The organism is Polyangium sorediatum (assembly GCF_029946465.1).
Classification (GTDB): domain Bacteria; phylum Myxococcota_A; class Polyangia; order Polyangiales; family Polyangiaceae; genus Polyangium; species Polyangium fumosum.
Genome location: NZ_JARZHI010000044.1, coordinates 1 through 56,553 on the forward strand (window position 1 = coordinate 1; position 56,553 = coordinate 56,553).

The 56,553-nt window shown below is 68.4% G+C and carries 50 protein-coding genes and 1 pseudogene (1 of these 51 only partly in view); 28 read left to right on the forward strand and 23 right to left on the reverse strand.

What is annotated here, in order from left to right:
* The 4 genes from QHF89_RS33995 to QHF89_RS34010 form a co-directional block, all read left to right on the forward strand.
* Positions 1–999 (forward strand): Bcr/CflA family efflux MFS transporter (locus QHF89_RS33995; RefSeq protein WP_136971854.1); only part of this gene is annotated, 999 nt, incomplete at its 5' end.
* 130 nt (positions 1,000–1,129) lie between these two features.
* Positions 1,130–2,242 (forward strand): threonine aldolase family protein, encoded by a 1,113-nt coding sequence (locus tag QHF89_RS34000; protein WP_284721265.1) that lies wholly within the window; start codon positions 1,130–1,132, stop codon positions 2,240–2,242.
* Between the two features lie 195 nt (positions 2,243–2,437).
* Positions 2,438–2,944, forward strand: coding sequence for a hypothetical protein (locus QHF89_RS34005; protein WP_136971852.1), 507 nt, complete (start codon positions 2,438–2,440; stop codon positions 2,942–2,944).
* Positions 2,945–3,087: 143 nt separating this feature from the next.
* Positions 3,088–3,768, forward strand: coding sequence for a TetR/AcrR family transcriptional regulator (locus QHF89_RS34010; protein ID WP_136971851.1), 681 nt, complete (start codon positions 3,088–3,090; stop codon positions 3,766–3,768).
* On the opposite strand, the gene QHF89_RS34015 is transcribed toward QHF89_RS34010, so the two are convergent.
* A complete protein-coding gene (locus QHF89_RS34015) occupies positions 3,743–4,600 on the reverse strand; it encodes an alpha/beta fold hydrolase (protein ID WP_136971850.1) in 858 nt (285 codons plus the stop codon). The genes QHF89_RS34010 and QHF89_RS34015 overlap by 26 nt on opposite strands.
* A gap of 421 nt (positions 4,601–5,021) precedes the next feature.
* Here QHF89_RS34015 and QHF89_RS34020 point away from each other — a divergent pair, with 421 nt between their 5' ends.
* The 5 genes from QHF89_RS34020 to QHF89_RS34040 all read left to right on the forward strand — a co-directional run bounded on the left by QHF89_RS34020 (position 5,022) and on the right by QHF89_RS34040 (position 11,847).
* Positions 5,022–5,645, forward strand: a complete 624-nt coding sequence (locus QHF89_RS34020) for a hypothetical protein (protein ID WP_136971849.1) — start codon at positions 5,022–5,024, stop codon at positions 5,643–5,645.
* A gap of 147 nt (positions 5,646–5,792) precedes the next feature.
* Positions 5,793–5,918 carry a hypothetical protein gene (locus QHF89_RS34025; protein ID WP_284721266.1) on the forward strand — a complete coding sequence of 42 codons (126 nt, stop codon included), beginning with the start codon at positions 5,793–5,795 and terminating at the stop codon, positions 5,916–5,918.
* 94 nt (positions 5,919–6,012) lie between these two features.
* The gene (locus QHF89_RS34030; protein WP_136971848.1) at positions 6,013–8,085 is read left to right on the forward strand and encodes an FG-GAP repeat domain-containing protein; all 2,073 of its coding nucleotides are present in this window, start codon (positions 6,013–6,015) and stop codon (positions 8,083–8,085) included.
* Positions 8,086–8,216: 131 nt separating this feature from the next.
* On the forward strand, positions 8,217–10,985 hold the full coding sequence (locus tag QHF89_RS34035) for a hypothetical protein (protein ID WP_136971847.1): 2,769 nt from the start codon (positions 8,217–8,219) through the stop codon (positions 10,983–10,985).
* A 97-nt stretch (positions 10,986–11,082) separates the two neighbouring features.
* Positions 11,083–11,847 carry a hypothetical protein gene (locus tag QHF89_RS34040; RefSeq protein ID WP_136971846.1) on the forward strand — a complete coding sequence of 255 codons (765 nt, stop codon included), beginning with the start codon at positions 11,083–11,085 and terminating at the stop codon, positions 11,845–11,847.
* Positions 11,848–11,889: 42 nt separating this feature from the next.
* Here QHF89_RS34040 and QHF89_RS34045 read toward each other — a convergent pair whose 3' ends face one another.
* On the reverse strand, positions 11,890–13,122 hold the full coding sequence (locus tag QHF89_RS34045; RefSeq protein ID WP_284721267.1) for a hypothetical protein: 1,233 nt from the start codon (positions 13,120–13,122) through the stop codon (positions 11,890–11,892).
* A 229-nt stretch (positions 13,123–13,351) separates the two neighbouring features.
* Between QHF89_RS34045 and QHF89_RS34050 the strand changes: the two genes are divergently transcribed.
* Complete coding sequence (locus QHF89_RS34050) at positions 13,352–14,713, forward strand: hypothetical protein (RefSeq protein WP_232379930.1); 1,362 nt, start codon at positions 13,352–13,354, stop codon at positions 14,711–14,713.
* Between the two features lie 40 nt (positions 14,714–14,753).
* On the opposite strand, the gene QHF89_RS34055 is transcribed toward QHF89_RS34050, so the two are convergent.
* The 3 genes from QHF89_RS34055 to QHF89_RS34065 form a co-directional block, all read right to left on the reverse strand.
* A complete protein-coding gene (locus QHF89_RS34055; RefSeq protein WP_136971844.1) occupies positions 14,754–15,509 on the reverse strand; it encodes a ferritin-like domain-containing protein in 756 nt (251 codons plus the stop codon).
* Between the two features lie 7 nt (positions 15,510–15,516).
* The gene (locus QHF89_RS34060; protein WP_136971843.1) at positions 15,517–16,071 is read right to left on the reverse strand and encodes a hypothetical protein; all 555 of its coding nucleotides are present in this window, start codon (positions 16,069–16,071) and stop codon (positions 15,517–15,519) included.
* Positions 16,072–16,208: 137 nt separating this feature from the next.
* The gene (locus tag QHF89_RS34065) at positions 16,209–16,745 is read right to left on the reverse strand and encodes a PadR family transcriptional regulator (protein WP_136971842.1); all 537 of its coding nucleotides are present in this window, start codon (positions 16,743–16,745) and stop codon (positions 16,209–16,211) included.
* A 95-nt stretch (positions 16,746–16,840) separates the two neighbouring features.
* Between QHF89_RS34065 and QHF89_RS34070 the strand changes: the two genes are divergently transcribed.
* Together QHF89_RS34070 and QHF89_RS34075 are read left to right on the forward strand one after the other, a co-directional pair.
* Entirely contained in the window at positions 16,841–18,331 is a 1,491-nt protein-coding gene (locus QHF89_RS34070; protein WP_284721268.1) for a nitrilase-related carbon-nitrogen hydrolase, read from the forward strand.
* 127 nt (positions 18,332–18,458) lie between these two features.
* Positions 18,459–18,920 carry a hypothetical protein gene (locus QHF89_RS34075; RefSeq protein WP_284721269.1) on the forward strand — a complete coding sequence of 154 codons (462 nt, stop codon included), beginning with the start codon at positions 18,459–18,461 and terminating at the stop codon, positions 18,918–18,920.
* Here QHF89_RS34075 and smpB read toward each other — a convergent pair.
* From smpB to QHF89_RS34090, 3 genes are all read right to left on the reverse strand, one after another.
* Positions 18,917–19,402: an SsrA-binding protein SmpB gene (gene smpB, locus QHF89_RS34080; protein WP_136971839.1), complete on the reverse strand. Its 486-nt coding sequence runs from the start codon at positions 19,400–19,402 to the stop codon at positions 18,917–18,919. The genes QHF89_RS34075 and smpB overlap by 4 nt on opposite strands.
* A gap of 60 nt (positions 19,403–19,462) precedes the next feature.
* Entirely contained in the window at positions 19,463–20,725 is a 1,263-nt protein-coding gene (locus tag QHF89_RS34085; RefSeq protein WP_284721270.1) for a PAS domain-containing protein, read from the reverse strand.
* A 128-nt stretch (positions 20,726–20,853) separates the two neighbouring features.
* Positions 20,854–22,437 (reverse strand): hypothetical protein, encoded by a 1,584-nt coding sequence (locus tag QHF89_RS34090; protein ID WP_284721271.1) that lies wholly within the window; start codon positions 22,435–22,437, stop codon positions 20,854–20,856.
* Between the two features lie 107 nt (positions 22,438–22,544).
* Here QHF89_RS34090 and QHF89_RS34095 point away from each other — a divergent pair, with 107 nt between their 5' ends.
* Entirely contained in the window at positions 22,545–23,522 is a 978-nt protein-coding gene (locus QHF89_RS34095; RefSeq protein WP_136971837.1) for a hypothetical protein, read from the forward strand.
* A 75-nt stretch (positions 23,523–23,597) separates the two neighbouring features.
* Positions 23,598–24,110 carry a GNAT family N-acetyltransferase gene (locus QHF89_RS34100; RefSeq protein ID WP_136971836.1) on the forward strand — a complete coding sequence of 171 codons (513 nt, stop codon included), beginning with the start codon at positions 23,598–23,600 and terminating at the stop codon, positions 24,108–24,110.
* A gap of 30 nt (positions 24,111–24,140) precedes the next feature.
* Here the strand turns inward: QHF89_RS34100 and QHF89_RS34105 are convergent, their stop codons facing one another.
* Positions 24,141–25,373 (reverse strand): S41 family peptidase, encoded by a 1,233-nt coding sequence (locus QHF89_RS34105; protein ID WP_284721272.1) that lies wholly within the window; start codon positions 25,371–25,373, stop codon positions 24,141–24,143.
* A 789-nt stretch (positions 25,374–26,162) separates the two neighbouring features.
* Between QHF89_RS34105 and QHF89_RS34110 the strand changes: the two are divergent.
* Positions 26,163–29,471: pseudogene (locus QHF89_RS34110) on the forward strand (nSTAND1 domain-containing NTPase); the annotation flags it as partial.
* 75 nt (positions 29,472–29,546) lie between these two features.
* Positions 29,547–30,827, forward strand: a complete 1,281-nt coding sequence (locus tag QHF89_RS50250) for a WD40 repeat domain-containing protein (RefSeq protein ID WP_425440850.1) — start codon at positions 29,547–29,549, stop codon at positions 30,825–30,827.
* Positions 30,828–30,837: 10 nt separating this feature from the next.
* On the opposite strand, the gene QHF89_RS34115 is transcribed toward QHF89_RS50250, so the two are convergent.
* The 3 genes from QHF89_RS34115 to QHF89_RS34125 are packed head-to-tail and all read right to left on the reverse strand — an operon-like array spanning position 30,838 to position 33,706.
* The gene (locus tag QHF89_RS34115; RefSeq protein ID WP_136971833.1) at positions 30,838–32,079 is read right to left on the reverse strand and encodes a cytochrome P450; all 1,242 of its coding nucleotides are present in this window, start codon (positions 32,077–32,079) and stop codon (positions 30,838–30,840) included.
* 23 nt (positions 32,080–32,102) lie between these two features.
* Positions 32,103–32,429, reverse strand: a complete 327-nt coding sequence (locus QHF89_RS34120; protein ID WP_136971832.1) for a 2Fe-2S iron-sulfur cluster-binding protein — start codon at positions 32,427–32,429, stop codon at positions 32,103–32,105.
* 32 nt (positions 32,430–32,461) lie between these two features.
* Complete coding sequence (locus QHF89_RS34125; RefSeq protein ID WP_136971831.1) at positions 32,462–33,706, reverse strand: NAD(P)/FAD-dependent oxidoreductase; 1,245 nt, start codon at positions 33,704–33,706, stop codon at positions 32,462–32,464.
* 140 nt (positions 33,707–33,846) lie between these two features.
* Here QHF89_RS34125 and QHF89_RS34130 point away from each other — a divergent pair, with 140 nt between their 5' ends.
* Positions 33,847–34,482: a TetR/AcrR family transcriptional regulator gene (locus tag QHF89_RS34130; protein WP_136971830.1), complete on the forward strand. Its 636-nt coding sequence runs from the start codon at positions 33,847–33,849 to the stop codon at positions 34,480–34,482.
* 27 nt (positions 34,483–34,509) lie between these two features.
* On the opposite strand, the gene QHF89_RS34135 is transcribed toward QHF89_RS34130, so the two are convergent.
* Positions 34,510–35,364 (reverse strand): class I SAM-dependent methyltransferase, encoded by an 855-nt coding sequence (locus QHF89_RS34135; RefSeq protein WP_136971829.1) that lies wholly within the window; start codon positions 35,362–35,364, stop codon positions 34,510–34,512.
* Between the two features lie 74 nt (positions 35,365–35,438).
* Here QHF89_RS34135 and QHF89_RS34140 point away from each other — a divergent pair, with 74 nt between their 5' ends.
* The 4 genes from QHF89_RS34140 to QHF89_RS34155 all read left to right on the forward strand — a co-directional run bounded on the left by QHF89_RS34140 (position 35,439) and on the right by QHF89_RS34155 (position 37,652).
* Positions 35,439–35,876 (forward strand): helix-turn-helix domain-containing protein, encoded by a 438-nt coding sequence (locus QHF89_RS34140; RefSeq protein WP_136971828.1) that lies wholly within the window; start codon positions 35,439–35,441, stop codon positions 35,874–35,876.
* 129 nt (positions 35,877–36,005) lie between these two features.
* Entirely contained in the window at positions 36,006–36,602 is a 597-nt protein-coding gene (locus QHF89_RS34145; RefSeq protein WP_136971827.1) for a glycine-rich domain-containing protein, read from the forward strand.
* Positions 36,603–36,613: 11 nt separating this feature from the next.
* Positions 36,614–36,757, forward strand: coding sequence for a hypothetical protein (locus QHF89_RS34150; protein WP_284721273.1), 144 nt, complete (start codon positions 36,614–36,616; stop codon positions 36,755–36,757).
* A 73-nt stretch (positions 36,758–36,830) separates the two neighbouring features.
* Positions 36,831–37,652, forward strand: coding sequence for a class I SAM-dependent methyltransferase (locus QHF89_RS34155; RefSeq protein WP_136971826.1), 822 nt, complete (start codon positions 36,831–36,833; stop codon positions 37,650–37,652).
* Positions 37,653–37,667: 15 nt separating this feature from the next.
* On the opposite strand, the gene QHF89_RS34160 is transcribed toward QHF89_RS34155, so the two are convergent.
* Positions 37,668–38,105 carry a hypothetical protein gene (locus QHF89_RS34160; RefSeq protein ID WP_136971825.1) on the reverse strand — a complete coding sequence of 146 codons (438 nt, stop codon included), beginning with the start codon at positions 38,103–38,105 and terminating at the stop codon, positions 37,668–37,670.
* Between the two features lie 61 nt (positions 38,106–38,166).
* Between QHF89_RS34160 and QHF89_RS34165 the strand changes: the two genes are divergently transcribed.
* Positions 38,167–38,823 (forward strand): DUF1826 domain-containing protein, encoded by a 657-nt coding sequence (locus QHF89_RS34165; RefSeq protein ID WP_136971824.1) that lies wholly within the window; start codon positions 38,167–38,169, stop codon positions 38,821–38,823.
* A gap of 37 nt (positions 38,824–38,860) precedes the next feature.
* Here the strand turns inward: QHF89_RS34165 and QHF89_RS34170 are convergent, their stop codons facing one another.
* A complete protein-coding gene (locus tag QHF89_RS34170; RefSeq protein ID WP_136971823.1) occupies positions 38,861–39,751 on the reverse strand; it encodes an NAD-dependent epimerase/dehydratase family protein in 891 nt (296 codons plus the stop codon).
* 156 nt (positions 39,752–39,907) lie between these two features.
* Here QHF89_RS34170 and QHF89_RS34175 point away from each other — a divergent pair, with 156 nt between their 5' ends.
* The gene (locus QHF89_RS34175; RefSeq protein ID WP_136971822.1) at positions 39,908–40,873 is read left to right on the forward strand and encodes a LysR substrate-binding domain-containing protein; all 966 of its coding nucleotides are present in this window, start codon (positions 39,908–39,910) and stop codon (positions 40,871–40,873) included.
* Positions 40,873–41,904 (forward strand): aldo/keto reductase, encoded by a 1,032-nt coding sequence (locus QHF89_RS34180; RefSeq protein ID WP_136971821.1) that lies wholly within the window; start codon positions 40,873–40,875, stop codon positions 41,902–41,904. The genes QHF89_RS34175 and QHF89_RS34180 overlap by 1 nt, the downstream gene beginning before the upstream one ends.
* 66 nt (positions 41,905–41,970) lie before the next feature.
* On the opposite strand, the gene QHF89_RS34185 is transcribed toward QHF89_RS34180, so the two are convergent.
* From QHF89_RS34185 to QHF89_RS34205, 5 genes are all read right to left on the reverse strand, one after another.
* The gene (locus tag QHF89_RS34185) at positions 41,971–42,507 is read right to left on the reverse strand and encodes an antibiotic biosynthesis monooxygenase family protein (RefSeq protein WP_136933955.1); all 537 of its coding nucleotides are present in this window, start codon (positions 42,505–42,507) and stop codon (positions 41,971–41,973) included.
* A 38-nt stretch (positions 42,508–42,545) separates the two neighbouring features.
* Positions 42,546–42,914: a hypothetical protein gene (locus tag QHF89_RS34190; protein WP_136971820.1), complete on the reverse strand. Its 369-nt coding sequence runs from the start codon at positions 42,912–42,914 to the stop codon at positions 42,546–42,548.
* Positions 42,915–43,010: 96 nt separating this feature from the next.
* The gene (locus tag QHF89_RS34195; RefSeq protein ID WP_136971819.1) at positions 43,011–43,769 is read right to left on the reverse strand and encodes a LytR/AlgR family response regulator transcription factor; all 759 of its coding nucleotides are present in this window, start codon (positions 43,767–43,769) and stop codon (positions 43,011–43,013) included.
* Positions 43,766–44,863 carry a sensor histidine kinase gene (locus QHF89_RS34200; RefSeq protein WP_136971818.1) on the reverse strand — a complete coding sequence of 366 codons (1,098 nt, stop codon included), beginning with the start codon at positions 44,861–44,863 and terminating at the stop codon, positions 43,766–43,768. The genes QHF89_RS34195 and QHF89_RS34200 overlap by 4 nt, the downstream gene beginning before the upstream one ends.
* A 106-nt stretch (positions 44,864–44,969) precedes the next feature.
* Positions 44,970–45,398: a MarR family winged helix-turn-helix transcriptional regulator gene (locus QHF89_RS34205; protein ID WP_136971817.1), complete on the reverse strand. Its 429-nt coding sequence runs from the start codon at positions 45,396–45,398 to the stop codon at positions 44,970–44,972.
* A gap of 111 nt (positions 45,399–45,509) precedes the next feature.
* On the opposite strand from QHF89_RS34205, the gene QHF89_RS34210 reads away from it, so the two are divergent.
* Positions 45,510–46,589, forward strand: a complete 1,080-nt coding sequence (locus tag QHF89_RS34210) for an aldo/keto reductase (RefSeq protein WP_136971816.1) — start codon at positions 45,510–45,512, stop codon at positions 46,587–46,589.
* Positions 46,590–46,634: 45 nt separating this feature from the next.
* Here the strand turns inward: QHF89_RS34210 and QHF89_RS34215 are convergent, their stop codons facing one another.
* Positions 46,635–48,380 (reverse strand): WD40 repeat domain-containing protein, encoded by a 1,746-nt coding sequence (locus QHF89_RS34215; protein WP_136971815.1) that lies wholly within the window; start codon positions 48,378–48,380, stop codon positions 46,635–46,637.
* Between the two features lie 171 nt (positions 48,381–48,551).
* On the opposite strand from QHF89_RS34215, the gene QHF89_RS34220 reads away from it, so the two are divergent.
* Together QHF89_RS34220 and QHF89_RS34225 are read left to right on the forward strand one after the other, a co-directional pair.
* Entirely contained in the window at positions 48,552–49,220 is a 669-nt protein-coding gene (locus tag QHF89_RS34220; protein WP_136971814.1) for a hypothetical protein, read from the forward strand.
* A gap of 95 nt (positions 49,221–49,315) precedes the next feature.
* Positions 49,316–50,809, forward strand: a complete 1,494-nt coding sequence (locus QHF89_RS34225; protein WP_284721274.1) for a hypothetical protein — start codon at positions 49,316–49,318, stop codon at positions 50,807–50,809.
* Here QHF89_RS34225 and QHF89_RS34230 read toward each other — a convergent pair.
* Complete coding sequence (locus QHF89_RS34230; protein ID WP_136971813.1) at positions 50,801–51,937, reverse strand: hypothetical protein; 1,137 nt, start codon at positions 51,935–51,937, stop codon at positions 50,801–50,803. The two genes, QHF89_RS34225 and QHF89_RS34230, sit on opposite strands and share 9 nt — an antisense overlap.
* 91 nt (positions 51,938–52,028) lie before the next feature.
* Entirely contained in the window at positions 52,029–54,812 is a 2,784-nt protein-coding gene (locus tag QHF89_RS34235) for an ATP-binding protein (protein WP_284721275.1), read from the reverse strand.
* Positions 54,813–55,064: 252 nt separating this feature from the next.
* Here QHF89_RS34235 and QHF89_RS34240 point away from each other — a divergent pair, with 252 nt between their 5' ends.
* Positions 55,065–56,553: the start of an NAD(P)-binding protein gene (locus QHF89_RS34240; RefSeq protein ID WP_284721276.1), read on the forward strand. Its footprint extends 1,577 nt past the window's final position; 1,489 of the gene's 3,066 nt are visible here — the first part of the coding sequence; its start codon is at positions 55,065–55,067; its stop codon lies beyond the right edge, outside the window.

Here is a 56,553-nt window from a genome sequence, read left to right on the forward strand (position 1 = left end):
ATGGCGAAACAGGTGGTCACGATGGCGAAACAGGTGGTCACGATGGCGAAACAGGTGGTCACGATGCCGCGAAACAGGTGGTCACGATGCCGCGAAACGGGTGGTCACGATCGCGCGAAATTCGCACTTCAAGCGCTCGGCGCGGCCGCGGCGCTCGTCGCGACCTTCGCGACAGTGCGCGACGTCTATGCGGAGCGTCCCGAGGGGGCTGTGATCTACAGCCTGTTCGGCTCGATGCTGGCGTTCGTCCCCGCGCTCGGGCCCGTGCTCGGCGCGCTGCTCGCGGACCATTTCGGGTGGCGCGCGATTTTCCTCGCGCTCGGCGTCGCCGCCACGGCGGCTGCGCTGCATGCGGCGCCGAGGTGGCACGAGACCCGACCCGTGAACGCGTCGAAGCCACACGCGGCCTTCGGCCAGATCTTCGCGGACGCCTCGTTCTGGGCCTACACGCTCGGCTTCAGCGCGGCGATGGGCGCGTTCTTCGTCTTCTTCTCGACGGCGTCACGCATCCTGATCGATCGGGTCGGCTTTTCGCAGCTCGCCTTCAGTCTCCTCTTTGCCACGGTCGCGCTCGTCATGATCGCGACGGCTCGGTTCGCGAAGCGATTCGTGGCGCGGTGGGGAAGGGCCGGAAGTCTCGTCCGCGGAATGGGGATGCTGCTCCTCGGTGCTGCATTTCTGGCCGTCGGGCAGGTGACGTTCGCTCCGTCCTTCTGGACGTTCGTCCCGCCCATGTGGATCATCGCGATCGGCATCGTGTTCGCCACCTCGGTGACGGCCCAGGGCGCGCTCCAGCGCTTCGGCCACGTCGCCGGCACGGCGACCGCGCTCTACTACTGCATCGAGAGCCTCATCGTGGGGATCGTCGGAACGACGCTGGTCGTCCTGCTGCCTGGGGATACGGCATGGCCGCTCTCGGCTTATTGCGCCCTCATGGCCGTCGTCGTGCTCGGCTTTGTCTGGCGGTTGGAAAAGGCCCCGAGGCTCCCGCCGGCGTGAACGAGGAGGCTGGAGGGGCGGCAAACACGCCGCCTCTCCGGCTTCGGCGCCCCGCCTCTTTCGCGAACGACCGTGTGGCAGGTACACTCTTGCATCGACCTGCGACGACCGGAGGCTCCGCATGAACCCCATGGAACTGCGCCAGCGTTGCCACACGTTTTTCTCGGGAGAAAAGCCGACCACGGCCGCCGAGGACTTCGCCGCCATGGCGCGCTGGTGCGAAGCGAACGACATCGCCCATGACGCCTACGGCGAGGGCGCGCTCGTGCAGGACTTCGAGAGGAGAATCGCCGAGCTGCTCGGCTTCGAAAAGGCCGTCTTCTGCATCACCGGCACAATGGTGCAATCCGTCGCCTTGCGGCTCGCCTGTGAAGCCGCCGGCAGCAAGGTGGTCGCCCTCCATCCGACCGCGCACGTGCTGCTGCACGAGCGCGGCAACCATCAATTGCTCGACCATTTCAAGTCGCTGCACGTCGGGGATCCTTTCCGCACCTGGACCACCTCCGACCTCGAGGCCTGGCCCGACCGGATCGGCGCGGCGCTCTATGAATTACCGATGCGGGAGATCGGCGGACAGTTGCCGGGCTGGGCGGAGCTCGAAGCGCTCAAGGCGCATTGCCGGCAACGGAGCATTCACCTGCACATGGACGGCGCGAGATTGTGGGAAGCATCTGCCGGCTACAAGCGCTCGCTGAAGGAGATCGCGCAAGGCTTCGATTCGGTCTACGTCTCGTTTTACAAGGGCATCGGCGCGCATGCGGGCGCGATGCTGCTCGGCCGCGCGGATTTCATCGCGAAGGCCGACATGTGGATGAAACGCATGGGCGGAAACGTCTATCGCCGCTCGCCCTATGTCGTGTCGGCGGCGATGCGCTTCGACGAACGGCTGGCGAAGATGCCTGCCTACCTCGAACGCACCGAACGACTGTATGACGTGCTGCGCGATTTTCCGCACCTGCAAGTCAATCCGGCGCGGCCGCACGTCAACATGCTGCATGTGTATTTCCCGGTCGGCCGCGGGCGCCTGACCGAAATACGCAACGAGCTCGCGGCGGAGCACGGCATCTGGCTGTTCGGCGGCGCGAAACATGCCGCCTTGCCGGATCAGAGCGCGATCGAATGGTATGTCGGCGAAGCGTTGTCGACCCTGTCCGACGCGCGGGTCCGGGAGATTCTCGCGCTCGTGAGCACGCGCCTCTCGGTGCACCACCCCTCGCGACCGTCCTCCACTGGCTCGGTTTGAACGGAGGAGACGTCGGTGCACAACTGGGCACAACATGTGTCTACATGCGCCACATCTGTCTCCATCTCGGCTCACACTTCATCAAAATCGGCTCAAACGTCGTAACTTCTGATTGGCACAGCTCATGCCTGGGGCCGGCGCACGATGACACGTTACGCTTTTCCTCTCCGCTCCCTTGTCCTTGGCGCACTCTCCTTGCTCCTGCCCCTTGGCTTGGTCGCTTGCGACGGTGAAATCAACGAGGACGCCCCGCCGAACGGCGTCCCTGCGCACGTCGATCTTTTCGCCTGCGGCGTGCAGCTCACCTGCCCTGCCTACTGCATCCACCTCTCCATTGCCGACTGTAGTAGTGGCGGACCGGAAACGCTGGGGTGCGCGGGTGAACTCTGGCTCGAAGGCGGGAGCGGAGCGCTCGAAGTGCACGACCGGCCGGGCCCCGGCAATTGGATGGGCGACAAGCTCACTTTGTTCTTGGGCGACGGCAAGGCGCTCGTCCAAAACCGAACGCGCAGTTGCCTCGACGCCCCCTGCGAGACGATTCCCTGGGAGCTCGGCGCGCACGAGCTGTGCGATGTGGCGACGCCGCCCGCTACCTGCCAGCCCGACAACTGCTCCGAACTTCCCGTCCTGGAAAACTGCGCTCCGCTCGAAAGCGATTGGAGCTGCGGCGAGGTAGCGACGGCGATGTCCCCCATGCCGTGAGCTGGGCCGGCGGCAGGAAAACCTCCCAAAGCCTACCGCGTGGTCTCTTTGCCCTCGGGCCCCGCCCCTCCGAACGCGTACAAAAGCGCGCCGGCGCCGCTTCCGTTTGACGATCCCGCCGGTGACGTGCGAGCAATCTGCCGATGGCATCGGCAGGCAAGCCCCATGGCGAGCGGCGCACCTTCATCGAGGAGGCGCGACGTGCGCAGATCATCGAGTGTACGATCGCCGTGCTCGCCAGCCACGGGTACGCGCACGCGTCGCTCGCGACGATCGCCGAGCGGGCGGGGATCAGCAAGGGCGTCATCTCGTATTATTTCGAGGGAAAAGAAGACCTGATCGCCCAGGTGCATGCCGAGACGATGACGCTCGTGACGAAGCTCGTCCTGCCTGCGGTGATGAAGGAGGCAAGCGCGTCGGACAAGCTGCGCGTTTACATCGAGGGCAGCATCTCGTTCGTGGAGACGCACGCCGCGCATGCCACGGCGCTGCTCGAGATCTGGAACGGCCTCCGCACGCCGGAGGGCCGTCCTGCGTTCGACGCGCGTGCGCACGAGCCGGGCCTCGAATTCCTGGAGGGCATCATGCGCCAGGGCCAGAAAGAGGGCGAGTTCCGCGCGTTCGCGCCGCGCGTCATGGCCCTCGCGATCCGCGGCGCGATCGACTGCGTCTTGCTTCAGCGGGTCGCTTATGGGGACAAGGTCGACCTCCGCGAAGCCGCGCGCGAGCTCGTGGCGCTCTTCGACGCGGCGATGCGAGACGTCGGGGGGCGTCGACCGACGCGCGACGCTCCGCCGTCTAAGGCGCGTCGTGGGCGTCGATGAACGACGAGAGGCGATCCCGGAGCATCGGGTCGATGATCGTCGTCAGATGCGTCCGACCCGGCACGATGACGGCCTCGAGGTCCGGTAGCTCCCGCCGCAAACGCGACGTGGTGGAGTAGGGCTTGTCGAATTCTCCGATGATCGAGAACACCGGAAATTCGAACGCGCGCAGATCGACCGGCGGCGGCCACCACGTGCCGTGCCCCTTCGCGATGGCTTCCACGACGAGCGGATCCGGCGGCTCGCCGCCCATGGCCAATTCGAGGAGCTTTTCCTCATCGGGATCGGTCCCTTGCGGGTCCATCGCCTCGGCCTCCGCTCGGATGACCTCCTCTGTCTCTTCGAGGCCCATGGCGCCGAGGCTCGCCGTGAGGAATCGCTCCGGCGCGCGGTCCATCAATCCAAGCGTGATCGCACCCCCCATCGAATAGCCGCCGATGTGAGCCCGAGGGATGTCGAGGTGATCGAGCAGCTCGATCACGTCGGTCAGCATGCGTTCGCCGTACGCCGCCACGTCTTTCGGTTTGTCACTCTCGCCATGCCCCCGCTGATCGAGCAGCACGACCCGATGACGTGACGCGATTGCGCTGGAGATCCCGGGCGCGATCCAGTTCCCCTCCGCCGATCCCAGGAAGCCGTGCACGAGGACGACGGGGGAGCCGGTCCCTGCGTATTCGACGTAATGCAGCTTGATTCCGTCGCTCGCCGAGAACCAGTGGTCGACAGGCTCGCTCGGCAGAGCCGGGGCCTCTGGTTCGTCCGCGTCTTCGGCGGTACAACCGAGCAACGAAGACGCAGCGACCGTGAGCGCAAGCAGTAAGACTTTCGACATAAGGATCCTCCTGGACGGGGATGGCCCGGCGCTGGACGAGCCGCGCACACGTCGCCATCACCCGAAACGAAGTCGAGCCGTGGAAGCAAAGAATGCGAATGCTGCATCGACGACGACGCGCACGTGTTCCGCGCGCCGCCGGGACACGACGTCCTCCGAACCGTACGACGAGGCCAAGCATGAGGCAGCGCGCGCGTGTTGTCCAGATGATTAATAATTTGACCCATCGGTCAAATTTTAGGATGATAGGCCAACATCCGACCGCTCGTGTAGGGCAGAAGGCGCTGTTCCCGGCCGACGCTCCATCGCGCGCGCCGCCACCCAGGTTGGCGGTCCACGCTCGAATCCTCAACCCGGTTGCATCAACATCCGCGAGACGCAGAGCACCTGCAAAGGAACGTTTCGTGCATGAGCTTTTTGCATGCGCACATTGATTGCCTTGCTCTTCGTCGCCCCGCTGCTTTCTCCCCTCGGCTGTTCTGCCGACGTCCACGTCGATCGTTGTGATCCGGAGTTCTCGATGGAACTCATGGCGGTGCCCCCCTCGAACGCTACCATCGGGGGTCGATGCCTGTCATCGGCGCCGCCGCTGCTTTCTTCGGGAGAATCGGCGTGCGCCGTGATCATCGCCGAACACGTGTCCGATACCTGCGCCTGCGATGCGGCCGCGGCGCGCATCCCCGTGGCGCCCGAACACGATGCGGCTCTCGGGATGCTGCGCGAGACGGACCTCGCGCGCGAGCTCGATTGGAACTGCTTCTGCGAGATTCCTCAGCTCAGCGGCGCCGCGGCGGAGGGGTGTCGGACCGACACATCGGATCCCCCCATCGTCGACGACCACCCCGTCCATGGCTTCTGCTACATCGACCCAGCGCACGAGCCGCCGATCGGGAATCCGGAGCTGCTGGCGGTGTGCCCCGCGGAAATGCCGCGCGTGCTGCGTTTCGTGGGGACAGGCAAGGCGTCTCCCACCGCGCTCGCCTCGGGCTCCCACGTCGCGGTGATGTGTCCAGCCCGCGTGTGCGCCAGCGGATCGGGGGACTGACGATTTCAGTATCGCGGGCCCCCCGAGGACCAAGCGATTGCAGCACTTGCCAACGGGAGAGCGCAGCTCGTACCCTTGCGGGGATGTCGACGGAGGGATCATGCGCTGGCTCTGCCTAACAGTGTCGATGCTCGCGACATCCGCGGGATGCACCCCGACGGTGTCCACCGGCGGCGCAGGCGGGGGAGCCTCGAGCTCCAGCGGCGGCATGGGCGGGAGCGACGCCACAACGACCTCCAGCTCGAATTCCAGCTCCAGCAGTGCAAGCTCTAGCAGCGCAAGCTCCAGCAGCGCAAGCTCCAGCAGCGCAAGCTCCAGCAGCGCAAGCTCCGGCAGCGGGGGGAGCGGCGCCGGTGAACCATTCTGTGTGCCCGAGCTGCCCGCGCCGCCCATGATGACCGGCGTCGGCGACGCGCGGGTGGCGGATCTGAACGGCGATGGCAAGCCCGATATCGTCTCCCACGAGGGCACCAGCGTGCGCGTACACATCAACACCGGCGGCGGTACCTTCGCCGCACCGGTGAGCCACGACGTGGGGGCGGTGTTTTACGATTGGGCGCTCGGCGATCTGAACGGCGACACGAAGCTCGACCTCGTCTTCAATGTCGTTGGGGGAGTGAGGGTGATGCTCGACGCCGGCGACGGCACCTTCGGCGCCGCGGTCGATGTCCCGATCGCAGGGGTCGCGGCGTACGAGCACGTGGCGCTGGGCGACCTGAACGGCGACGGAATGCTCGACATCACCGTGTCTACCAAGACCGGCGGCGGCCCCTTTTCCGTCACGATCGCCGGCGTGACCACGCTGCTCAACGCCGGTGACGGGTCCTTCTTCGCCGGCGCGGCGTACGAGTTCGATATCTTTGCCAACGTCGGGTCGATCAGGCTCGGGGATCTGAACGGGGACGGCGCGCTCGACATCACCGTCAGCGAACACAGCGTCGGCGTGCTCTTCAACACGGGCGATGGGACGTTCGCGCCGTTGGTCGACCTCGGGTATCCCCATGTCGTCACCGATGTGGCGATATCGGATCTGAACGGCGATGGAGCGTTGGACCTCGTCGTCGCCGGCTATCCCAAAGAGTTCGTGAGCGTGCTGCTCGGTGCCGGAGACGGCACATTCGCCGCGCGCGTCGACCATCCGGTCACGACCGGCTCCAGCCTGGCCATCGCCGACGTGAACGGCGACGGAGCGCGCGATATCGTCTCGGTGGTGAACAACAACGGCGTGGATGTGCTCTTCGGCGCCGGTGATGGCTCCTTCGCGCCCGCGGTCCATTACGCTTCCGGGAGCTGGCGCATCGATGTCGCGGACATGAATGGCGACGGAGAGCCCGATCTCGTCCTCGACCACGGCGCCGTGGGCCTCGTCTGGAACACCGGCGGCGGCGCCTTCGCCGCGCCGACGCGCTACCCGATCTCGACTGCGCCGGTGCTGTGGCCCTCCGAGACGCCTGCCACGGCAGCCATGGGCGATCTGAACGGGGACGGCAAGCTCGACCTCGTGGTCTCCCATTCCGGTGAGAACAATGTGACCGTCCTGCACAACGCCGGCGACGGCACCTTCACCGCGCCGGTCGTCTCCCCCGCAGGGTCCACGCCCAGCTCGGTGGCCATGGGGGATCTGAACGGGGACGGCAAACTCGATCTCGCCGTCACGAACCAGTCCACCGCCACGGTGAGCGTCCTGCTCGCCACGGACGATGGAGCCTTCGCGGCCCCGGTCGGCTACGAGGTGGAGTCGAAGCCCAACTCGATCGTGATCGGCGATCTGAATGGGGACGACAAGCTCGATCTCGTCGCCGCCAACACGTCGAGCCCCAGCGTGAGCGTTCTCTTCAACAAGGGAAACGGCACGTTCGACGGCGCGATCCATCTCGTCACGCAGTCGCCCCCCAATGCCGTCGCGGCGGGCGATCTGAACGGCGACGGCAAGCTCGATCTCGCCGTCGCCTGCGCCACGGACCACAAAGTGAGCGTGTTCTTCAACGAAGGCGATGGGACGTTCGCCGCCCCCATCGCTCACGCCGTGGGCAAGGCGCCCGCCGCCTTGACGATCGCGGATCTGAACGGCGACGGCAAGCTCGATCTCGCCGTCACCAATCGCGGCGACGGCACCCTCAGCGTGCTGCTCAACCAGGGCGACGGGGCCTTCCACGCGACGAGCTACTTCCCGATCGAGCTAGCCAGGTCCATCGCGGCGGGAGACATGAACGAGGATGGGAAGCTCGACCTGATCATTTCCTCGGCCACCGGCACAGTCCAACTGCTCTTCAATACCGGCGAAGGCACGTTTGCCCCCGCGCTCGTCTATATCGCCGTGCTCACGCCTCAGGCGGGGGCACTCGGGGACCTGAATGGTGACGGCAAGCTCGACATCGCCCTCGCCATCGACGGGGGCAACGCCGTGACCGTCATGCTCAACAAGGGCTGTCCACCGTAACGGCAAGGAGGAACCGATACCATCCACCTCTACGGAGCCCCATGGCGCCCCAATGAAGGGCGCGGCGCCGCGGCCCGCTTCTGCCGAGGGACGAGATTGCGGCTGCCGACCGCCCATCGCACCCTCGGCGCATGTACCACCTGCCGAATCCCCCGGAGGTCTTCGAAGGCCGAACGGACGAGCGCGCGTGGCTCTGCGAGCGGCTCACGCAAAGCCCCCTCTCCATCCTTTGGGGCCCGGTCGGCCTCGGCAAGACGGGGCTCGCGCTGCGCGTCGCTGCGGACCTTCGATTCCCACGCGCCGCCTATCACTCGGCGCTCGACACGCCCGAGGACACGACCTTCCTCATCGGCCTCGGGCGGTGCCTCGCCGGGCTCGCCGGAGAGACGGTCGAATGGCTGGCGCAGGGGCGCTCACGCGCCGATCTCATCCTGCTGAACATCGAGCTCGCCGAGCGCGCCCGCGCCGTCGTCCTCGTCGACGACCTCCACGCCGTCGATCACGACCTCACGGAACGGTTGCTCTTCTCGATCAGCCGTCACGCGCGCGCGAGCCGTTTCGTCGTGATGACACGCACGCGCCCCCGCCACGAGGAGCTCGCGGACAAGGCGCTCCGCATCGAGCCGCTCCCCGAGGACGACCTCGTCCGGCTCGTGCGTCGCTGCGCGCCCTTGCGCTCCGCCCCCGAGGCGGCGGCGCTCGCGCGCGAGGCCATGGGCTCCCCCTTCCGCGCCCGCCGCCTGGTCCTCTCGCAGGGCGCCGATCCGGGCGGGTCGCTGCTCGTCGACCTCGGCGACGAGGCGAAACGCGCCGTGCAAGCCTTGCGGGTCCTCCGCTTCGCGGTCGCGTTGCCCGCGCACGTCGCGCGCGAGCTCGACGAACGCGGGCTGATCCGGCTCACGGCGGGCGGGGTTCGTCTCGACGATCGCCTGCGCTCGCTGGTGGACACCGAGCCCCTCGACGCCGAGGCGCGGCGTTTCGCGCTTTCGCTGGTCCTCCACACCGAAGGCCCTGCCGCGGCGTTCGAGGCCGTGCGGCTCACCATCGAGGAGGGCGACGCGGCGCTCGGCGCATCGCTGCTCGACGAGCGCCTGTTCACGCTCTGCGCGGCTGGGTATGCCGAGGGGCTCTTCGAGCTGCTCGGCCGCCTCGAAAGCCCGGCCCTGCTCGGGCATCGGCTCGGCTGCGCCGACTGGATCCACGGAGGCGCGTCGCTCGCATGGGCCACGGCCCTGCCCGAGCCCGCCGATCCCCACGTGCGCCTGCTCTGGTGCAGGTTGCTCGTGCATGGTGCCGCCGTCGCGCAGGCACGCGACACGGCCCGCGCGCTCGCGGAGTATGGGCCTCTCGACGTCCAGACGGACGCGGCGTTGCTCCTCGCCGACATCCTTCGCCACACGGCGGAGGTCGACGCGTCGGTCGCCTTGCTCGAACGAATCGAGGTCCACAACCCCTCCCAGCGGATCGATCGCGACCTGCGGCTCGCGACCGCGCTCATGTTGCGCGGCGACTTCGCCCGCGCGACGGACATGCTCGCGTCGATGCCGGACCAGCTCCAGGGCCTCCGGGTCGAGGAGCGCCGCCGGTTGCGCGCCACGCTCGCCTCGGCGCTCCTCGCGTCTTCGCGCTTCCGGGAGCTCGAGCGCGTGCTCGGCCCCGGCGAGCCGCCTGCTGATTGTCGCCCAACCGAACTCTTCGCGCACCTCGCGCTGGCGGTCGAGCGCGGACGCTTCGGCCTGGGGCAGCGTCTCCTCGATCGCGTCGAGCCCTTCATCGACGAATCCGTCTACCTGCGCTTCGTCCACCGGTACAACACGCTCCGGTTGCGCCTCTTCGCGGGCCCCGGGCAAGGCCTGGAGGAGCTCGCGCGCGAGCTCGCCTTCGACGCCCCGCTCTTCAAGCTGCCGGAGCTTGTCGTATGGGCCCTTTGCGCCAAGGCGGCCGTCGACGTCACGCATGCGCCGCCTGCCACGCTCGCGGATCTGCCGGCCGGCATGGCGGTCCCGGAAGGAACGGCGCGGGTGCTGCACGAGGCGTGGCAGGGGATCGTCGCGGCACGTCGCGGCGCAGCGACGGCCTCCTTCACGGCGCCGCCGGACCTGCCGACCGACGTCGGGCTCGTCGCGCGACGCGCGGAGGCGGAGGCTGCGCTCGCCCGGGAGGAGCTCGATCAGGCCGACGGCATCCTCGAAGGCGCGCTGGATATCGCCCAGCGCGAGGGCTTCGCGATCGAAGAGGCGAACCTGCTCGCCCTCCTGCTCGACGTACGCCTCCTCCGCGCGGCGCGGGGTACGAGCGCGCGCACGCTCGCCGAGCTCATTGCGCGCACGCTCGCGCAGGCCGCGGAGCGACTCGGCTCGACACGCCTCGCCGCGGAGGCGCGCCTCGCGACGTGGCTCGTCTCGGACCGGAGGGACCCGGCCGTCCTCCTGGAAATGGCCGAAGACCCGGCCTCGCCCGTCGTACGCCGGCGGGCGCGAGGGCTGCTCGGACGCGAGGTCACGCTCGACGCCTTGGACCGAAGAATCGTGGAGCGCTCGGCCCACGTGGTGACGAGGAGTGAGGATCTGGTGGTGGTGCTCGACCTCGAACAACGCACCCTGCGGCTGCCCTCTGGCAAGCAGGTGGACCTGTCGTCGGCGGACCTGCACGTGCGCATCCTGGAGGTCCTCGTGCGCGGCGGCGGGCGCGCGACGAAGCAGAACCTGGTCCTCGGCGCGTGGGGCCTCGCGAGCTACCATCCGCACCGCGATGACAAGCGGCTCCAGGTCGCTGTCCACCGGATGCGGCAGGTGCTGGAAGAAAACCCGAAAGAGCCGGCGCTGCTCCTCCGCGACGAAGACGGCTACCGCCTCGGCGCGCCCGTGCGCCTCGGCCGCCTCGGCGCGCGCGCGATGTAACCGCCCGTAACCGGAAGCGCACCCGACCGAGGTGCATAGTGCTCCCCGTCAACCCAACGCGCTTTCTTGCAGCGCGGGAATCGATAACGGAGGCACCATGTCTCGTTTTGCTGGTCTGTGTATGCTCCTTGCCCTGGCTCCCCTTGCTTGCGTGGCCTCGACGGGCGCGGAGGACGAGATGGAAGACGCGCTCGACGAGACGGTGTCGAGCAGCGCGTCGGCGATCACCACCGGGACCGAGGAGCTGTTCGAGAGCAACATCACGACCGGCGCGCTCACGGCGACGCAGATTCGCACCAAGTACAGCTCGAAGCCTGCCACGTTCGGCAACTTCGTGCTGGGCATGCGTCAGCGATCGTGCGGAACGAGCGGTTGTGGAGCCTGGCAGGGCGCCACGATCCCCGTGTACGAGCAGAGCAACGTGCTGGGCGACGCGTACGATTTCAGCGTCCCCATGGCAGTGAACGGCTTGGCACAGCTCAAATATGGAACCGGGACCAATGCCAAGAATCCGGTCGTGTACGGAACGGCGTATGTCACGCCTGCCTGGTACAACGGGCAATGCTGGGTGACCTTCAACGGCATGTTCAAGACGGCGTCCGGCAAGACGACGGCGACCATCTCCCACGACTATCAATGCATCGCGAACGGCAAGATTGCGGACAATCGGATCCTCCCGAAGCTCCCCCACGCGGCCGTGAATGCCACTCGCTTCATCGCCCGCAGCGACATCAGCGAGACCACGCCGCTCTCGGACGGGAGTTATGAAGAGCGCCAGTACGCGATTTATGCGCGGCTCGACCCGGCAGAGACGACGACGCTGGTCGTCGGCGACGACGGCTCGCTCAGGGCGAGCTGGTGAAGCGAGCGAAGGGCGCGGCTTCGCCACCTACCCGCGGCGCCGTCAACGCGCCTCGAGCCGGGCGCCCCCGCCGAGGAAGCGCTTCGCCGGCTCGTGCTTCACCACGCGCGTCGGCGCGCACAGCCTCAATTTCCCGCCCTCGACGCGATCGACCTTCGGCGCGCCCAGGTAGGGCGATGAGAGGAACGCGCTCCGCTCGATGCACACCTCCTTCGCCCCGGCCGCGGGCTTCGGGACGTTGATCTCGCGCCGCACCTTCGTGACGACGTGCCCCGTCTCGGCGGCGAGCGCGGTGCCCGCCGCGAGATACCAGCGCTCCACGCCGAGCACCCCACCGAATCCAAAACCCACGCCCCCGCTTGGCCCGGGACCGGGCGCTTCGTACGCTCTGACCTCGGCCTTCGCCGCGAGCACCGTCGCCGAGCCACACGGGCCCGACAACGGAAACCCGACCTGCGCGCCCTTCGGCTCGACCGTCGCGGCCAGCGGCGCCATCAGCCAGATCCGCAGCGGCACGCGCGTCTCGGCGAAGCCTACGTCCTTCGCGTGCAGCGCGAACTTCGGCTCGAACGTCTCCCGCGTCTCCTTCGGCGGCGTGACGTACGCGTGCCCGATCGCCGCCGCGGGCAACACGACCGGCAGCCACGCGAACGTGAACCCGACGAGCGAGCGCCCGTCCGCGAGCGGCACGATCGGCGCTCCGGGCAACACCTCGATCTTGCTTCCGTCGGGGTAGGACGCCGTGAATTTCGTCGTGACGACCGGCGCGAGATCCTCGCGCTTCACGAACAGCCGGAGCCGCTCGACATCGAACTGGCTCCGCAGGTGGAACCACGCGCAGTTGGTGACATCGTTTTGCGCACCGTCGAGGAACAGCGGCTCGACCTCGACGAATGCCCCCTTCGCCGCGACCACCCGCATCGGCACCGCCTCCGCGACGTGATCCTTGCGCGCATCGAGCTTCGCGAGCTGGAGCCGCGGCGCGTCCTCCATCGCCGCCAGGTAAAACGGCGCATCGACCCATACCAGCACGCTGCCCGCGAGCGGCGCGGAAAGCGGCGCACCTTGGGGCTCGGCGCGCTCCAGCACCGGCACCACGGGCTTCTCGGCCGGCGGCGGAGGCGGGACGGGCGCGGGGGGCACCGGCTCCGGCACAGGCGCAGGCGCAGGCCGCGCCGCCACGACGACCGGCGCCGGCTCCTCGGCGACCGGCGCTGAACTCCCGCCACAACCCACGAGCACGATCGCCACGGCGATCGTGCTGAACCGCAACACGTACATGCCGAGATACAATCAGTTCCCGCCCACGAACGCTACCTTGCTGCGCTGCGGCGGGTTGCGATCGATGTATCGGCCCGCCCGTCGGACACGTCCGGCCATCCTTAACGAATTCGCTGCGGAAGAATGGGATGCGCCCTCCTGGCCACCTCCTCATACCCCACGCGGCGCCCTTGCCATGCCGATGCTCATGAGCAATAAAAGGTCCCCTCACCCTGGAGATGACATGATGAACAAATCGCGCTTCCTTGCAATCGGTCTCCTGGCTGCCCTCGCCGTGCCCGCGTGTGCTGCGCAGGATTCTACGCTGCCGGAGGAGACGGGGTCGGCCGCCTCCGCCGCTGCGGCGACCCGGATCTATGCCTCGGAGGGAGACCTCGACTTCTCCTTCGAGACACTCGGCACTTTCGAAGAGCGCGACGGCGTCCGCGCCCTCATTTTTCGCGGCACCGCGAACCGCTACCTGAAGAACGTGTTCAGCTTCGTGCCCGATGACGCCTTCGGGCAAGCGAACATCATCAGCGAGCGCCGGCTCGAAGTCGTGATCCACGAGGGTCACGAGCTGAATAGCTTGCTCTCGGGCCTGCCCCTCTTCGTCTCCATCAACACCTTCACGGGCACGCCCAACCAGTACACCGCCCGCGTCGAGATCGGGGCGCGTTTTTACGATTTCCTCGGGGCGAGCGACCTCTGGATCGACGAGGTCGTGCAGCCTTTCTACGCCGTCAACGGCATCGATAACGTCGTCTATCGCGGCGGCGTCGACGTACTCGGAAACCCGCTCACCGTCACGGCGCCCGACGGCGCGCCGTCGGTCTTCCCCGTCGACGCGAACAGCTACCGCCTCGACTGGTCATACGCGAATCTGCACGACGCCATCGATCCGCACACGCAGCACCTCTCCTTCAGCGCGACGCGCCCCAACGGCACCGTCGCGAACAAGACGGCGCGCCTCGTCGCGCGCGTGACGGGCCTCGCCCTCACCTCCGGCGACCCCTACGAGGTATGGCAGACGCCCCCGTGTGAGCCGGCCGTTTATAGCTGCTACCACAGCCAACCCGCGGGCACGACCGACTTCGCAGCGTGTGGCACCTACCGCCAGGTGCAGCGCTGCGTCTATGCGAATGCGTGTGACGTGAACCAGGAGCCCCTCTCGCTCTCCCCGCTCGACGCTGCCTCGCTCGAACCGGCACGCGCGGCGTGGAACCAGGGATCGACCGGCTACAACTGGCGCAACCTCCAGCCTGTCGCCGCCTATGACACGCCGGAGTGCCCGGAATCGCCGATCACGATCGCGAGCGTGATCGACGAAATCGCCTCGACGGATCAGAACCAGCCGGCCGTCGAATACGGCACATTTACCGATCGCGCCGGCCTCTCTTCGACCACGTTCTTCGGATCGAACGGCGGCAGCGCCCTGCTCGCCGCGATCGACGCGTTCGCGGGCGGTGGCAACATCGAGGCGTGGCACTACAGCGAGCAGGTCTCGTGCCACAACTGCACCGACAACATCACACGCGTCGTGCTCTTCTACCCGGATAGCGGCGTGGTCCTCGTCCTCGACGGCAATTACGGCTACGATTCCTGATCGGAAACCGGACGGGTCCTGCGATCCGACCGACGGCCTCTCAGCCTCCCCGACCAGCCTCGAACGCGCGGACGGCGTCGAATCCACGCGCAGCAAAACGAGGCGCATAATCGCGCTCCAGCGTTCGCTCCACGATCTTGCCGTACCGCGCCGGAGGCATGAGCCCCCAGGCACGATCCTCCGCGTCAATCGCGTCATTTCCCTTTGCGCTGGGTGGCGCGTAGTTCCGCTGCAGGCGCCCGAACATCGTCGGCAGCTCGGCATCGACGAGGCGTCGCACATCGTCGGCAAACGGCAATTCGAGGAAATGGTCGAGCATGCTCCAGCCGAAGTCCCGGTGCCGGACCTCGTCGCGCAATACGCGGTCGAGCGTGCGCCGCGCTTGGGGTACGGTGCACCCTTCGCGCAGCACCTTGAACAGCGGCACCGCCACCGTTTCGCCCAGGCAAAACACCTCGATCCCTGCGCGCGCCGCGGCCAGGTGAAGGGGCTCCGACGAACTGCGGCGCAGCCCGAGCGTCTCCTGGGCGAGGACAGGCGCCTCCTTTCCGCTGGCCGCTCGGTATGTCGCGTGGCTCATGCGGGCGTGGGCGAGCTCGTCCTTGACGATACGTAGACCGTCGTGGATGAGGTCGGGCGAGACGCCGAGCTGGATCAGCCAGAGCGTCAGGTGCTGCGTGATCGCAGCCGAGCGGTATTCGGCGTGCACGCGGCGGAGCCATTCGGCGCGGACCGCGTTGCTCGCGGCGGCGCGTGGAGCGCGCTTCGGGGAGGGCGAGGGCGAGGGCGAGGGCATGGCAGGTTCAGGGGCTCGGCGATAGGCATACCGAAACGGTCATGCCGCAAGCGTCGCACGCCAGGTTGTAGCAGGGATCGATGACCGCTTCCTGGCACGTCTTGTCGTCGCCACACGTGACGCCGACGCAGTCCACCTTGGCAAAACAGCCAGCCTGCGGAAGAAGGGGAGGCTCGCAGCCCGGGACGAGCCAGCGGCAGTCCTCGGCCGCGCTGCACTCCGCCTCGGTTGCGAGGGCCTGGCACGTGTCCGGGGGATTGTCGGGCGGGATCGGGGGATTGCACGGAATCCCCGCATCGACGACCCAGACGTCGTCTTTGCACGTGGCCTTTGCGGGTTGAGGACCGCAGCCGACATTGAACTCGTAGTCGCACGTGAGGTCGCCGCTACACGCCTCTCCCTGCAACGGCTGCTCGGGAGGACAGGAAGGCGCCTCGGTGGGAGGCGGGTTCGACGTGACGGTCGTCTCGATACAACCGGGCAACAACGCGACGGTCGCCACCTGGGCAAAGGTAATGACGAAGGGCTTTCGTCGAGGCTTCTGCTTGCGGGGAAGAGGCATGGTCGTTCTCTCCAAGGATGGCTCAAGATGGCGCAACGGGCGCGAGAATAGGCTCGACGGGACGAGCCATGCAACAACCGTGCGTTCAGCGGCGCCGGGTTCCTGATGTGCCGTGGGAATTCGAGCGCTGGCCTTCCTCACGCCCGCAGCACGCGCTCACTCTCGTCCGCCCAGCTCAACCACGCGCGCTCACGCGTGATGCCGAGGCGCAACGTCAGATAGATCAATTTTTTCCACCGCGGCATCTCATGGACCGGCTCCGCATAGTGCTGCGCCGCGATCGCCTCGTAGGTGGCGAGCAGCGCCGCATGGTGCTCACGCGCGAGCGCGAGCTGGGCACGTAGATCCTCGATGCCGACGAGCTCGGCCGCGAAAAACTTGATCATCAGCGGGTCGGCGTGCCGGGGCGCCTCGGGCGGCTCGCGAAACCAGTCGGCGAACGCACGCCGACCTTTCGCCGTGACCGTGTACACCTTCTTGTCCGGCTTGCCCTGCTGCGCGACTTCCTTGAATCGCACGAGCCCCGCCTCGGCGAGCGTCGCGAGCTCGCGATACACCTGCTGGTGTGTCGCGCGCCAGTAGAAACCGGCGACTTCGTCGAACTCCTTCGTGATCTCGTAGCCCGTGGACGGGCGCGCGCCGACGACGGCCAGGATCAAATGCTTCAGGGACAAGGCGAGGCTCCTCCGATCGGTCTACGTATGCACAGAGTTGCATATCTCGACACCGGATGCTAGGACCTATGCCACAAGGTGCATATGTGGTCGCGATGCCTTCGCTGAAGACGCCTTCTTCCGAGCCCATGCGCTGGGTGATCCTCGCCCTCGGTACGCTCGCGCTCTGCTTCTCCAACGGCGTTCACGCCAACGTCGTCGCGGCGTGGGTCGCGCCGGCTTTGATGTTGCGCTTCGTGATGATGTCGCCGCCGCGCTCCGGATTCGCCGCGACGGCGGTCGCGTGCGGCGTCGCCTCCTTCGTCACGTTCCGAGGCGCCATTCCCATGCCGGACGTGGAGTACGCCGTCACGAGCGTGATCTCCGGCCTGTTCGGCGCGATCCCTTATTTGCTGCACCGCCTCGTGGCTCCGCGCCTCGGAGGCGTACCGGGCTCCCTCGTGTTCCCAGCAGCAAACGTCACGCTTCTCTACGTGGTCTCTCTCGGCAGCCCGTTCGGCACGTGGGCGAACGACGCGTACGTCGAGCTCGATTTCCTTCTGCTCTCGGAGCTCGCGTCAGTGACGGGGCTGTGGGGCGTCGCGTTCTTCGTCGCGTGGTTCGGAAGCGCGGTGCAGGGGCTCTTCGAATCTCGCGCGCCTCGCGACAACCGAGCGTTCGCTGCGTTCGGCGGATGCTTTCTCCTCGCGCTCGGCTACGGCGCCTGGGCCCGGTATACGCCCCTGCCCCCGCGTCCAACCGTGCGCGTCGCAGCCCTCAGCAATCCTTCGACCCTGAGTGACCTCTTCTTCCAAGGCTGCGCCTCACGCGAGGACACCACCTGCCGCGCCGAACACAGCCGCGCACGTCTCGACGTCCTCTTCGAGATGTCCAAGACCGCCGCACAAAAGGGCGCGCGGGTGATCGTCTGGTACGAAGGCGCGGCGCAATACGACGAAGGACTCGAGCCCGCGTTCGTCGCGCGCGCCCAGGACTTCGCCCGCCAATACGACGTCCACCTCGTCGCCGGCGCCCTCCAGGTCCCCCGGGATCCCAACGCGCTGATGACCAACAAGGCGATGGTGTTCACGCCCGAGGGCCGCCTCGCGTTCGAATACGTGAAATCGATCCCGGTGCCTGGCGAGCCGATCGTCGCGGGCAAGGGCGAAGTGCAAACGCTCGACACGCCGTACGGACGCCTCGGCGTGATCATCTGCTTCGACGCCGACTTCCCCGCGCTCGGCCGCCAGGCTTCGCAGCGCGGCGTCGATCTGCTGCTCGTGCCGGCCAACGATTGGCGCGCGATCACGCCGCTGCACGGCGAGATGACGGTCTTCCGCGCGATCGAGGGCGGCTTCAGCCTCGTGCGGGCCGCGAGCAACGGCCTGTCGGTCGCGACCGACGCGCGCGGCGTGCGCCTCGGGTCGAACGACTCCTTCGCCTCGCCTGGCGCCATCTTGTACGCCGACGCGCCGATGGCGGGCCGCGCGACCCTTTACGCCAGATACGGCGACGTTTTTGCTTCCCTCTGCGCCCTCGCGCTCGCAGCCCTCACAACCAGCGCGATCGGGTCGGCTCTTCGGCGGCGGGGCGAGCAAAGTCGATGAGCTGCACCGAGCACCGACGCGAGCGCCGAGCCGTGGCACGCCTTCGTACGCGCCGTCGTCGACACGCACCCCATGCCGGCGACAAAGATCCCTTACGCTGCGCGCCGCAGTGACGTATCGTCGTGCCATGTCGTGTGATCGCCGCTTCGTCCTCCTGCTCCTGCTCGCCGCGTGTGGCGGCACCTCCTCGCCGCCACCTGCGGAGCCCGCCGCGCGTACCGCCGCCGATCTCGGGCCGATGTGCCATCGCTACTACGCACGGCAAGCCACGTGCACCGACGACTACCTGTCCGCGGTGCTCGACCTCCGCATCGAGCTCGACATGCCGAAGGGCATCGGCGAGCGCGTCAAGACCGAGGGGCGCGACGTGGTCCTGAAGGAATCACGCGTCCAATGGCAAAGCGACATGGAGCCCGCGAACATCGACGCGATGTGCGAGGCGATGGCGACCCGCACCCCCGCCGACCAACTGGAGCGGCTGCTGAAGCAGGGCGACGCCTGCGAGGCGGCGGCCGACTGCAAGGCGTTCGCGACCTGCGCGGTCGGGACCGAGCGGTCGTACATCGCGTCGGGCGCGACGCACCATTAGTACCCGCCGCGGCGCTGGCGGGCACGCAGCTCTTGCAGCGCTTCGCGTTCCTCGGTGCGCTCGGCAATGGCGGCGCGCTTGTCGTGGACCTTCTTCCCGCGACCGACGCCGAGGGCCACCTTCACGTGGCCATTCCGGAAATGCAGGTCGAGCGGCACGAGCGTGTATCCCTCGCGCATGATGGCGCGCTCGATTTGCTGAATCTCGCGCGCGTGGAGGAGCAGCTTGCGCGCGCCGCGCTCGTCGTGCGGAAATGCGCGGGCGTGGAAGAAGGATGCGATGTGCATGTTCCTCAGCCATACCTCGCCCCGCTCGACCACCGCGAACGCATCGGCCAGGTGCACGCGCCCCTCCCGCAGCGACTTCACCTCGCTCCCGCGCAGCACGATGCCCGCCTCGTACCGGTCCGACAGCTCGTAGTGGAACGTCGCCGCGCGGTTCCGCGCGATGACGTGCTCGTCGCTTTGCTTCCGTCCTGTCATGGGCAGCATCTTTTCTAATGTCCTGAGCCCCAGCGCGCGTGAACGAGCGACCTCTGTCGATCATGCCCTGACGCCGCGCCGAGGTGAAGACGCCCGCCCCTTTCCCCGCACCGCATACGCAATGCCGTCCTGCAACGACGCGAGCGTCACCACGCCGCCGAGATCCGCGCCGAGGTCCACCAGCGCTTGCGCCACGGCGGGCCGGATGCCCGTCATGATCACCTCTGCGCCGAGCAGCTTCGCCGCCCGCGCGGCGCGCACGAGCACCTCGGCCACGTGGGTATCGACGTTGCTCACGCCGGTCACGTCGACGACGACGATCTGCGCCCCGCGCGCATCCACCCCGCGCAGCATCGTCTCCACGAAATGCGCCGCGCGCACCTCGTCGATGGCCCCGATGAGCGGAATGGCCACCGCCTCGTCCGTGAGCGGGACGAGCGGCGTCCCGATCTCCTGAATGGCCAGCCGCTGCGCCTCGATGACCTGCTCCTGGAGCCGCCGCTGCTCCTGCGCCGCGCGCCTCTGGTCGGTCACGTCGCGCCCAAAGACCGCCAGGCGCGCGGGCAGCCCGTCGCCGCTCCGCACCGGATAGGCCGTCACCTCGAACCAGCGCTCGTCGCGCGCGGCGTCGAAACGCGCAGGGGTGCCGGTGCGCCGCACCTCCTCCACCAAAAAGGCCCGGCGGTCCGGCTCATCGAGCGGGAATACGTCGCGCCTCCCGACCGCCTCCGCCGGAGAGCACCCGAGCCGACCCGCGGCCGCCTGGTTGGCCATGACGACCACGCCTTCGAGATCCACGAGCAGGAGCAGATCCGTCGACGCGTCGAGCATGGCCTGCGCGCGCGCCTGGCTCTCGCCCAGCCGCTCCTCGGCCCTGCGCTCGGCCGTCACGTTCGTCGCGATGCCGCCGATCCAACGAATGATCCCCTCGCTGTCGCGTATGGGGAACTTGATGGATCGGTATACCTGTATGCCGTCTTCCGTCGGGCCAGATTCCTCCGCCACGATGGCTTCGCCCTTCGCGGCCACCATGCGATTGTTCTCCCTCCAGGCCGCGAAGACTTCGGGAGGAAAGAACTCGCTGGCGTTGTGCCCGACAATCTCGGAGACGTCCTTTCGGCCCATGAAGGTCGCGCAGGAATGGTTCGTGTGGCTGTACGTGTCCTCCAGATCCATCACGAAGATGAGCGCCGGGATGTGGTCGAGGATCGTCTGCAGGACCCGATCTCGTTGCCGGACGGTCTGCTCGAGCTCGGCCACCCGCTTGCGTAGGGTATCGTTCTCGAGCCCCATCCTCTCGACGATTTCCATCTCGTTCGTCATCACGTCTCCTGCGCGGATGAACTTTACCAGGCCCCTCCCCAACAGAACAGAGAGGAAAACGCTGCCCTGACCGCTGTAGAATCGGCGAAGTACGCTGGATCGCTCCCCTGGGGCATGCCAATCCCGGCTCAGCGTGCCTTGCAGCGATTGCGCTGCGATCCATCCATGCTGGAAAGTACGGAGGCGGTGTTCATGGGGCCTTGCAACACGTAGGTGGCGAACGGCCCGTTGTTCAGGGAGCAGCCTTGGCAAAGGTTGCCGTAGCGATAGTAGCCGCTGCTCACGTCGTATCCGCAGGTCGTGGTGGCCGCGCCGAACAGGCACGAACCGAGCGTATCGTCGTTGATGAATCCGAGCGCCTTGCAGGTCGTCATGGTCTGACCGGCGACGACGTTGACCCGATCGAGCGGGCGATTGTTGCCCGAGGCGCGGAGGCCCCACATCTCGCAGACGCCGGCCGCGTGGTCGAGGACGCTCGTCATGACGTAATCGAGGTTCGAGCCCTCGCGGGTTCTGCCCTGGTGGACGCCCTGCGTCTCGGTGCAGAGCGCGACCCCGAGGGCCATGTCGCAATAGGCGAAGAATGGATTCTGTCCGTTCGGCGCGACCCAGTATTCTCCGTCCGGCAAGCCCGGGTATTGGGCCTTCTGCGCGGCGCAATCGACCGCGGCCGGCACGCAAGCGCCGGCGATGCAGTTGAGGCCCGTGCCGCACTGAGCCGTCTGGGTGCAAGCCGTGCAGACCCCGTCGACGCACAGATGGGAGGCGCAATCGTCCGCGCCGGCGCATGCCTTGTTCACGGGGCAATCGGGGCAGGCGGGACCGCCGCAATCGACGTCCGTCTCGGTACCATTCTTGACCAGGTCCATGCAGGTCGGGACCTGACAGAGGCCGCTCTCGCAGACGCCGCTGGTGCAGTCCGGGGCGACCTGACAGATTTGCCCGTCGTTGCAGGGGGCGCAGGCGGGGCCGCCGCAATCGACGTCCGTCTCGGTACCATTCTTGACCAGGTCCATGCAGGTCGGGACCTGACAAAGGCCGCTCTCGCAGACGCCGCTCGTGCAATCCGAGGGGACCTGACAGAGCTGGCCATCGTTGCAGGGGGCGCAGGTGGACCCGCCGCAATCGACGTCGGTTTCGTCGCCGTTCTTGACCGCGTCCATGCAGCTCGACGCAAGGCAAACGCCGTTCACGCAGACGCTGCTCGTGCAATCCGAGGCGGCCTGACAGAGCTGGCCCTCGTTGCAGGGAGCGCAGGCAGGGCCGCCGCAATCGACGTCCGTCTCGCTTCCATTCTTGATCATGTCGGCACAGCTCGCGGGCATGCAGACGCCGTTTTCACAGACGCCGTTCACGCAATCGGAGCCACTCAGGCAGCCCTCCCCGTCGGCGCAGGGGCCACAGGTGGCGCCGCCGCAGTCGACACCTGTCTCGGTGTCATTCTTCACGGCATCCACACACGTCGGCTCCGCCCCGCCACTCCCGCCAGCTCCACCCGCGCCGCCAGCGCCACCCGCGCCACCCGCGCCGCCCACGCCGCCGGCCCCGCCCATGCCGCCCATGCCGCCGGCTCCGCCCACGCCGCCGCTCCCCGCTTCACCGCCGGCCCCGCCGTTGCCAGGGGGTGGGGTCACCGCCTCCCCGCCACAGGCGACGACCAGAAGGGCGGACACGAACGCCCCCGACCAAACTCCGAAACGCGAATATTGCATGTGAGCATCCTTTTACACGAGTGGTAAACCGATAGAAGACCGCAATTGGGAGACGACGTCAATGGGCACCGTTGCTTTCTCGATCTCGAGTGCTAGCGCTCTTCCTCATGGATCGACCCACCCTGCCCCTCACCGTCGCGCTGTGCGTATCCCTGGCCCTCTCTGGGTGCTCGTCGTCCGGCGCAGGACAGCAGGTCCCCAGGGCAGGAGCCCTGTCGAGCTCCACTTCGGCGCCGCGCTCCATCCCCGCCGAGGGTGTTTTGCCGGCTGGGCTCTGCCATCTCGAGGTTTACCTCGACGAGGAATGCAAGAGCGCCGCGCCGCGCTATGCGCTCCTCCTCGGCGTCGCCGTGGACGCCCGTGCGGCCGAAACGACGCTCCGCAGCGGGGAAACCGGGGAGCTCGCGGCGGGATACCCGTTCGTCGCGACGCTGGACGATCTGCCGATCGCCGATCCCGGGCGCAAGGGGCTCGCGGTCGTGGCGGGGCTCTTCGAGCACAAGCACCAGGCCGAACAATACCAGGCGCGCTTGTCTCGCCCGACCGAGCTCGTCGAGCTCGCCTCGCCCGAGGATGCAGCGTCGCGCCAGATCCAGCCGAAAGGCATGGCCAAGGAAATGTTCCTGGCGAGTCGCGTAAGCGCGGTCGAGCTCGCCGAGGATACGGCCGCGTTTTCGGAGGACGATCTCGACAAGACCGAAAAGGCTCTCGACGAGGTACTCGCGCAGAAAGAGGTCAGCCTGCCCGAGCAGAAGGAGCAGCGGGAGCGCGCCCTTGCGGCGCTGCAGCCGCGGTGCAAGCTCTCGCGTGGACGCGTGTTTTCGGCGTCGTACAAGGATTTGCACCATCCGCTTGCAAGCCTGCTGCGTTATGCCCCCGTGCGTTGCGACGACGGCGCCGTGGCCTGGGTCCCCTGGCGCGCGACGCGGCTGAAGAGTGCCGTCGTGCGCACGGACGCGGGCGCGCTGGTGCATCAGGTCGTCCTGGTGGAGTGCGACTCTCCCATCCTCGAAACACGCCTCTTCGGCGCAAGCTCCGCGGCGAAGCCGTTGCGCCTGGCGCTGGGTGGGCCTGAGGGGTGCTGAGATGGCATTCGAGGCACGGCGGGACGCGTCGATGGGTCTTCGCGTCCGCCCGCGAAGATGGTAGATGCCCGGCCCATGAGCCAGGCCACGATTCGTCGCGCCACGCCCGCTGACACCGAGACCTTGCGCGCGCTCGCCTGCGCGACCTTCGTCGAGACCTTCGGCCACCTCTACCCGCCCGAGGACCTGCGCGACTTCCTCGAAACGGCCTACGCCGAGGACAAGGCCCGGAGCGAGCTGTCCGATCCGGCGCAGGCCCTCTGGCTGGCCGAGGCGGATGGCCGCGCCGTCGGTTATGCCCACGTGGGGCCGTGCAGGCTACCGCACGAGGACGTCACGCCCGCGTGTGGCGAAATGAAGCGCCTCTATGTGCTGAAGACCGAGCAGGGCTCAGGTCTGGGCAGCCAACTGCTGAAGCTCGCGCTGGATTGGCTGGAGCGACCGGGGCGCCTCCTATGGATCGGCGTGTGGTCGGAGAACCACGGCGCCCAGCGGCTTTACGGCAAGCACGGCTTCGTGAAGGTGGGCGAATACGAATTTCCGGTCGGGCGTGTACGGGACCGCGAGATCATCCTGCGCCGCGGCTGAGAGCCGACGCGTCTCCCCGCGCCTCGGGCGTTACCTCGGAAGCTCTTCTGCCAGTCGGCGGACGGCTTTCGCGTGTCCGTTCGAGAGGTCGTCCTCGGGGAAAAACTCGAGGGTCTCCTGGGGAGGAATGCCGCGAACTTCGACCCTCTGGCCTTTCGGGTCCAGGTAAATCTCGTTCGAAAGCTTCACCATCCAGCCGTTCGGCAGCGGCTTTTCCAGCACGTCGGAGAAGGCGCCTCGTGTCGTCGTTCCGACGTGGACGACGTTGGGGAGAGCGCGCATGGTCATCGTGAACGTCTCTCCGGCGCTGACCGTGACGTCGCTCGTCAGCAGATAGACCCGCCCGGTGAAGCGCGCCCGCGGGCTCGGCTCCACATAAAATGCCTGCGGCGCCACGCCGTTCGCGCGGTAGGCATGCTTGGTGAAAGCAACTCGCTTCTGGTCGGCAAAACGGCTCGCGAGCGCACGGGCGATCAAATCGTAGCCGCCGCGGTTGTTGGTGACATCCACGAGGACCGCGTCGGCGCCCTGGAAAGCGGACACGGCCTCGTCGAGGACGAGGTTCAAGGCGGAGAGCTCCTTCTCGAGCGAGCCACCGCCGCCGAAGCCCCCCATCGTGACCACGTTGAGATAACCGATGCGCGGACCGACGAACCCCCAGAAGATGCGGTCGTTGGCCGTCTGCCGCCCCTTTCCGCCCAGGATGACCTGCAAAATGTCATCGCGGTAGGCCCGCCGCCACGCGCGCTCGACCTCCTTCGCGGGCTGCCCCTCCGCGCGGGCGCGTGCCGCCACCAGCTCGAGCGTCCGGCTGTGCGGCTCCTCGAAGCTCAGGGCCTCGGCGTCGATCTCGGCCGAGAGATGGACATGCGCGTCGCCGAGCCCCCGGAGCGTCGTCGAAAGGACCTCGAACAGCTCCCGCTCGGGCATCCCAGGCGACACCTGCGCGCGCCCCGCTTCGACGCGAGCCGACCAATCCAGATTGCGTTCCTTGAAAAACGCGTAGTGCTCCGAGAGGGTGGCAGCGAAGACGTCGAAGACGGTCGCTGCATTCCACGCGCGATTTTGATCACAAGAGGCCGGAAGCCGGTCGAGCCGGTCGAAGAGATATTGTGTCTCGCCGGGACGGCTGAGGAAATACACGGTCCCCTCCGGCCCGGTCTGGCTGTAGCCGAACATCTCGCTCAACGCAGCCGTCCCGGCGGGATCCGCGTAGCAGCCCGCCGTGGTTTCGTGGTGAAGCCGTAGCCCCTTGTCGGTCACCGTCAAAAGCCAGCCATAGCCGCGCGAGCGCCACGAGCCCCTCACACCTGCCGCCGTCGTTTCTCCCTGGAGGACGGGGCCGGGAGAGCCCGCGGGTTGCGGGATCGCCGGCGGAGAGCCGCTCCCGCCCGACGCGGCACACGCGGTCATCAATACCCACGAGCTAACGAGAAAGCGGGGAGGCTTCATATCTCAGGCTCCAGCAGGCGAGACGAATTCTAGCGCATCGACCCTCCCCAACAACCGTCCCATCCCCCTGAAAAACGCTCTCGACCCTTTTCGATACCCGCGCCATTCCTCTTCAAGACGCTTTCGCCCCTGTCGGACGACGCTCTCGTCCCTCCCCTTGAACGCTGACGATCCTCTCCGAGACCCTCTCGACCCCCGTTCGGGACCCCTCGTCCCTTCCGGGACAGGGTTCTCCGTCTCCGCGAGGACATGCTCGACCCTCTTGCAGCACGGTCTCGTCCTTCCCCGGAGGGACGGTCCTTCCTCCCCGAGACCCCCGCGCCCCTTCCGGAGGACGGTCTCCTCCCCCTCGAAGACGCTCCCGACCCTCTTGCAAGAGGGTCTCACCCTCCCGGAAGACACGCTCCCCTGTCTCTGGAGATGGTCTCCCCCCTCCCGGAGACGGTCTCACCGATGCGACCGCTCGCTCGCTACCCACCAAAAACATGACGCCGAGCGTGCCCGCGGTCACCACGGAGGATCCGAGAAAACACGCGCGCCCGATGCTAGCATCGCTCCCCCGAAGCGAGGACGAGGGGCGGGAGACACGAACGAACGGCGATGCTGCAGAACGAAAACAACGGCCCCCCCGAGGCGCATCCCAAGAGCCCGGACCCCAATCTCCCTTTGGCCCGGACCGAAAGCGCGGAATCACTCGCAGAGCCGGGCTCCGAGGCGGACGCCGGGCCTTTGCGGGCCGGCTCCAGCATCAAGCACTACGAGCTCATCCGCAAGCTGGGCGAGGGCGGCATGGGGATCGTGTTCCTCGCCCGCGACACCAAGCTCGGCCGCCTCGTCGCCATCAAGCTCCTCCTCGAACACAGCGGCCAGGGCGCCGAGCGTTTTCTCGCCGAGGCGCGCGCCACCGCCCGCTGCAAGCACGAGAATATCGTGGTCATCCACGAGGTGGACGAGCACGACGGATACCCGTACATGGTGCTCGAGCACCTCGAAGGCCGCACCCTCAGCGCCTTTCTGGCGCAACGCGAGGTGCCCGGCGCGTTCGAGCCCCGCTCCCCCGCCGACACCCGCAGCGGGCGCGTGTCGCCGAGCCTCGCCGTCGAGCTCGTCCTGCCCGTGGTGCGCGCGCTCTCGTGCGCCCATCAGCTCGGGATCGTGCACCGCGACCTCAAGCCCGACAACATCTTCCTGACCGGCGGCGGGCACGTGAAGGTGCTCGATTTCGGCATCGCCAAGCGCTTCGAAGCCGAGGAGCTGTCCGCGATCACCGCCTCCCGGCCGCCGCTCGTCAAGGGCTCCGGCCTGACCGAGGACGGCGCCCTCCTCGGCACGCTCCCGTACATGTCGCCCGAGCAATGGCGCGCCGAGGACATCGACGCGCGCAGCGACATCTGGGCCGTCGGCATCATTCTGTTCGAACTCTGCACCGGCGCGCACCCGCTCGCCCCGGCCAACCTGTTCCAGCTCTCGCAGGTCGAGATCCTCGACATCCCCATGCCCAGCGTGAGCGACAAACGCGCGGACGTGGGCCCGCTCGGCGCCGTCATCGACCGCTGCTTGAAGAAACACAAAGAAGAGCGCTTCAGCTCGGCCGAGGAGCTGCTCGCCGCGCTCGAAGCCGTCTTGCCCGGCCGAAAGTCCCTCGCGCCGAGCGAGGACGAGAGCCCCTTCGCCGGCCTCTCTGCCTTTCAAGAGGCGGACGCGGCGCGCTTCTTCGGCCGTGATCGCGACGTCGCCAGCGTCCTCGGCCAGCTCCGCCACCAGCCGCTCGTGGCCGTGGCCGGGCCCTCGGGCGCGGGCAAGTCGTCCTTCGTGCGCGCGGGCGTGATCCCGGCCTTGAAGCGCTCGGGCGAGCGTTGGGAGACCTTCCTCCTGCGCCCGGGGCGCCGGCCCCTCGCCGCGCTCGCCGAGGTGCTGCTCCAGATTGCGGCGGCCGCGCCGGAGAGCACCCGGGCGGGCGCGGGCGAGCCGAGCGACCCTGAGGATCTCGTGGCCAGCCTGCGCGCGCAGCCGGGGCTCCTCGGGGCGCGCTTGCGGTCGCGCTGCCGCCGGCAGGGGAGCCTGCACCGCATTCTGCTCTTCGTCGATCAATTCGAGGAGCTTTATACCCTGGGGACCGACCCCGCCGAGCGCGCGGCGTTCGCCGCTTGCATCGAGGGCGCGGCCGACGACGCCTCGTCCCCGCTGCGCGTCATTCTCTCCATCCGCTCCGATTTCCTCGATCGCATGACCGAGGATCGAAAGCTGATGACGGAGGTGATCCGCGGGCTCTCGTTCCTGCCGCCCGTGGGGCACGAGGGGCTGCGCGAGGCCTTGACGCGGCCGATCGAGGCGACGGGGTATTCCTTCGAGAGCGAGGAGATGATCGTCGGCATGCTCGGCGCGCTCGAACGTACGCAGAGCCCGCTGCCTCTCCTGCAATTCACGGCCGCGAAATTATGGGAGGCGCGGGATCGGGAGCGCCGCCTGCTCACCCGGGACAGCTATGAGCAGCTCGGCGGGGTCGCGGGGGCGCTGTCGACGCACGCGGACGCGGTCCTCTCCGGGCTCTCGTCGCTCGACCAGCGGCTTTGCCGGGCGGTCTTCCTGCGCCTCGTCACGCCCGAGCGCACGCGCGCGGTGGTGAATTTGGAGGAGCTTTATGCGCTCGCCGAGGACGGCCGCGCGGTGGAGCAGGTGGTCCATCACCTCGCCGACGCGCGGCTCCTGCTCATCGAGACCTCCGGCGGGCGCGAGGGCACGACGGTGGAGATCATCCACGAGTCGCTGGTCGAGCGGTGGGCGAAGCTCAAGCAATGGCTCGACGAGAACGAGCTCGACGCGCAGTTCCTGGCGCGGCTGCGCGCCGCGGCCGAGCCATGGGAGGCGAGCGGGAACGCCGAGGGTCTGCTCTGGCGCGATCGCGCGGCGGAGGAGGCGCGCGTGTGGCTCGAGCGCCGGCGCGCGCAGGGGCGCGAGGCGTCGGCGGTCGGGTTCGGCGCGCGCGAGGAGCGGTATCTCCAGGCCGTCATCGCGCTCTCGAAGCATGCGCGGCGCATGCGCCGGCGGATCGCCGCGGGCACCGTCGTCACCCTCGGCGCCATTGCCCTCCTCGTGTCGCTGCTCGCGAGCCGGGCGAACCGAGAAGCCGCGCGCGCGGACGAAGCTTCGGCGCTCGCGGATGAAGCTTCGGCGCTCGCCCAGGACGAGGCCCGGCAGACGCGCAATACCACCCGCATGGCCCTGGCGCGCGAGCTTCTGGACACCGATCCGACGACCGCGCTCGCGCTGCTGCGCGAGGTGGAGCCGCCCGGCGTGCCGCGCGAATGGTCCGACCTGGCGCTGACGGCCATGCACAGCGGGCTCACGCTCGTGGTGCTCCCCCACCACGACAGCGTCTTTTCCGCGGCGTGGAGCCCCGACGGCAAACGGATTGCTTCTGCGTCCCGGGACAAGCTCGCGCGCGTGTGGAACGCGGATGGGACCGGTGAGCCCCTCCTTTTGCGTGGTCACGACAGCGCGATCAATGCGGTCGCCTGGAGCCCCGACAGCAAACGCGTCGCCTCCGCCTCCGACGACAGGACGGCGCGGGTGTGGAAGGCCGACGGGACGGGCGAACCCCTCGTCCTGCGCGGGCACGAGGATGCGGTGAGCTCCGTGGCCGTGAGCGCCGATGGAAAGCGCATCGTGACCGCGTCGTATGACAAGACGGTGCGGGTCTGGAATGCCGATGGCACCGGCGAGCCCCTCGTTTTGCGTGGCCACGACAATGCCGTCCTGTGGGCGGATTTCAGCCCCGATGGGAAGTACCTCGTCAGCGCCTCGCAGGACCGGACGGTGCGGGTGTGGAATGCCGACGGGACGGGCCAGCCCCTGATCTTGCGCGGGCACGGGAACAAGGTGCGGTTCGCGTCGTGGAGCCCCGATGGCAAGCGCATCGCCACCGCGTCGGAGGACAAGACCGCGCGGGTGTGGAATGCGGACGGGTCGGGCGAACCTCTGATCTTGCGCGGGCACGAGGGCTGGGTCCGTTCGGCGAAATGGAGCGCCGACGGCACGCGCATCATCACCACGTCCGACGACAAACGGGCGCGGGTCTACAGCGCCGATGGCGTGGGCGAACCCTGGATCCTGCGGGGCCACGAGGGCTGGGCGCGTGCGGCCGAATGGAGCCCGGATGGCCGGCGCATCGTCACCGCGTCGTCCGACAGGACCGTGCGCATCTGGGACGCCCGGAGGATGGGGGAGCGGCGGGTCTTCCGCGGGCACGAGGGCGCGGTCTCTTCCGTGGCGTATAGCCCCGGCGGCGAGCGTATTCTCACGGCGTCGGAGGACGGCACCGCGCGGGTATGGAAGGCCGACGGGTCGGGTGAACCTCTGCTCTTGCGCGGGCACGAGAACTGGGTCTCCTCGGCGGCGTGGAGCCCGGACGGCAGCCGCATCGTCACCGCCTCCGAGGACCGGACGGCGCGTCTCTGGAATGCCGAGGGGACAGGCGAGCCGGTGGTGCTTCGCGGGCACGAGAGCGCGCTCAATGCGGCGGCGTGGAGCCCCGATGGCAAGCGCGTCGTCACCGCCTCCGAGGACCGGACGGCGCGCATCTGGAACGCCGATGGAAGCGGCGAACCGCGGGTCCTCCGCGGGCACGAGGGCGAGGTCCGCTGGGCGGCGTGGAGCCCCGACGGCGCGCACATCGCCACGACGTCCTCGGATCGGACCGTGCGGGTGTGGAATGCCCATGGGGCGGGCGAGCCACGGATCTTTCGCGGACATGATCATTGGGTCGAATTCGCGGCATGGAGCCGCGATGGCAAGCGCATCGTCACCACGTCCTCCGACCGGACGGCGCGCGTGTGGGACCTCGAGGGCACGGGCGAGCCGCTGGTGTTGAATGGGCACGAAGGCTGGGTCCGTTCGGCGGCGTGGAGCCCGGACGGCAAGCGTATTGCCACCGCCTCCGTGGACAAGACGGTGCGGATCTGGAATGGCGATGGGACGGGCGAGCCGGTGGTCCTTCGCGGGCACGAGGGCTGGGTCTCCTCGGTGGCGTGGAGCCCCGACGGCAAGCGCCTCGTCACCGCATCCGACGACCAGACCTTGCAGGTGTGGAACGATCTGATGCCGCTCGTCAGCCCCGAGGACCCGCAGCTATGGGCCGCGACGCCCTATTGCGTACCTGTCGATTGGACGGTCAAGCACCTCGGCGTGACCGAAGAGATGGCCCGCGCCGAGCAGCGGACCTGCCAGCGTCGCGTCGAAGCGGCCGCCGGCGGCGCGTCCCGATAACACAGGAGCCCTACGCCCAGACCAGCGGCAGGCTCGTGACGGCCAGGTTGAAGCCCCCCGTGAACCGCGGCGGCGCCTGGGGGTCGAGCCGGAACGGCGGGATACGCTTCAACCACTCCTGGTAAAACACCTTTATCTCCAGGCGGGCCAGGTTCAGGCCGACGCACCGGTGGGGGCCCGCGTTGAACGTCATGTGTTGCTCCGTCCGGCCCAGGGTGAACTGCTCGGGATTGGGGAATGCGGCGTCGTCGTAGTTCGCCGCGGGAAGGAGCAACAACAAGGCGTCGCCTTGCTTGAGCTGGACGCCGTGAAGGACCACGTCGCGCGTCACGCGCCGGGGCGGGCACGCGACGCCGTAAAGGCGCAGGAGCTCCTCGACGGCGCTGGGCAGGAGGCCCGGGTCGGCCCGGAGCTTGGCCTGCAATCCCTGATCCCGCGCCAGGTGACGGACGCCGAAGCTCAGGGCATTCACGACGGTGTCGAGCCCGCCGAGGAACAGGGTGATGCTGTAGCCCAGCATTTCCTGGAACGTGGGCTTGCGGCCGTGGATGTTCGCGTCGAGCAGCCGGCTGATCAGGTCGTCCTCGCGCTTCTCCTGCCGGAGCTTGATGGACTCCGTCAGGATCCCCGCGATCCGTTTGAAAATCTGCTCGCGGGTCGCGTGATCCACTGTGGCGGAGGTGGCCTGCGTGGCGAGCTCACGGAACTCGGCCAGGCGGTTCGTCGGCATGCCGGCGAGCTGCATGAAGAGCGTGACGGGCAGCGGCTCGGCGATGTCCGAAAGGAAATTGCAGCGTCCTGCGTCGAGCACGTTGTCGATGAGCTCGTTCGTCATGGTGCGGATCGCCGTCTCGAGTGTGGCGACGGATTTCGCCGCCAGGGGCTGGTTGAGGGGGGCCCGGTAGGCGGTGTGTTGCGGCGGATCCGTCGAAATGGGCAACATCAGGAAGCCCGGCTGCGGGGCCGCGTGCTCCCCTTCCCCTGCGTGGGATTCTGCGGCGTGGAAGAGGCTGTTGCTGTAGACCTCCGGGTTCATCGTGATGTCCACGATGGCCTGCTTCCGGGTGACGAACCAATGGCCCCCGTTGTGCGGGGAGAAGAAGATGGGCGGCGCCTCCAGGACGAGGGAGCGCATCCGGGCGTGCGGGTCCTCGAGCATCCGCGGATCTCGGCTGCTGTCGTAGTCGTACACGAGCTCCGGCGGGACGTGCGCAGGAATCTGATCCAATTTCTGACCGCTGAATGCGTGCATGTTCGAACCTCTCTCGGAATGGTTCATTCACTCGTCTGTGAAAGGGGGAGACGGACCACGAGTCCATCCAGCGCGGGCGTCACCGTGATCTGGCAGGTCAGGCGGCTGTTCGGCCGGACGTGATAGGCGCATGCGATCATTCCCTCTTCCGCCGCATCGGGCGGGGGGACCTTCGGAAGCCAGGCCTCGTCGACATACCCGTGGCAGGTCGCGCAACTGGCAAACCCTCCGCATTCGGCGACGATGCCGGGCACGAGGTTGTCCATGGCCGCCTGCATGACGGACTGTCCCTCCTGCGCCTCGACCTCGTGCTCCTTCCCGTCCGCCTCGATGAATTTGATCTTCGGCATTCTTCCTCCTGGATTTCGATGAACGATGGTCTTCAAGCGGCGAGGCTGGCGAGCGGGACGGCCGCGTCGCCCAGGCGGGTGACGTCCACCTGCGCCCGGCTCGCGACGAGCCGCTTCGCGGCCATGAACTCCGCGGGGCGGCCCAGGACATCGGCGGCGAGGATCCGGTTGTCCTTGAGATAAAAGGCCGAGAACTCCTTGCCCCCGGCGGAGCCTCGCGTGACGCATTGCTCGTAGCCGGCGGAGAGCCCCACCATTTGCAGCTTCAAGCCGTACTGGTCCGACCAGAACCAGGGAATGGCGGCCGAAGGCTCCCGCTTGCCCATGAGGGTGGCGGCCGCGACGCGCGCATGCTCGATGGCATTGGGCACGGATTCGAGCCGGAGGCGTCCCCCCGCGAAGGCGCTCGGCTGGTTCGCGCAGTCCCCGATGGCGAGGATGGCCGGGTCGGCCGTGCAGGCGTATTCGTCGACGACAATGCCGTCGTCGACGGCGAGGCCCGCCCCGGAGGCCAGCTCCGTGTTCGGGACGAGGCCGATGCCCACGAGCACGAGATCCGCGTCGATCTGCTCGGGGATGCCGTGACGAACGATGCGGACGCCGCGCACCTCGCGCCCGGCCTCGTCGAGCGCGAGGCCCTGCACCTCGCAGGCGAGGCGGAAATCCACGCCCCGCTCGTGGTGAAGCTGCTCGATGAAGGTGGACACCTCCGGCCCCGTGACGCGGGCGAGCAGGCGAGGCGCGGCCTCCAGCACCGTCACCCGCAGCCCGAGCTGCACGGCCACGGCCGCGACCTCGAGCCCGACGTAGCCGCCGCCGACGAGGACCAACCGGTTGCCCGCGACAAACTTCGCGCGCATCGCCTCGATGTCGGCGATCGATCGCACCGAGAACAGGTTCTCGATCGGCGCGCGCGGAAGCCCGGGGAGGGACAAACGACGCGCGCGGCCGCCCGTGGCCAGGACGAGTTTGTCGTAGGAAAGACGGCTCCCGTCCTGGAGGGCGAGCGCCCGCGTGGAGCGGTCGATGGCCTCGACGCGCGCGCCGAGCCGGAGCTCGATGTCGAAGCGCTCGTAGGTCGCCAGGGGTTTGAGGTAGAGCTCGGCCAGCGCGACCTTTCCGAGCAGGAACCCTTTCGAGAGCGGAGGGCGCTGGTAGGGCGGATGCGGCTCGTCTCCCAGCAGGACGATCCGCCCCGGGTAGCCCTGCTTTCGTAACCCGGCCGCGAGCTCGCCACCGGCCTGGCCGGCTCCCACGATCACGATGCGCTCATCCATGTCCGCGACGTACCTCTCGTGCGTCTCAAGGCAACTTGTAGTTGCCATAGTACCCAGACGTGGAGCTTTGGCAACAACGAGTTGCCTTTGTGGCAAATCTGCGCGAAAATCCCGGCGGATCCGTTAGATAGACCCAGGCCATGCAGCACGAGAGCACCCCCCCGCCCGGTCCTCGAACCCGCCGCACCGAAGGCACCCGCGTCCATGGACGCGCCGAGCGCGTGGTGTCGGCCGTGCTCACCGCGACGCACGAGGAGCTCGGGCGCGTGGGCTACGGCGCGCTGCGCATCGAGGATGTCGCGGCGCGCTCGGGGGTGAACAAGACGACGATCTACCGGCGCTGGCCGACGAAGTCGGAGCTCGTCGCGGCGTCTCTGCGCGCGGCCAACGAGGAGCAGGAGGCGGTGGATACGGGCACGCTGCGCGGGGATCTGCTGGCCGTGGTGATGCGCTCCGTGCGGTTGTGCCAGACACCGACGGGCCGGGGCATCGTGCGGATGTTGCAGATGGAGCGCGCGGATCCGGAGGTGGAGGCCATTTCGAGGGCCCTGCGCGATCGACGGCAGCAGCGCAACACGGCCATGCTCGAACGCGGCATCACGCGCGGCGAGCTCCCCGCGGACGTGAACCTGGAGCTCATCCACGACCTGATCTTCGGGGGGATTTTCACGCGCCTCATCCAGCGCGGCGAGGACGTCAGCGAGGACTACGCCGCCGCGGCCATCGACACCGTGCTCGCGGGCGCCCGCGCAGGTGCGGCGCGCCTGCCCCGGTGAGGGCGAGCGCGCCCGATCGTCCAGCGCTCAGGGACGCGGCGCGCGCGCGCCGATGCTCCAGCAGGCCGCGGAGAAGCGAACGTCCGCGCCGTGCACATAGGGCTCGAAGGCGGCGCGCACCGTTTCGAGGACCTGCGCGCGCGTCCGATCGTCCACCTGTTGAAGGATCAGGCCGACGGGGCCGAGCCGGGTCAGGTACCGGACGAGCTCGCTCGCGGGCAGGGTGCAGGCGACGTCGATCGGCTGGATGTCGATGTCGGCCCAGCCGCTCTGCGAAAGGAGGGCGGAGACGCGGCGCGGGTCCGCGAAGGCGAACTGCCCCGTGGGCGCGTCTGGGCGGCGGACGGGGAGGTTCGGCAGGAGCGGCGCCGCGGCGCGCTCGGCCGTCGTCATGAACGGATTGTCCGCGGCGCTCCGCCAAGCGATGAACCGGCACGCGGCGTCGGGTTTTGCCGCGCGCCGCAGGTTCGCGAAGGCCCGGACAGGGTCGTCGAAGAACATGACGCCGAAGCGCGAGATGAGCATGTCGAAGCTCGCAGGCTCGAACGCGTGGGTCTGCGCGCTGTCGCGGAGGAAGCTCGCGGGTGTGGTTTCCCGTGCGGCGCGGGCGCGGGCGGCGGTGATCATCGGCTCCGAGAGGTCGATGCCGACCGAGCGGCCCTTCGCGCCGAGCCGCCGCGCGACGGCGAGCGTCGTGCTGCCCGTGCCGCAGCCGATGTCGAGCACGTGACTCGCGGCTCCGGCGGCGACCGCTTCGACGAGCAGGTCTTCGAACGGTTGGAACATGTGATCGAGCAGCGCCTGCTCGTCGACCCAGGCATGTCCGGCAGGGCCGTTCCAAAGCTTCGATTGTTCGTCCTCGGTGGGATGCGCTACGGCCATGATCGTCTCCTTGGCTTGCCTTCGAGAAGTGGAAGCTGCACGGTGCCAGTTCAAGTCGACTTGAGGTCAAGAGGGTGAGAGACCTGGACATCGCGGAAGTTGCGCGTCGGTCTGGCGTTCCTGCCTCGACGCTGCGGTTCTATGAGGAAAAGGGGCTGATCACATCCATCGGCAGGCGAGGCTTGCGCCGTCTGTTCGATCCCGGCGTGCTGGAGCGGCTTGCGCTGATCGCGCTGGGGCGCACCGCCGGTTTTTCGCTCGACGAGATCGCTCTGATGATCGCGCCGGACGGGCGGCCGCGTATCGATCGGCAAAGGCTCATGGCCAAGGCGGAGGAGCTCGACGCGACGATCCGCGACCTCTGCGCGATACGCGACGGCCTCCGGCACGCCGCGGCCTGCCGCGCGCCGAGCCACATGGAATGCCCGACCTTCCGCCGCATTTTGCGGGCCGCCGCATCGGGCGCGAGGGGAGCACGAAAGAAGAGGGCTCCGCTGCCGCCGCGGGGCTAGCTCGATTCTGCCCATGACGCGGAATGCGGTGCGCCATAGGGCGCACGGCGCGACGTAAGCGTGCTGCGGATTGGCCGCTCCGAGCGGCGCGGGCTACGCTGAAGCATTCTTATCGTTGGCAGGATCGGAATGGCACACGCAAATGGCGAGCATTTCGCGCACGAGGTGACGCTTGCGTCCTGCGGCTCCTGGGGAGTCCCCGCGCGCAAGCAGAAGCTCTCGTCGCTCGACGAGGTCCTCGCCTACAGGAACCGCGACGTCGTCCAGCGCTTCCTCGTATCGTATCCCATGGATCCGGCGGACGCAGAGGAGATCTTCACCGAAACGAAGCGATGGCTCTGGCTGATCGGACAGAAGAGCAAGCTCCGTAGCCGCAGGCGGCTCCTCGTGACGCAGCCGATGGCCGCGCTCGACGAGATGTGGCATTGCTTTCTCCTGTTCACGCAGAACTACGGGGCGTTCTGCGCTCGCTTCTTTGGGCAGTTCATTCACCACGAGCCCGTGACCCTGGCCGAGAAGGCACGAGCGCGGAGGCGCATGCAGAAGGATCCGGAGGGATTCGCCCGCGCCTTCGCTCGGCAGATGGAGTGGCAATACGAGTTCGTCGCGGAGCACCTCGGGGAGGAGACGCTCCGCAGGTGGTATGTCGAGCTTCCGTTGAAATATCCCATGGAAATGTTGCAGCGGCTGAATGCGCAGTCGGCTGTGGCGGGTCGGCATCGTTGAAGGAGACGAGCATGAAGAAGCAGAACAAGGTGAGCACGAAGAAGGCGGGGAAGAAGGCGCCGGGGAAAAAGGCGCTCATCCAGTCGCTCGTGAAGAAGGACATCGAGAACCTCACGTCCGGCGGCGCCGTCCTGACGTGTGGCGGCACCATGTGATCGAACGGAACGAAGGCACGGAATCGAGCGGCCCCCGGGTCATCCGGGGGCTCCGCTCCCGATAGGCCGCACCATGGATTCGAACGAGCTGATTCGCGAGACGTACGACCAAGTGGCGCCGAGCTACGATCAAGACGAGGCCGATCAGGTCCTCCGCCGTCGGCTCTACTGGTTCGTCTACGAGAGCCTCACGTGGAACGCGGTGGCTGCCGTGCTCCCCGAGGGCCGGAGCCTACGCATTCTCGACGCCGGAGGCGGGAGCGGCAAGTACGGCGCGCTCTTTGCCGAGCGGGGTCATCACGTCACGGTGCTCGATCTCTCGCCGGGAATGCTCGAACAGGCCAAGGCCCGCTTCGCGCAGCGAGGGCTGCTCCCACGTGCCGCCTTCGAGGTGGGAACCATCGTCTCCTTGCCCTTCGCCGACGGCGCATTTGATCTGGTGTTCTGCGAAGGCGATCCGGTCTCGTATTGCACCTCCCAATACCGAGAGGCCATCGCGGAGCTGTGCCGGGTCGCGGCTCCAGGGGCTTACGTGGTCCTCGGGGTCGACAATCGACAGTCTTATTTTCTAGGCGCCCTGGAGTCCGGAAAGAAGGCGGAGGCCATGGACATTCTGCTCACCGGGCGGGCGACCTGTCCGTACGGGCTGCCCGTCCACGCCTTCACCCTTCGCGAGCTCGAGGACGCGGTGGATGCGGCCGGCGCGGAGGTGGTCGAGATCTTCGGCAAGCCGATCCTCTTTCGCGAGATGCTGGAGGCGCTCGGGGCGGCGCGGGGATCCGGCTTCGATCCATGGGAGGCTCGGCAGGAGTTCCTCGCATTGCAAGAGCGGATTGCGCACGAGGGGTATACGACCGCGGGTGGCCACCTCCAGGTCATGGCGCGCCGCCGCTGAACACGCCAGTCCCTGCTACTGCAACATCGCGCTGGCCTCCTGCGGCATCACGAGGGCGAGGATCTCCTCGCCGCTCCGGGAGGAGAGCACGGCGTACGTCGCGGGGCAGAGCGACAGGATCTGCTCGAGCCACGCGTCGGCCTCGAACGCGGTCAGCTCGTCGTGCGACGACGTGATCCAGCAGAGCAGCCCGAGCAGCGACGACGGCCCCGCGAAGATCCGCAGCTCGCCTCGCCCGCCCTGGAAGATCCCGCACGTCGCGGCGCCGCGGGTGAACGAGACCGAGAGGCGCACGAGGCCTGCGGCCGGGTCGTACCCAAGGGAGAGCGTCGAGTCGACGGCGACGCGCCGCACGGCGAGCCCACCCGAGGGTGCCCCGCCGATCGGCGAAAAACCTGCCTCGTGGAGGTGGTGCGCCGCGCGCCGGCAGAGGTCGTCATGCTCTCGGTCCATGTTGCAGTCCATGTCGAACTATATTTGCAACTAAGATACGTTTGCAATATAGAAGGCCCTCGTGATCCTTCATGCCGTCACATCTTCACGCCAGGACAGCTCGTTTCGCCTCGGCGGCGCTCCCGACGTCCTCGCGTCGATCCACGAACCTTCCGTGAACGTCGCGATCTGGGCGCGTCCGGTCCCGCCGGGCCTCGGGCCCGAGATGGCGGCGTGGGCCAGCAAGAAGGACGCTTTCGAGGGGGTCTTCGACGCGGCGGAGATCAAGGCGGGCCGGCCCTTCGACCCCGACGACGACACGAGCCCGCTGCGCTCGGATCTCGGGCGTCTGCTCCGGCGCTTCGCGGAGCTCACCGGCGCCCGGCGCATCCAGGTGTCTTTCGGAGCGATACGGCACGATCAATGCCGCAAGTTCCACGTGGACTACGTGCGCCTCCGCATGGTGACCACGTACCTCGGGCCTGGGACGGAGTGGTTGCCGGACGACGGGGTTCGTCGGGAGGAGCTCGCGCCGGCCCCGCTCGCGCCCGCGGAGGCCAATCGCCGGATCGTGCGGGACCCCGATAAGGTGCGCCGGGCAAACGCCGGAGACGTCGTGCTGCTCAAAGGGGAGCGATATCCGGGCGCGGAGCGGGCGGCGGTGCATCGATCACCGCCCATTCAGGAGCTCGGCGTCACGCGCGTCGTGCTCGTCGCGACGACCTACGACAAGAGATGAGGGAGGGCGCGACGAACGCGAGGAGCCATGGTCGATTTCATCGGACGTGCTGCGTGACCCAGTCGACGACCGAGCGATGTCGGGGGCTCCAACCGAGCTCGGCGCGGGCCTTGTCGGCGCGGACGCGGCTGTTGGAGCCGAGCGCGAAGACGGCGAGCTCGCGGCCCCATTTCGCGACCGCTGCCTCGGCCGGCCAGGACTGCGCCTCGCCCAGCCCGAGCGCCTTGCCGATCGCGCGGACGAGATCCCCAAACGAGGCCTCGCCGTTCTCGACGTAGTAAAAGCTGCCCGCGGGCGCCTTCTCCAGCGCGAGCAGATAAAGGTCGACCACGTCGGCGATGTGGACGTTGGACCAGATGTTGAGGCCGCGCCCGATATAACGAGGAATTCCGCTCTCCTTCGCCTGCGCGACGAGCGGCGGAATCTGCACGCTCTGCGCGGGGGGGCCCAGCGTGTCGCCATAGATCAGGGTGTTGCAGAGCACGATGGTCCGCACGGCAGGCGCCGCGTCGACGATGCGCTGGTTCAACGCGACGCGGTGGACCTTGTCGGGCTCGGGTTTGACCGGGGTGTCCTCCGTGTAAATCGCGTCGGAGGGCGCGCCCATCGCCTCGTCCCCGACGATGCTGCTGCCGCTCGTGTGGAGAAAGGGTTTGCCCGACCCCGCGAGCCCGGCGAGCAAGGCCTCGACGGCGCCTGCGTGATCACTGTCGGCGGCGTTGATGACGGCGTCGGCGGCCTTCGCCTCGGTGCTCAGCAAGGCGGCATCGTCGAGCGTGCCAAATACGGGCGTGATGCCCTTCGCGCGGACGCCGTCGCCCTTGGCCGTCGAGCGAACGAGGCCACGCACGGTATGGCCTTGGGAGGCGAGCTGCGCGGCGATGGAGCCACCGATGTAACCACTCGCGCCAGTCACGAAGATCTTCATGCGACGTTCCTTTCCACGCAGAAGGATGGAAGCTCCGCGGCCCTTCGGGAATCCGCGCCGCGTGCACGAGATCTGTGAAGTCGGTTCACCAAACGGACGAGGACAGGCTCGACGCGCGACGTGGCGTCGCGTAGACCCACCCAGGACAGGAGCAAGATGGACAATCGCGCAGGCGAGATGCAGGTCTTCGTGCGGGTGGTGGAAGCCCGGAGCTTCTCGGAGGCCGCTCGCCAGCTCCGGATGACGCCGTCGACGGTGAGCAAGCTGATCGGCCGGATCGAAGCGCGGATGGGCGTGCGTCTCGTCGAGCGTTCGACGCGACGTCTATCGCTGACCGACGAAGGACAGCTCTACTTCGAGCGGAGCCGCGCGCTGCTCGCGGAGCTCGAAGATCTCGAACGCGAGCTCGCGCGAGGAGGCGCGCACGCGAGCGGGACGGTGCGCGTCAGCGCCTCGGTGGCCTTCGGCGCGCGCGGGCTCGTGCCGCTGCTGCCGGCCTTCTGGGAGCGGTACCCCGACATCGTCGTCGACCTGTCGCTTTCGGATGAAATCGTCGATCTTTACCTCGATCGCACCGACGTCGCGTTTCGCATCGGGGCGCTCACCGATTCGAACCTGGTCGCGCGCAAGATCGGCACGGCGCGGCGCCGGATCGTGGGATCTCCGGGCTACCTGAAGCGGCACGGGACGCCGCGGACCGTCGAGGATCTCGACCACCACAACTGCCTCGGCTTCAACTTCCGGCGGGCGGCGCCGGTGTGGCCGCATCGGCAGGCAGGTCGCCTCGTCGATCGGATGGTGCAGGGGAGCCTGCTCGCGAACAATGGCGAGACGGTTCGCACAATGGCGATCGCGGGCGTGGGGCTCGGGCGGTTGGCCGATTTCCATATCGATCCCGACATCGCCGCCGGTCGCCTCGTCGAAGTGCTGACGTCCGAGGAGCACAGCGACGCGGAGGACGTGCACGCGCTTCATCTCGGGGGCCAGCGCGTGCCCCCGCGGGTGCGCGCCTTTCTCGACGACACCGTTCCGCGGCTGCAAGCGTTCATGGCGGGCCAAGGGCAACAGGACGTGTCCGTGGCCATTGACACCGGCGCAGGGAAGGAGCACAGGCTGGTCTGATGGAGTACAGACAATTGGGCGGATCGGGGCTGAAGGTCCCGGTGTTGAGCTTCGGCACCGGCACCTTCGGGGGGTCGGGCGAGTTCTTCAAGGCGTGGGGTTCGAGCGACGTGGCCGAGGCGACGCGCCTCGTCGACATCTGCCTCGACGCTGGATTGACGATGTTCGATACGGCCGACATCTATTCGGGTGGCGCGGCGGAGGAGATCCTCGGGCGCGCCCTCCAGGGGCGGCGTGACCGCGTGCTCATCTCGACGAAGGGCACGTTCCGCGCAGGCCCTGGCCCGAACGACGTCGGGTCGTCGCGAAGCCACCTGCTGCGCGCGGTGGACACGAGCCTCACGCGGCTTCGCACGGACTACATCGACCTGTATCAACTGCACGGCTTCGACGCGGTGACGCCGATCGAGGAGGTGCTGAGCACGCTCGACACGCTCGTGAAGGCGGGGAAGATCCGCTATGTCGGCTGCTCGAATTTCTCCGGCTGGCACCTCATGAAATCGCTGGCCGTCTCCGATCGCCACGGATGGACGCGGTACGTGGCGCACCAGACGTATTATTCGCTGATCGGGCGCGACTACGAATGGGAGCTGATGCCACTCGGGATCGATCAGCGTGTCGGCGCCGTGGTGTGGAGCCCGCTCGGATGGGGCCGACTCACCGGGAAGATCCGGCGCGGTCAGCCGCTACCGCCGGCGAGCCGGCTGCAAAGCAAGGTCGTCGTCGATCGCGGGCCGCCGGTGGAGGACGAATATCTCTATCGCGTTGTCGACGCGCTCGACAAGGTCGCCGCCGAGACGGGCAAAACGGTGCCGCAGGTCGCGCTGAACTGGCTCCTGCAGCGGCCGACGGTCTCGTCCCTCATCATCGGCGCGCGCACCGAGGAACAACTGCGGCAGAACCTCGACGCCGTGGGGTGGACGCTGGCACCGGAGCACGTCGCCGCGCTCGATGCGGCAAGCGTGGTAACGCCGCCCTATCCGTACTGGCACCAGCGCGGGTTCGAGGAACGGAATCCGCCGCCGGTGTGAGGAGGCGCGTCCTCGACGGCTGGGACTCCACCGTCGAGGACCTTCTCTCCGAGCAGAACGGACCTGCTAATAGGTAGGACCCGTCTCCGCCGCGAGCTGCGTGAGCGCTTTCTCCCAGGTGGCGCCGCGCTCATCATCCTGCCAGTTCGTGGCCACGCTATCGCCGCGGCTCACCTCTCCGATATGCGCCATCGCTTCGACGTGCGCGGGGCTGCCGACGAACTGGAACATCGCCTCCTCGTCCTTCCAGACGGTGAGCGTACGCCCCGCGTGGCAGCTCGCGGAGCTGCCGAGCTGGAACGCCACGAGCCCCGGCTGGGTCTGGAGCGCCTCGCCAATGGGGCCCACGAGCTCCTCGAACTTCGCTTCGGACGCCGACGTGCCCTTCCGGTGGATCCAAGTGCTGCTCACGATGTAGCTCCCCGGCGCAAGGTTTCCCTCGGCGTCGACCCCGGCGCCCATCAGGGGAGAGGACGCGAAGTCTTGCTCCAGTTTGTCCCGCGAACAACCGTCGTCCTTCGTATCGGGGGGCTCGGCCGAAGGGCCGCTGCACGCAAGGAGGGAAAGGGAGAGGAGAGCTTTTGCTACGAGGTTTCGTTTCATGGGGTGGCTCCTTCGAAGGGAAAGCAATCGCAGGGAATTCAGCGCGTGTCGGGCGCTCCGGACCGGACGGTGCCGAAGAGCAGCGGCGAAAACTCGCGGCCCAGGCGCTTCGAATGGAAGTCCTCGGCACGCGCGAAGATCCGCACCTCGACGTCCTCCGCCGCGGAGGCGGTGGACGTCAGCGTGGCGATCCAATGGCGCGCACCCGCCGAATCCCGCACGCGGAGATAGAGGTAGGAACCGGCGGAAAGGCGCTCCTCGACGTGGCCCGTGAAGCCGAACCTCGCCGAGGGTCCGAGCGTGTAGTGCACCAGGGGGTTTTCGACACGCCGCTCCGAAGAGATCGTGTGGGCCGCCGAAAGCCCCGCGGCCAGCATCATCAGGGCGGCAAGGATCGTTCGTCGCATGCGTGGAAGCTACAAGCCACGCCGCTCGTCTCCGGTCCGAGCCGATGGACGGCGCGCGCGAGCGGATGAGCGGCGCGCCCCGGCCGATGAACGGTCCTACGCCTTGCGGAGACCGGGCTCCTCGTTGAGGCCCAGCGCCGCCTTCACCGCGGGCAGGGAGCGCCGGCTCACGCGCGCGATCTGGCCATCGTCGAGCTCGACCTCGTAGATCCCCTCTTCGCTGCGCAGGGCCTTCACGCTGTCGATGTGGATGAGCTCGCCCCGGTGCACACGCAAAAAGCCATGGGCGCGCAGACGCTCTTCGAGCGTGGACAGCGGCTCCTCGGTGCAATGTTCGTCCTGGTCCGCGCGGAAGAGCGTGTATTTGTCGCTGCTCCAGAAACGCGTGACGTCGCGGGCGTCGAAGAAACGAAGGACCCCACGCGTGAGGGTGACGATACGCGTCGACGATCCCCCGCGGTTCGTCACCATGGAAAGGGCGCGGGCCGCTGCCTCCTGGGTCGCGAGGAGCCGCCGGCGAGCGCGTTCGATGGCGGAAAGGAGTCGCTCGGGGCGCACCGGCTTGAGCAGGTAATCGACCGCGCTCACCTCGAAGGCCTGCACGGCGTATTCATCGTACGCGGTGATGAAAATGAGCGGCGGCAGGTCCGTGTACCGTTGCGCGAGCGAAAGCCCATCCAGGCCGGGCATTCGGATGTCGAGCAGCATGAGCTCGGGGCCCCGCAACTCGATCTGCCGGAGCGCTTCTTCCCCGTCCCCGGCCTCTCCCACGACCTCGGTGTCCGGGATGTCTTTTAACAATCGAATCAAGCGCCGACGCGCGGGCTCTTCATCGTCGACGACCAGGATCTTCATGCCACCACGTCCTTCACGGGAATGGCCACCCGCGCGAGGCAACCTCCGCCGGGCGCCGCCGAGAGGGCGATCCCTCCCTGCTCCCCATAAAGCAGGTGCAGGCGTTTGCAGATGTCCTCCACGCTCGTCTGGCTCCCGCGGTGCGCCGAGGCGAAGGGCCCGGGCCCATCGTCGAGCACCTCCAGGGAGACACGATGCCCCTCGTGCCGGATGCAAACGAACACGCTGCCGCTGCGTCGGTGGGCCATTCCATGCAAAATCGCGTTCTCCACGAGCGGCTGCAGGATGAGCGGCGGGACGAGGATTTCGGCGGCCCGCTCGTCGAGCTCGACCTGCGTGCGGAGGCGCGCGCCATACCGCGCCGACTGGATGGCCAGGTAGTCGCGCACCATCTCCACCTCGCGCCGGAGCGTGACGAACCGCGTCTTCGAGCTGTCGAGCGCATAACGAAAGAGATCGGCCATGCGCTCGAGGGTGCGCTCCGCGAGCGCGGGGTCGTCGTGGATGAGGCTCGCCACCGTGTTGATGCTGTTGAAGAAGAAGTGCGGATTCGTGCGGCCCTGGAGCGCCTTGAGCTGGGCTTCGAGCGCGGCTTGCCGTTCGAGCTGGGCCATGCGCTCGATGCTCTGGGCCTTGTTCCGCAGGCGCTGCACGATGAGCGCTGGAAACAGGTAGACCCAGGAGATGATGATGCACTGGAGGACGAACTTGGGCAGATCGTAGTGTCCCGGGACGAGCCTCCTCTTGAAGTCGAGGACGAGCGGGCCGAGGAGGACCGGGACCAGGGTCGTGACCGCGACGTGGAGCGCGCCTCGCGCGAGCGGCGTGCGGAGGCGCGGCACCACCTTGGGCAGGACCCCTGCGTAGAGCGCGTGGAAGACGAACGAGTGCGCGAGAAAAACCACATAGATCCCCGCGAGCCGCACGAGCGTCGTGTCGAGCGGGAGCGAGGGCAGGTTTTTGAGGAGCAGCGGCGCGGCCGCGAGCGGCACGATCGGGTAGAGCCAGAGCATCTCGCGGGGGAGGAGATCTCCGCCCCCCGGCAGGAGGATCTCGACACGGCTCTTCGGGCGGCTTTCGGAAGGCCTCCTCATACGAGGCGGAGCGTAGCGGGCCTCGCTCGCAGGGTTCAACCCGCCCCGGATGGATGGTCCCTCCGGGCCGATGAACGGCCGGCGGAAGGGTTGCGGGCCCGCGCCGTCAGCGTGGACCGGCGTGCTGCTCCGCCAGCAGCACGAGGATCCGCGTGAGCTCGGCGCGCTCCCCCGTCGAGAGCCGCGCGAGCCTTCGCCCGAAGGCCTCGTCGAGGATCTTGCGGGCCGCCTCCATCGCTTTGCGCCCCGAGGGGGTGAGCGTCAGGCGAAAACGCCGCAGGTCGTCCGCCTCTGTCTGGCGCTTGACGAAGCCGGCCGCCTCCAGCCGCTTCACCATGAAGGTGATCGTCGGCTTGGGCATGAGCAGCGCGCGCGCGAGGTCCGCCGGGTACGGGTGATCGTCGAGCTTCCCGAGGAGGAAAAACTCCTTCATCTCGATCCCCTGCGCGCGCACCTCGGGCTCCACCTCGGCCATGACCCCCATGGTCATCTCGAAGTGGAGCGTCCAGAGCTCCCAGGGCGAAGGCTTTCCCATGTTCTCCTACTTGCGCTTGACAACGGAACCGGCGGCGTTACTACTAGTTCAATCTTGAACTGTTCGGAAGTGGAACCGTTCGGATGTAGAACTATTTTGGGAGGAGACGCGATGTCGCTCGATCATTACGTCACGCTCGGTCGCTCAGGTCTGCGGGTGAGCCCCTTTTGCCTCGGCGCCATGACGTTCGGAGAAGACCTCGGCTGGGGGAGCAGTGTCAAGGACTCCGAAGCCATCCTCGATCGCTACATCGAGCTCGGGGGCAACTTCATCGACACGGCAAACCTTTACACGAAGGGGCATTCGGAGAAGATCATCGGTGACCACCTCGGCCACGACCGCGAGAAGCGGGACCGGCTGGTGATCGCCACGAAGTTCAGCGGGAATCTGTACGTCGGCGACCCCAACGGCGGCGGCTCGAGCCGGAAGTCGATCGTGGCCGCCTGCGAGCAATCGCTCCGCCGGCTGCGCACCGACTACATCGATCTTTATTGGCTGCACAACTGGGACAAGTTCACGCCGATCGAGGAGACCATGGCGGCGCTCCACGATCTCGTCCGGTCGGGGAAGGTCCGCTACATCGGCGTATCCGACACGCCCGCGTGGAAGGTGGCGCAAGCGCAGCTCATCGCGCAGTTCCGCGGGTGGGCGCCCTTCATCGGGCTGCAAATCGAGTATTCGCTCCTGGAGCGGACGATCGAAGGGGAGCTGCTCCCCATGGCCGAGGAGCTCGGGCTCGGCGTGACGCCGTGGTCGCCCCTGCGGAGCGGCGTCCTGAGCGGCAAGTACACGCGGCAAAACGGCCTGAAGCCGGAGGTGCGCCCCTGGGCCGCGAATTACCTCGACGAGCAGAGCTACGTGGTGATCGACGAGCTCCAGCGGATCGCCAAGGAGCTCGACACCACCGTCGCGCGCGTCGCCCTCGCCTGGGTGCAGGCCCGCCCGACGGTGACGTCCACGATCATCGGGGCGCGCACGCTCGCGCAGCTCGACGACAACCTCAAGGCGCTCGATCTCAAGCTCACGCCGGCGCAGACGGCCTCGCTCGACGCGCTCACCAAGCCGAAGCTCAACTTCCCCGCCGATTTCCTCGAACTGGCGCGAGGGATCCAGGCCGGAGGGACGACGATCAACGGGCAACCCTCGCAGCTCATCCCCTTCGGCGTCACGAAGAAGGGCGATCACTACTGACGAAGGCCGACGGAGGGGGCGCGTGGTCCCGCGGGCCGGCGCCCCCTACCGAAGCTCGACCCTCCTGCCCGTATCATCCGTACGCACCCAGCACCCCGCCTCTTCGTCCCACACGACCCGCCCAGGGTTGTCCCTCGGCGCTTGGCCCAGCAAGCGCGCGTCTTGCGGGTTTCGGGTGACCTCGAAGATCTGAACGTCGATGTCGTAAAAGGCGACGGCCCCATCGCGGGCGCGCACGGCATAGAGTTCCTTTTTGAGCGTAGGCGCGCTCCCCGGCACCTCGATGGGCGGATCGGGCCGCGTCCCGGGCTTCACGAAGACCACCGCCAGGTGGTTGTTTTTCACGCCGATCAGCGCGAAGAAGCCGCCTTCGAGCGCGATCACCTGTTCGATCTTCTCGAGCGCGACCTCCCCCACGCGCGCCGTGGCCACGTCCGCCGCGGGCGCGCCGTGCGCGATGTGCTCGACGGCGCAGCGCTCCCTCGTGGGCCCGTCGCAGCCGACGAACAGGGAGTCGTGCCGGTTCGAGGCCGACACCTGGAAATGCATGGCCATGTAATCGTGCGAGACCACGAGCGCGCGATGCGCGGGCTCCCAGCGGGCGAGGCGCCCGGCGCCGGCGACGAGCAGCTCCTCGTCCGGCAGGAGCGCCAGGCGGACGGAGATCCAGTCGGTGCCGTGGGTGTTGATGCCCGAGAGCCAGGGCCCGACCTTTCCATCCTGGAGGCGGACCGCGGCGACCGAGAAGTTGTCGACCGCAAAATAGGCTGTGCGCTCGCTCGGCGCCTTGCCCGTGCAGCAAGCCACGTCGACCACGTTGCCGTCGAGCTCGAAGACATCGAGCAGGCGCTCGCCCTCGAAGCGCCAGACCCGGTTGTCGTCGCCGCCGCCGGCGAGGATGCCGGTGACCGGATCGAAGGTGACCGTGCGCTGATCGCGGGCCATCCCGCCATGGGTCGCTCGATACACGTTCATCGCGGAGGTCGAATCAAAGACGGACTCGTACGACGACGGCTTGGAGACGCCGTAGCCGTAGATGTCGATCGTGTCTCGGTTGCTCGCGACGGCGACCTGGTCGGGGCGCCCGGGCATGGGGAACACGTCGTTGGAGTCGCTGCCTACCACGCGGCTCTCTCGGGAGGTGATGTCGAGAAGGTTCACGTACGCCCCGGCCATCAGAACGCGGGCGCCGTCGGCCGAGAAACGCATGCGGGAGGGGGGAGCGACCTCGGGGAACGAAGCGAGCGGGGCGAGCGACGGGAACGAGACGACCTCGACGCGAGCCTTTCTGTCGTCGGGTTTGCCGATGGCGTAGGCGATCCTCGTGCCGTCGGGTGAGGCGGCGACGTTGAGTACGGGCGGCGGCGCGAGACGGGCGCGCATGGCGAGGGTGCGCGTCTCGTGGAGCCAGAGGCCGGTGGGGCTCGCCACGACGAACCACGTCCCGTCGCCCACCGGCGCGACGCTCCGCGCGGCGTGCGGGACGAAGCGGAGGGCGCCGTCCTCGCCGGGGAGGATCGCGCCGCGCAGGGGGCGCTCGAAGTCGCCGTCGACGGGGAGCGTCGACGTGTCGCCGCGCGCGCCGACGCGGCGCTCGGGGAGGAGGAGGGGCGCGGGGGCGCCCTCGGGGAGCGTTTCGGGGATGGGCAGCCGAAGCGTAGGGCCGAGGGGGACGGGGCGCTGCTTGAGGGGGCGCTCGGTCCACGGGCGCTCCTTGCGGCCGCAGGCCGAGGGCCCGGCGAGGAGCGCGAGACCGGCGAGGGCGCAAAGCAGGCGGGCGGCGTGGTTCATGCGCGACGGACGATAAGCCACGCAGGTGGCGGCAGGCAACATGTGGCGGGGAGCAACATCCCTGATCGACGTGTCCTGCGCCGCCGGGACGTGCCCACGCCGAAGGCCCGCGCCTCCCTCGCGAACGCCGCGGGAAAACCTCGTGGCATCGACGTTGCTCTTCCCGTTCGCATGACGACCGCGCTTCGCTTATCGACCTCCCTCGCCTCCGCGCTCCTCGTGCTTTCGACGGCCCTCCCTGTGTCCGCCGAGGAGCCGACCGAGCCCGAGCCCGCCCGCGGCGCCGAGGCGCGCAAGCGCTCCTTGTCGGCGAGCTTGAACGTGACGCCCTTTTCTTTCGGCAGGGCCATGGCTTATACGAGCTCGGGGGGCGACTACGACGCCTCCGTCGAAGAACCGCTGCTCGTCGGGTTCTCGGGCGATTACATGTACAAGTACGACCTCGTTCGCCTGGGCTGCGGATTGCGGTACTCGCACACCTGGGACACGAGCCCCGGTTATAGCAACTTCTACGTCCACGAGCTCGGGGCCACCGCGCTCCTCGGGCTCGGCGGCACGACCAAGGGCGGCGTGGACTTCGCCGCGACGCTCGGCCTCGGGATCGGCCACTCCTGGATACCGACCTTCGATTTGTATCCCCCGAGCTGGGGCGTGACCGGCGAGCTGCTCGTCTCGGTCGCCATTCCGGTCACCAAGTCTACCGATTTCCTCCTGCGCAGCGGCCTGAGGGTAGCCGTTTACAAAGGCAACATGTCCGAGAACGGGGTGCCGTATCCTCAGGACGCCTTTTTCCCCCGCGCCTACGTCCCCTTCGAGGTGGGCCTCCGCAGGCGCTTTTGAGGGCCCGGGACGAGGGGGTCACGGCGATGTAAGCCGCATGTAAGTGCCTCGTCAGCCATCTTCGGGCCAGGTCTGTGCCGACCGGAGCGCAAACGATGACGCCGCGCGCCGGGCCCTTCCACCCCACGGAGACAGACATGATGGTCCGCAAGAGCTTCCTCCTCGTCGCCGGAGGTTTCCTCGCTTTGATCGGCGCCTGTAGCAGCGACGATGGCGCCGCGTCGAGTGCGTCGGCAGCGTCGGAGGTCGTCGAATTGCCCCTGCACGGAGAAGACAACCTCTTCCCCGGATTCGCCTATTCCACGGGGCTCCAGCCGAGCGGCTCGCCGGTGCAGGCGTCGTTCGACCTCACGGCGAAGGGCGTGGCGACGGTGGACGCCAAGGCAGCGCCGAGCGGATCGAAGAGCGCGCCCAAGCTCAACGGCATGGCGGGCAGCGGCAAGGTCGCGTTGTCGGGTGGCTTTTCGATGGTGGGCAACCTCAAGGTCGACATCAACATGTTGCCTCCCTACGACGGCCCGATCCCCGGACTCGAAAACATCGAGATTGCTTTCGAGGGGAGCACGGCGTTCGACCCCTTCTCGATCGGGACGGGCGTCACGACGAAGGCCCTGATCCCGCCCGTGCGGCTGCCCGACATCCCGCTGCCCGGAAACATCCCGGGCTCGCTCGTCCTGGAGATCGAGGACGGGAGCTTCGTCGAAATCGGATTCACCGGCACCTGCGCCGCGATCGACGGGACCGACGTGGCCTACGAAGGCGACATCGTGCGTGGCGGGTCGCTCCTCATTCAGCCGAGCATCGAGATCAAGGTGCCCCTCGTCGGCACGAAGACGTTCGAGATCCCCAAGTTCACGGTGGACCTCGCCCTCGGCACCACGAACCTCGCCATGAACGCCGAGGTGTCGCAGTTCGGCCTGCCCGCGAGCGGAGACGAGGCCAAGGTGGGGACGTGCGAAGGGGATGGGGCCGGCGGCAGCGGAGGCGGAGCGTCTTCGTCTTCGTCGTCGTCGTCCTCCTCCGGCACCGGTGGCACGGGCGGCTCGGGCACGGGCGGTTCAGGCGCGGGAGGCTCGGGCACGGGCGGTTCGGGCGCGGGAGGCTCGGGGGGTTCGGGCGGGGGGCCCGCCTGCAACGAGGACCTGAACCCCGAGCCGAACAATACCAAGGACACGGCGACCAAGATCACGACCAACATCAGTTGCAGCCCGCTGACGGAGGACACACGGGTCGGCGTGCTCAGCGGCGAGAGCGACATCGACATGTATTCGTACCCGAACGGGATCGACACCTGCGCCGGCCCGGCCAAGCCGTGGCTCAAGGCCTATGCGACCAAACCCTCGACGTGGTTCTGCCTCATCCCGCATTGCGCCACCAAGGAAATCCCGGACATCCTCGAATGCCAGGACGGGCAATACTACACGATTGACGGCATGGAAGCCTGCTGCAACCAGGGCGCCGACGTGCTGATGCACCTCGAATGCACCGTCGGCGGGAGCACCCTGACGAACTACCTGGTGTACGTCGATCAGCCCGGCGTGAACGAGTGCACCGATTACGCCTACTCGCTCACGTTCGTCTCACCTTGAGGAGACGCCGCGCGCTGCACCCTCGCTTCGCAGCGCGCGGTTGTACCGCTCCACGAAGCGCCGGGCCTCACTCTTCGTGAAGAGGTGCTCGTCCGTCCATCCGTCGTAGGGCGCGCCGAGGAGCGCGAGCCCCGGCGCCAGCGTCGGGACTGCAATGCCCAGCATGATCCCTCCGACCGCGGGCACGCGCCGGTCGGGCCCCGCGGGATTGTCCGTCGCGAGAATCACCACGCCCACCGCCGCCGCCAAGAGGCCGAGGCTCCCGAGGACCACGCCGGTCGCGCGCATCTGCGGGCTGCGATCGCGTAAGAAATCGTCGAGCTCGTGGGAGCCGGTCCGGTTCGCGTACCGGCGTATGAATTCGTTCTCCGTGATGCAGCGCTTCTTCGTGCACAGCTCGAAATGGTCTCGATTCCGCGTCGACTCACGGACCTCGATGCTCTCCGCATCGTACGTCGCCCCTCCCGCGCGCTCGGGTTCCGCCGCGTCTGCGGAGGGGGGCAGAGCGCCCTGGCCGCCGAGCGCGAAGGCGACATAGCCGCGCACGTGGCGCCGCTCGACGCGCGTGAGTTCGAGCGGACGGGGGCCCTCGTCGAACGCGACGTCCGCAGGGTCGCCGGGCGCCGTCTCCCGCGCCAGCGTGATCTCCCCTTCGCCGAGCGTCGCCGACCGGACGTAACCGACGCCGCACGAGGCGCTCTGGCAGCACGCTGCATAGGCCTTCGTCGCGGCCTTCTCGACACGTGTGCGCACGTCGAAGCGGTAATAGACGTGCGACGCGCCCGGCGCGCCGGCCGCGCGCGCGGCGTCCGGGGAGAGCACCTCCGCGTCTTCGATGACGTCACCGGGGACCGGCCGCGGTTCGACGTCGACGAGCGCGTCCGCGCACGGGTTCGGCGCGAGCTGGTCGGCGAGCGGCCGCGTCGTGACGTAGGGCGCGAGGAGGACACGGCCGAGGAAGGACGCATCTTCGGAGGGGGCGAAAACGAGGTGTTCGTCACCCGCGAGGGGAGCGCGCGCGCGGAAGGCGGCGAACGCGCCGCCGCGCAAGGTAGGAGGGGTGTTGTTCACACAGCCGGCGACGGACGCCAGCACGAGGAGGGCGACGAGGCCCGCGCGTGGTTTCATGGGGCTCCTGGGTCGGAGAAAGCGAACCACGTCCACCGTGCGGTCCCGGGGGCTTACATGCCGCTTACATCCGAGGGTTCCCCCGGCGGAGTCAGCAAAACTCGATCGAGAGATCGGGCGAGAAGAAGTAACCGAGGTCGTTCCCGAGCAGCACCTCGCGCAGCCCGAGATCCCGCATGCGGGTCAGCATGACGTGGAGGCGGTTGCGCGCCGCGTCCGCCAGGATCCGCTCGCCGGGCCAGCCGATCTCGATGAGCTGCTCGAACGAGGACGGGCCGGCCGGCGCGGCGAGGTGGGCCCGCGCGAGCGCGACGAGCAGGCGCCGCATGACCGGTCGGTTCGCGCACGCGACGCGCGGGCCGCTCGGCGGCTCGAACCAGCGGCCGGTGGCGTCGATCCGCAGGACACGCGGCGCCGCGGGGGCCGGGGACGTGTGGGTCGCGAGCGCGCTGCCGAGCAGGCGCGCAAGAACACGCAGCTCGGTGACCCACCGCGCGCCCGCGCCGTTCGCGGCCGCGAGCACGGCGCCGAGCCGCCTCTGGGCGCCGCTTTCGAGCGCGGCCGCGGCCCCGTCGTCGCCGTTCGTCCGCGCGCGCTCTGCCTCAGCCAGATCGAGGAACCCTTTGCAGATCTCGAGCGCGGGCAGGTGCGTGTCGACCCCTGCGTCGAGGTCTTGCTCGGCCGCCGCGAGCAGCTCGCGCGCCTCGTCGAGGTGGCCGACCGCGGCTTCGAGCACGCTCGCGACGACCGTGACGAGCCCCGAGTAGAGATGGCGGCCGAGCGCGCGCACCCGCGGGAGCGTCTCGTGTAGCTCCAGCCGCGCTTCGAGGGGGCGCCCCTGCTCGAAGAGCACGACCGCGCCACACGCCAGCGCGGCCACCTCCAGCGTGTGCTCGCCGGTGGCGCGCGCCGCATCCCGGGCCTCGCGGTACCGGAGCGAGGCCTCGCTCGGATCCCCGGCCTCCAGCGCGGCGTGCCCCAGGCCGAGCAGCAGGCGCGCGGGCGGCGCGAGGCCAAGCGCTCGGGCGTGGGCGAGCGCCTGCTCGGCGTAGGCGCGCGCGGCATCGAGCTCCCCGGCGTCGAGGTGCACGTACATGAGCTCGAGGCGCATGCTCAGCTCGAAGGGGGCCTCCCCCACCTCGCGGAAACGTTCGAGCGCCTGCTCCACGAGCATCCGCGCCCGCGGCTGCTCCCCGCGCAGGCGGGCGACGAAGCCGAGCATCGCATACGCGAGGCCCTCCAGGCGGCGATCGCCGACCTCGATCGCGAGCCGGAGCGCGTGGTCGGCGGCGCTGCGGCTCTCGTCGAAGCGCCCGCGCAGGAGCAGGACGAGCGCGACGAAACGCCGGGCGAGCGCTTCGAGGGACACGTCGTTCGCGCGCACGGCGAGCGCCACCGCCTCGTCGAAATCGCGCTCGCTCACGTCGAGCCTCGCGACACGCCACGCCACGCGCCCGCGGGCGATCAGCGCATGGCCGCGGACGCGCGGATCCACCTCGGCCGCGGACGGGTGCGCGAGCGCTTCGTCGAGCCAGAGCAGGTGCGCCGAAGGGGAGCCGTCGTGCCAGCGGGGCTCTTCGAGCGCCACGAGGATCCGGAGCGCGACCTCCACCTCCTTCGGAGCGCTCGACGCGAGGCCACGACGCACGACCGCGAGCAGGTTCTCGCGCTCGACGAGCAGCCGCCGCGCGGCGGCGCTCGGGTCCTTGCGCGTGAGCGCGGCAGAGCGCTCGGCGTACACGAGGAAGTAATGCGTGTGCCGCTCGAACACCGCCGCGCGTCCCTCCGACGCCACGAGCCGCTCCTCGGCGTACTTGCGCACGCTCCGGTACATCGTGAGCCCCAGCTCGCCTTTGCCGTCGTCGTGCCGCGCATGGATCAGGAGCGACTTGTCGCGTAGCGCTTGCAGGGCGAAGAGCGCGTCGTCCCCGCCGGGATCGAGCACGGCTTCGGCCGCGTCGGCGCCGATGCGGCCGTGAAAGACCGCGCATTGCGCGAAGGCCTCCTGCTCCCAGGGTGGAAGGAGCCCCCACGACCAGTCGATCGCATCGCGCAAGGTCGATTGACGGCCGCCGGCCTTGTCGCGCCCCCGGAGGACGTCGATGCGCCGCTCCAGACGTTCGAGCAGCTCGGCCGGCGTGAGCGTGCCGAAGCGCGCGGCCGCGAGCTCGATGGCGAGCGGCAGGCCGTCGAGCTCCCGCACGAGGCGCGCCACGACGGGCCCTTCGTCCGGCGTCGGGTCGTACCCGGGGACCACCTCGCGAACGCGCTCCATCCACAACGCGACGGCTTCGCTGCCGGCGAGATCGTCCCGCTCGGGCAACGAGAGCGGCGTGAGCTCGTGCACGACCTCCCCCGGGATACGCAATCGCTCCCGGCTCGTCACGAGGAGCTGCAGCTCGGGCACCGAAGGGAGCCACGCGCCCGCGGTCGCGTCTGCGTGCTCGACGACGTGCTCGAACGGATCGAGCACCAGGAGCGCGGGCCCGAAGGCCGCGAGCGAGCGGACCATCCGCTCCCGCAGCTCGCGCTCGCCGGCCCCTTCGGGTTCGGGCACGCCGATCGCGCGCGCGACGGCGGCGCGGATCCCGGCCACCCCGCGCGCGCCTTCGAGGTCGCAAAACACGACCCGCAGCGGCTCGTCCTGCGCAGGATCCGCGAGCCGGGCCGAAAGGCGCGCCGCGAGCGCCGTCTTGCCGATCCCCGCGGCGCCGGTGAGCGTGACGAGCGGCGCCCCTTCGGCGAGGAGCTGCCCGACACGCGCGAGATCGGCGCTCCGGCCAACGAAGCTACGGGAGGCCCTCCGCGGACGGCCTCGGAGCGCGTGCTCCCCCTCCTGCGTGCGACGCCCTCGTGGGTCCGATCCGGGCTGCACACGGAGCCGCAGCGATGAACGAACACGCCCTCTCGTCACGTTGGATGCCAAGGACCGATGCTACGACCGCCGCGTCGAGCGGGAAAGCGTGGACGTTCCCGGGCCACGCGCGGGGCCCCTTGAATGCCCATACAAATTTCCCACCTCACACCAAAACCGAGCGACGTCACGGAGCGGAATCCCCTCGAAAAACGCCCGAGCCTCGCTGCCCGACCGGACAATCCCGCTCGGGCCTCCTATCCTCGCCGCCCCGTGCGACGCGAAAAAATCGTCATTCTCGGCGGCGGAATGGCCGCCCTGACCACGGCCTTCGAGTTGACCGGCGTGCCCGGCTGGGAGGATCACTACGAGGTCACCGTCTACCAGCATGGGCACCGCCTCGGCGGGAAAGGCGCGAGTGGCCGCAACCGCGAGCGATTCGATCGCATCGAGGAGCATGGCCTCCATCTCTTCTACGGCTTCTACGACAACGCCTTTTCCGTGATGCGCCGCTGCTACGAGGCGCTCGGGCGCCCCGCCGGCGCGCCCCTCGCGACCCTCGAAGACGCATTCAAGCCGCACTCCCTCATCGTCTTCGAGGAGCCCTCCGAGGGCACCTGGCAGCACCAGCCCCTTCTCTTTCCCCGGAACAGCGATCCCCCGGGCCTCGGCCACAAGGTCCCCACCCCGGCCGAGCTGATCCCGATCATGCTCCAGTTCCTCCTCGACCTCTTCGACGCGCAGCCCGCGCTCCGCGGCGGCGCGGACACGACCCCGCAGCCGCTCCGCGTCGGGCTCCGTGTCCTCCGGCGCGGCGTCGTTCGCTTGCTCGCGTCCTTGCGCGCGCTCCTCGCCCCGCCCGCGCGGGGCCTCGTGGCCGTGCGCCGCGAAGAACTCCTCCGCCGGCTGCTCGCCTGGTCTGCCGCTGCGTTCCGCCGCGGCGAGCGGCTCCTCGCGCGGCAGCCAGAGGTCCGGAGCGCCTGGGTGGCCGTGGACATCACGCTGGCGATGATCCGCGGGATGATCGCCGACGGCCTGACCGACCAAGACGACGTCGATTGGCGGCGCCTCGACCACGAGGACTTCCGGGCGTGGCTCATGCGACACGGCGCCTCTGCCTCCTCCGTGCGGGCCTCGACGGTCTCGGGCGTCTACGCCGGGGCCTACAGCGCCGGCCGCGAGATCGGCGCGGGGACGGGCCTGCACTGGACGCTGCGTATGCTCTACACGTACCGCGGCGCGATTTTTTACAAGATGCAGGCGGGGATGGGCGACGTGATCTTCGCCCCGCTCTACGAGGTCCTCCGCCGCCGCGGCGTGCGCTTTCGTTTCTTCCATCGGGTCGACAAGCTCCGCCTCTCGGCCGATCGCCGGCGCGTCGCGGCGATCGAAATCGGCCGGCAAATCGCGGTGAAAGACAGCGCCGACTACACGCCGCTCGTCGACGTGAAGGGCCTGCCCTGCTGGCCGAGCGAGCCCCTTTACGAGCAGCTCGTCGGGGGCGACGCCCTCCGCGCGAGCGGCGAGAGCCTGGAAGACTGGGGCGCGCAGTTCCCCGATCAGGAGCCGCCGCTCGTCCTCGAAGACGGACGCGATTTCGATCGGGTCGTCCTCGGCGTGGGCCTCGGCGTTGTGCCGGCCCTTTGCGAGGAGATCGTCGCCGACGCCGGAAACCCGCGCTTCGCCGCGATGCTCCGGGAGGTCACGACCACACCGACCGTGTCGGCGCAGCTCTGGAAGCGCGACGATCTCCGCGCGACCG

What these genes read in the sequence shown, in the direction of transcription:
- QHF89_RS34075 (WP_284721269.1), top strand. Translation starts at nt 18,459, where the DNA reads ATGTCGTGTGATCGCCGCTTCGTCCTCCTGCTCCTGCTCGCCGCGTGT.
- QHF89_RS34085 (WP_284721270.1), bottom strand. Translation starts at nt 20,725, where the DNA reads ATGACGAACGAGATGGAAATCGTCGAGAGGATGGGGCTCGAGAACGAT.
- QHF89_RS34205 (WP_136971817.1), bottom strand. Translation starts at nt 45,398, where the DNA reads ATGGGAAAGCCTTCGCCCTGGGAGCTCTGGACGCTCCACTTCGAGATG.
- QHF89_RS34220 (WP_136971814.1), top strand. Translation starts at nt 48,552, where the DNA reads ATGACGACCGCGCTTCGCTTATCGACCTCCCTCGCCTCCGCGCTCCTC.
- QHF89_RS34025 (WP_284721266.1), top strand. Translation starts at nt 5,793, where the DNA reads ATGCACCCCGACGGTGTCCACCGGCGGCGCAGGCGGGGGAGCCTCGAG.
- QHF89_RS34145 (WP_136971827.1), top strand. Translation starts at nt 36,006, where the DNA reads ATGGCACACGCAAATGGCGAGCATTTCGCGCACGAGGTGACGCTTGCG.
- QHF89_RS34195 (WP_136971819.1), bottom strand. Translation starts at nt 43,769, where the DNA reads ATGAAGATCCTGGTCGTCGACGATGAAGAGCCCGCGCGTCGGCGCTTG.
- QHF89_RS34055 (WP_136971844.1), bottom strand. Translation starts at nt 15,509, where the DNA reads ATGCCCTCGCCCTCGCCCTCGCCCTCCCCGAAGCGCGCTCCACGCGCC.
- QHF89_RS34160 (WP_136971825.1), bottom strand. Translation starts at nt 38,105, where the DNA reads ATGGACCGAGAGCATGACGACCTCTGCCGGCGCGCGGCGCACCACCTC.
- QHF89_RS34010 (WP_136971851.1), top strand. Translation starts at nt 3,088, where the DNA reads ATGGCATCGGCAGGCAAGCCCCATGGCGAGCGGCGCACCTTCATCGAG.
- QHF89_RS34150 (WP_284721273.1), top strand. Translation starts at nt 36,614, where the DNA reads ATGAAGAAGCAGAACAAGGTGAGCACGAAGAAGGCGGGGAAGAAGGCG.
- QHF89_RS34180 (WP_136971821.1), top strand. Translation starts at nt 40,873, where the DNA reads ATGGAGTACAGACAATTGGGCGGATCGGGGCTGAAGGTCCCGGTGTTG.
- QHF89_RS34155 (WP_136971826.1), top strand. Translation starts at nt 36,831, where the DNA reads ATGGATTCGAACGAGCTGATTCGCGAGACGTACGACCAAGTGGCGCCG.
- QHF89_RS34175 (WP_136971822.1), top strand. Translation starts at nt 39,908, where the DNA reads ATGGACAATCGCGCAGGCGAGATGCAGGTCTTCGTGCGGGTGGTGGAA.
- QHF89_RS34015 (WP_136971850.1), bottom strand. Translation starts at nt 4,600, where the DNA reads ATGTCGAAAGTCTTACTGCTTGCGCTCACGGTCGCTGCGTCTTCGTTG.
- QHF89_RS34060 (WP_136971843.1), bottom strand. Translation starts at nt 16,071, where the DNA reads ATGCCTCTTCCCCGCAAGCAGAAGCCTCGACGAAAGCCCTTCGTCATT.
- QHF89_RS34070 (WP_284721268.1), top strand. Translation starts at nt 16,841, where the DNA reads ATGCCTTCGCTGAAGACGCCTTCTTCCGAGCCCATGCGCTGGGTGATC.
- QHF89_RS34130 (WP_136971830.1), top strand. Translation starts at nt 33,847, where the DNA reads ATGCAGCACGAGAGCACCCCCCCGCCCGGTCCTCGAACCCGCCGCACC.
- QHF89_RS34230 (WP_136971813.1), bottom strand. Translation starts at nt 51,937, where the DNA reads ATGAAACCACGCGCGGGCCTCGTCGCCCTCCTCGTGCTGGCGTCCGTC.
- QHF89_RS34000 (WP_284721265.1), top strand. Translation starts at nt 1,130, where the DNA reads ATGGAACTGCGCCAGCGTTGCCACACGTTTTTCTCGGGAGAAAAGCCG.
- QHF89_RS34185 (WP_136933955.1), bottom strand. Translation starts at nt 42,507, where the DNA reads ATGAAACGAAACCTCGTAGCAAAAGCTCTCCTCTCCCTTTCCCTCCTT.
- QHF89_RS34115 (WP_136971833.1), bottom strand. Translation starts at nt 32,079, where the DNA reads ATGCACGCATTCAGCGGTCAGAAATTGGATCAGATTCCTGCGCACGTC.
- QHF89_RS34050 (WP_232379930.1), top strand. Translation starts at nt 13,352, where the DNA reads ATGATGAACAAATCGCGCTTCCTTGCAATCGGTCTCCTGGCTGCCCTC.
- QHF89_RS34210 (WP_136971816.1), top strand. Translation starts at nt 45,510, where the DNA reads ATGTCGCTCGATCATTACGTCACGCTCGGTCGCTCAGGTCTGCGGGTG.
- QHF89_RS34100 (WP_136971836.1), top strand. Translation starts at nt 23,598, where the DNA reads ATGAGCCAGGCCACGATTCGTCGCGCCACGCCCGCTGACACCGAGACC.
- QHF89_RS34200 (WP_136971818.1), bottom strand. Translation starts at nt 44,863, where the DNA reads ATGAGGAGGCCTTCCGAAAGCCGCCCGAAGAGCCGTGTCGAGATCCTC.
- QHF89_RS34135 (WP_136971829.1), bottom strand. Translation starts at nt 35,364, where the DNA reads ATGGCCGTAGCGCATCCCACCGAGGACGAACAATCGAAGCTTTGGAAC.
- QHF89_RS34020 (WP_136971849.1), top strand. Translation starts at nt 5,022, where the DNA reads ATGCGCACATTGATTGCCTTGCTCTTCGTCGCCCCGCTGCTTTCTCCC.
- QHF89_RS34090 (WP_284721271.1), bottom strand. Translation starts at nt 22,437, where the DNA reads ATGCAATATTCGCGTTTCGGAGTTTGGTCGGGGGCGTTCGTGTCCGCC.
- QHF89_RS34095 (WP_136971837.1), top strand. Translation starts at nt 22,545, where the DNA reads ATGGATCGACCCACCCTGCCCCTCACCGTCGCGCTGTGCGTATCCCTG.
- QHF89_RS34120 (WP_136971832.1), bottom strand. Translation starts at nt 32,429, where the DNA reads ATGCCGAAGATCAAATTCATCGAGGCGGACGGGAAGGAGCACGAGGTC.
- QHF89_RS34040 (WP_136971846.1), top strand. Translation starts at nt 11,083, where the DNA reads ATGTCTCGTTTTGCTGGTCTGTGTATGCTCCTTGCCCTGGCTCCCCTT.
- QHF89_RS34125 (WP_136971831.1), bottom strand. Translation starts at nt 33,706, where the DNA reads ATGGATGAGCGCATCGTGATCGTGGGAGCCGGCCAGGCCGGTGGCGAG.
- QHF89_RS34035 (WP_136971847.1), top strand. Translation starts at nt 8,217, where the DNA reads ATGTACCACCTGCCGAATCCCCCGGAGGTCTTCGAAGGCCGAACGGAC.
- smpB (WP_136971839.1), bottom strand. Translation starts at nt 19,402, where the DNA reads ATGACAGGACGGAAGCAAAGCGACGAGCACGTCATCGCGCGGAACCGC.
- QHF89_RS34170 (WP_136971823.1), bottom strand. Translation starts at nt 39,751, where the DNA reads ATGAAGATCTTCGTGACTGGCGCGAGTGGTTACATCGGTGGCTCCATC.
- QHF89_RS34215 (WP_136971815.1), bottom strand. Translation starts at nt 48,380, where the DNA reads ATGAACCACGCCGCCCGCCTGCTTTGCGCCCTCGCCGGTCTCGCGCTC.
- QHF89_RS34190 (WP_136971820.1), bottom strand. Translation starts at nt 42,914, where the DNA reads ATGCGACGAACGATCCTTGCCGCCCTGATGATGCTGGCCGCGGGGCTT.
- QHF89_RS34225 (WP_284721274.1), top strand. Translation starts at nt 49,316, where the DNA reads ATGACGCCGCGCGCCGGGCCCTTCCACCCCACGGAGACAGACATGATG.